The organism is Microbacterium xanthum (genome assembly GCF_034531355.1).
Classification (GTDB): domain Bacteria; phylum Actinomycetota; class Actinomycetes; order Actinomycetales; family Microbacteriaceae; genus Microbacterium; species Microbacterium xanthum.
Window position 1 is genome coordinate 57,672 of the sequence record NZ_JAWHUE010000003.1, and the last position, 55,320, is coordinate 112,991.

At 69.2% G+C, this 55,320-nt stretch carries 61 protein-coding genes, 2 tRNA genes and 1 pseudogene (2 of these 64 running past the window's edge); 19 read left to right on the forward strand and 45 right to left on the reverse strand.

Going from position 1 to position 55,320, the window contains the following annotated elements:
• On the reverse strand, positions 1-164 hold the 5' portion of the coding sequence (locus tag RZO50_RS10265; protein ID WP_322599640.1) for a hypothetical protein. It extends 505 nt beyond the left edge of the window; 164 of the gene's 669 nt are visible here — the first part of the coding sequence; the start codon lies at positions 162-164; the stop codon falls past the left edge of the window.
• Positions 165-223: 59 nt separating this feature from the next.
• On the opposite strand from RZO50_RS10265, the gene RZO50_RS10270 reads away from it, so the two are divergent.
• Complete coding sequence (locus tag RZO50_RS10270; protein WP_322599641.1) at positions 224-1,120, forward strand: acyl-CoA thioesterase; 897 nt, start codon at positions 224-226, stop codon at positions 1,118-1,120.
• Positions 1,121-1,134: 14 nt separating this feature from the next.
• Here RZO50_RS10270 and RZO50_RS10275 read toward each other — a convergent pair whose 3' ends face one another.
• The 4 genes from RZO50_RS10275 to ssb all read right to left on the reverse strand — a co-directional run bounded on the left by RZO50_RS10275 (position 1,135) and on the right by ssb (position 4,437).
• Entirely contained in the window at positions 1,135-1,623 is a 489-nt protein-coding gene (locus RZO50_RS10275; RefSeq protein WP_322599642.1) for an acyl-CoA thioesterase, read from the reverse strand.
• Positions 1,616-3,295: an energy-dependent translational throttle protein EttA gene (gene ettA, locus RZO50_RS10280; RefSeq protein WP_322599643.1), complete on the reverse strand. Its 1,680-nt coding sequence runs from the start codon at positions 3,293-3,295 to the stop codon at positions 1,616-1,618. The genes RZO50_RS10275 and ettA overlap by 8 nt, the downstream gene beginning before the upstream one ends.
• Positions 3,296-3,348: 53 nt before the next feature.
• A complete protein-coding gene (locus tag RZO50_RS10285; RefSeq protein WP_322599644.1) occupies positions 3,349-3,801 on the reverse strand; it encodes a DUF6993 domain-containing protein in 453 nt (150 codons plus the stop codon).
• Between the two features lie 123 nt (positions 3,802-3,924).
• Positions 3,925-4,437 carry a single-stranded DNA-binding protein gene (gene ssb, locus RZO50_RS10290; protein ID WP_322599645.1) on the reverse strand — a complete coding sequence of 171 codons (513 nt, stop codon included), beginning with the start codon at positions 4,435-4,437 and terminating at the stop codon, positions 3,925-3,927.
• Positions 4,438-4,638: 201 nt separating this feature from the next.
• Between ssb and RZO50_RS10295 the strand changes: the two genes are divergently transcribed.
• Positions 4,639-4,890, forward strand: a complete 252-nt coding sequence (locus tag RZO50_RS10295; protein WP_322599646.1) for a hypothetical protein — start codon at positions 4,639-4,641, stop codon at positions 4,888-4,890.
• A 24-nt stretch (positions 4,891-4,914) separates the two neighbouring features.
• Here the strand turns inward: RZO50_RS10295 and yczR are convergent, their stop codons facing one another.
• Positions 4,915-6,339: a MocR-like transcription factor YczR gene (yczR, locus tag RZO50_RS10300; protein WP_322599647.1), complete on the reverse strand. Its 1,425-nt coding sequence runs from the start codon at positions 6,337-6,339 to the stop codon at positions 4,915-4,917.
• A 62-nt stretch (positions 6,340-6,401) separates the two neighbouring features.
• On the opposite strand from yczR, the gene yczE reads away from it, so the two are divergent.
• Positions 6,402-7,028 carry a membrane protein YczE gene (gene yczE / locus RZO50_RS10305; protein WP_322599648.1) on the forward strand — a complete coding sequence of 209 codons (627 nt, stop codon included), beginning with the start codon at positions 6,402-6,404 and terminating at the stop codon, positions 7,026-7,028.
• On the opposite strand, the gene RZO50_RS10310 is transcribed toward yczE, so the two are convergent.
• On the reverse strand, positions 6,988-7,200 hold the full coding sequence (locus RZO50_RS10310; RefSeq protein WP_322599649.1) for a methyltransferase: 213 nt from the start codon (positions 7,198-7,200) through the stop codon (positions 6,988-6,990). The genes yczE and RZO50_RS10310 overlap by 41 nt on opposite strands.
• A 90-nt stretch (positions 7,201-7,290) precedes the next feature.
• Positions 7,291-7,363, reverse strand: a tRNA-Arg gene (locus RZO50_RS10315).
• 63 nt (positions 7,364-7,426) lie between these two features.
• Here RZO50_RS10315 and orn point away from each other — a divergent pair.
• The 5 genes from orn to RZO50_RS10340 all read left to right on the forward strand — a co-directional run bounded on the left by orn (position 7,427) and on the right by RZO50_RS10340 (position 9,274).
• Entirely contained in the window at positions 7,427-8,050 is a 624-nt protein-coding gene (orn, locus tag RZO50_RS10320) for an oligoribonuclease (protein ID WP_322599650.1), read from the forward strand.
• 37 nt (positions 8,051-8,087) lie between these two features.
• Positions 8,088-8,163, forward strand: a tRNA-His gene (locus RZO50_RS10325).
• Entirely contained in the window at positions 8,164-8,514 is a 351-nt protein-coding gene (locus RZO50_RS10330; protein ID WP_322599651.1) for a metallopeptidase family protein, read from the forward strand.
• Positions 8,511-8,804 (forward strand): ATP-dependent Clp protease adapter ClpS, encoded by a 294-nt coding sequence (clpS, locus tag RZO50_RS10335; RefSeq protein WP_322599652.1) that lies wholly within the window; start codon positions 8,511-8,513, stop codon positions 8,802-8,804. Before RZO50_RS10330 ends, clpS begins: the two co-directional genes overlap by 4 nt.
• On the forward strand, positions 8,801-9,274 hold the full coding sequence (locus tag RZO50_RS10340) for a DUF2017 family protein (RefSeq protein WP_322599653.1): 474 nt from the start codon (positions 8,801-8,803) through the stop codon (positions 9,272-9,274). The genes clpS and RZO50_RS10340 overlap by 4 nt, the downstream gene beginning before the upstream one ends.
• A gap of 8 nt (positions 9,275-9,282) precedes the next feature.
• On the opposite strand, the gene RZO50_RS10345 is transcribed toward RZO50_RS10340, so the two are convergent.
• The 6 genes from RZO50_RS10345 to gatC all read right to left on the reverse strand — a co-directional run bounded on the left by RZO50_RS10345 (position 9,283) and on the right by gatC (position 14,902).
• A complete protein-coding gene (locus tag RZO50_RS10345) occupies positions 9,283-9,876 on the reverse strand; it encodes a nucleoside/nucleotide kinase family protein (protein WP_322599654.1) in 594 nt (197 codons plus the stop codon).
• Positions 9,851-10,171 (reverse strand): hypothetical protein, encoded by a 321-nt coding sequence (locus RZO50_RS10350; protein ID WP_322599655.1) that lies wholly within the window; start codon positions 10,169-10,171, stop codon positions 9,851-9,853. The genes RZO50_RS10345 and RZO50_RS10350 overlap by 26 nt, the downstream gene beginning before the upstream one ends.
• 44 nt (positions 10,172-10,215) lie before the next feature.
• Positions 10,216-11,481, reverse strand: a complete 1,266-nt coding sequence (gene dinB, locus RZO50_RS10355; RefSeq protein ID WP_322599656.1) for a DNA polymerase IV — start codon at positions 11,479-11,481, stop codon at positions 10,216-10,218.
• A gap of 66 nt (positions 11,482-11,547) precedes the next feature.
• The gene (gene gatB / locus RZO50_RS10360) at positions 11,548-13,077 is read right to left on the reverse strand and encodes an Asp-tRNA(Asn)/Glu-tRNA(Gln) amidotransferase subunit GatB (RefSeq protein WP_322599657.1); all 1,530 of its coding nucleotides are present in this window, start codon (positions 13,075-13,077) and stop codon (positions 11,548-11,550) included.
• Positions 13,077-14,591, reverse strand: a complete 1,515-nt coding sequence (gene gatA / locus RZO50_RS10365; protein ID WP_322599658.1) for an Asp-tRNA(Asn)/Glu-tRNA(Gln) amidotransferase subunit GatA — start codon at positions 14,589-14,591, stop codon at positions 13,077-13,079. The genes gatB and gatA overlap by 1 nt, the downstream gene beginning before the upstream one ends.
• Positions 14,592-14,602: 11 nt before the next feature.
• On the reverse strand, positions 14,603-14,902 hold the full coding sequence (gene gatC, locus RZO50_RS10370; RefSeq protein ID WP_322599659.1) for an Asp-tRNA(Asn)/Glu-tRNA(Gln) amidotransferase subunit GatC: 300 nt from the start codon (positions 14,900-14,902) through the stop codon (positions 14,603-14,605).
• Between the two features lie 63 nt (positions 14,903-14,965).
• Between gatC and RZO50_RS10375 the strand changes: the two genes are divergently transcribed.
• Entirely contained in the window at positions 14,966-16,663 is a 1,698-nt protein-coding gene (locus tag RZO50_RS10375; protein ID WP_322599660.1) for a long-chain-fatty-acid--CoA ligase, read from the forward strand.
• A 10-nt stretch (positions 16,664-16,673) separates the two neighbouring features.
• On the opposite strand, the gene ligA is transcribed toward RZO50_RS10375, so the two are convergent.
• From ligA to RZO50_RS10390, 3 genes are all read right to left on the reverse strand, one after another.
• Positions 16,674-18,932, reverse strand: a complete 2,259-nt coding sequence (gene ligA, locus RZO50_RS10380) for an NAD-dependent DNA ligase LigA (protein ID WP_322599661.1) — start codon at positions 18,930-18,932, stop codon at positions 16,674-16,676.
• Positions 18,933-19,015: 83 nt separating this feature from the next.
• Entirely contained in the window at positions 19,016-20,113 is a 1,098-nt protein-coding gene (mnmA, locus tag RZO50_RS10385; protein ID WP_322599662.1) for a tRNA 2-thiouridine(34) synthase MnmA, read from the reverse strand.
• Between the two features lie 45 nt (positions 20,114-20,158).
• Positions 20,159-21,322 carry a cysteine desulfurase family protein gene (locus tag RZO50_RS10390; protein ID WP_322599663.1) on the reverse strand — a complete coding sequence of 388 codons (1,164 nt, stop codon included), beginning with the start codon at positions 21,320-21,322 and terminating at the stop codon, positions 20,159-20,161.
• A gap of 63 nt (positions 21,323-21,385) precedes the next feature.
• Between RZO50_RS10390 and glgX the strand changes: the two genes are divergently transcribed.
• From glgX to glgB, 3 genes are read left to right on the forward strand one after another with little or no spacing between them, the layout of a single operon-like run.
• Positions 21,386-23,485 carry a glycogen debranching protein GlgX gene (gene glgX, locus RZO50_RS10395; RefSeq protein ID WP_322599664.1) on the forward strand — a complete coding sequence of 700 codons (2,100 nt, stop codon included), beginning with the start codon at positions 21,386-21,388 and terminating at the stop codon, positions 23,483-23,485.
• Between the two features lie 39 nt (positions 23,486-23,524).
• A complete protein-coding gene (locus tag RZO50_RS10400) occupies positions 23,525-25,600 on the forward strand; it encodes an alpha-1,4-glucan--maltose-1-phosphate maltosyltransferase (protein WP_416211592.1) in 2,076 nt (691 codons plus the stop codon).
• Complete coding sequence (glgB, locus tag RZO50_RS10405) at positions 25,600-27,780, forward strand: 1,4-alpha-glucan branching protein GlgB (protein WP_322599665.1); 2,181 nt, start codon at positions 25,600-25,602, stop codon at positions 27,778-27,780. Before RZO50_RS10400 ends, glgB begins: the two co-directional genes overlap by 1 nt.
• A gap of 59 nt (positions 27,781-27,839) precedes the next feature.
• On the opposite strand, the gene RZO50_RS10410 is transcribed toward glgB, so the two are convergent.
• Complete coding sequence (locus tag RZO50_RS10410; protein ID WP_416211599.1) at positions 27,840-28,754, reverse strand: tetratricopeptide repeat protein; 915 nt, start codon at positions 28,752-28,754, stop codon at positions 27,840-27,842.
• Positions 28,755-28,765: 11 nt separating this feature from the next.
• Entirely contained in the window at positions 28,766-30,595 is a 1,830-nt protein-coding gene (locus tag RZO50_RS10415; protein ID WP_322600022.1) for a glycosyl transferase, read from the reverse strand.
• Between the two features lie 173 nt (positions 30,596-30,768).
• Here RZO50_RS10415 and RZO50_RS10420 point away from each other — a divergent pair, with 173 nt between their 5' ends.
• Positions 30,769-31,830 carry an AI-2E family transporter gene (locus RZO50_RS10420; RefSeq protein ID WP_322599667.1) on the forward strand — a complete coding sequence of 354 codons (1,062 nt, stop codon included), beginning with the start codon at positions 30,769-30,771 and terminating at the stop codon, positions 31,828-31,830.
• Between the two features lies 1 nt (position 31,831).
• Here the strand turns inward: RZO50_RS10420 and RZO50_RS10425 are convergent, their stop codons facing one another.
• The 9 genes from RZO50_RS10425 to rpsB form a co-directional block, all read right to left on the reverse strand.
• Complete coding sequence (locus RZO50_RS10425) at positions 31,832-32,560, reverse strand: alpha/beta hydrolase (RefSeq protein WP_322599668.1); 729 nt, start codon at positions 32,558-32,560, stop codon at positions 31,832-31,834.
• Positions 32,560-32,847 carry a hypothetical protein gene (locus RZO50_RS10430; RefSeq protein WP_322599669.1) on the reverse strand — a complete coding sequence of 96 codons (288 nt, stop codon included), beginning with the start codon at positions 32,845-32,847 and terminating at the stop codon, positions 32,560-32,562. The genes RZO50_RS10425 and RZO50_RS10430 overlap by 1 nt, the downstream gene beginning before the upstream one ends.
• A gap of 3 nt (positions 32,848-32,850) precedes the next feature.
• Positions 32,851-33,582: an aggregation-promoting factor C-terminal-like domain-containing protein gene (locus tag RZO50_RS10435; protein WP_322599670.1), complete on the reverse strand. Its 732-nt coding sequence runs from the start codon at positions 33,580-33,582 to the stop codon at positions 32,851-32,853.
• 52 nt (positions 33,583-33,634) lie between these two features.
• Positions 33,635-34,216 (reverse strand): DivIVA domain-containing protein, encoded by a 582-nt coding sequence (locus RZO50_RS10440; RefSeq protein ID WP_322599671.1) that lies wholly within the window; start codon positions 34,214-34,216, stop codon positions 33,635-33,637.
• Positions 34,213-35,259 (reverse strand): phosphatidate cytidylyltransferase, encoded by a 1,047-nt coding sequence (locus RZO50_RS10445; RefSeq protein WP_322599672.1) that lies wholly within the window; start codon positions 35,257-35,259, stop codon positions 34,213-34,215. Before RZO50_RS10445 ends, RZO50_RS10440 begins: the two co-directional genes overlap by 4 nt.
• 7 nt (positions 35,260-35,266) lie before the next feature.
• Complete coding sequence (frr, locus tag RZO50_RS10450; RefSeq protein ID WP_322599673.1) at positions 35,267-35,821, reverse strand: ribosome recycling factor; 555 nt, start codon at positions 35,819-35,821, stop codon at positions 35,267-35,269.
• A gap of 52 nt (positions 35,822-35,873) precedes the next feature.
• A complete protein-coding gene (gene pyrH / locus RZO50_RS10455) occupies positions 35,874-36,593 on the reverse strand; it encodes a UMP kinase (protein WP_322599674.1) in 720 nt (239 codons plus the stop codon).
• Positions 36,594-36,676: 83 nt separating this feature from the next.
• Positions 36,677-37,504, reverse strand: coding sequence for a translation elongation factor Ts (gene tsf / locus RZO50_RS10460; RefSeq protein WP_322599675.1), 828 nt, complete (start codon positions 37,502-37,504; stop codon positions 36,677-36,679).
• Positions 37,505-37,600: 96 nt separating this feature from the next.
• Complete coding sequence (rpsB, locus tag RZO50_RS10465) at positions 37,601-38,524, reverse strand: 30S ribosomal protein S2 (RefSeq protein WP_322599676.1); 924 nt, start codon at positions 38,522-38,524, stop codon at positions 37,601-37,603.
• A 420-nt stretch (positions 38,525-38,944) separates the two neighbouring features.
• On the opposite strand from rpsB, the pseudogene RZO50_RS10470 reads away from it, so the two are divergent.
• Positions 38,945-39,271: pseudogene (locus tag RZO50_RS10470) on the forward strand (peptidoglycan DD-metalloendopeptidase family protein); the annotation flags it as partial.
• Between the two features lie 77 nt (positions 39,272-39,348).
• Here RZO50_RS10470 and RZO50_RS10475 read toward each other — a convergent pair.
• The 6 genes from RZO50_RS10475 to RZO50_RS10500 form a co-directional block, all read right to left on the reverse strand.
• Positions 39,349-39,948, reverse strand: a complete 600-nt coding sequence (locus tag RZO50_RS10475; protein ID WP_322599677.1) for a DUF3060 domain-containing protein — start codon at positions 39,946-39,948, stop codon at positions 39,349-39,351.
• 10 nt (positions 39,949-39,958) lie between these two features.
• The gene (locus tag RZO50_RS10480) at positions 39,959-40,861 is read right to left on the reverse strand and encodes a tyrosine recombinase XerC (RefSeq protein ID WP_322599678.1); all 903 of its coding nucleotides are present in this window, start codon (positions 40,859-40,861) and stop codon (positions 39,959-39,961) included.
• Positions 40,862-40,909: 48 nt separating this feature from the next.
• Positions 40,910-42,115, reverse strand: coding sequence for a DNA-processing protein DprA (gene dprA / locus RZO50_RS10485; protein ID WP_322599679.1), 1,206 nt, complete (start codon positions 42,113-42,115; stop codon positions 40,910-40,912).
• Positions 42,112-43,641 (reverse strand): YifB family Mg chelatase-like AAA ATPase, encoded by a 1,530-nt coding sequence (locus tag RZO50_RS10490; protein ID WP_322599680.1) that lies wholly within the window; start codon positions 43,639-43,641, stop codon positions 42,112-42,114. Before RZO50_RS10490 ends, dprA begins: the two co-directional genes overlap by 4 nt.
• Positions 43,642-43,786: 145 nt before the next feature.
• Entirely contained in the window at positions 43,787-44,149 is a 363-nt protein-coding gene (locus RZO50_RS10495; RefSeq protein WP_322599681.1) for a YraN family protein, read from the reverse strand.
• Between the two features lie 76 nt (positions 44,150-44,225).
• Complete coding sequence (locus RZO50_RS10500; protein WP_322599682.1) at positions 44,226-44,549, reverse strand: DUF2469 family protein; 324 nt, start codon at positions 44,547-44,549, stop codon at positions 44,226-44,228.
• A 127-nt stretch (positions 44,550-44,676) separates the two neighbouring features.
• Here RZO50_RS10500 and RZO50_RS10505 point away from each other — a divergent pair, with 127 nt between their 5' ends.
• Positions 44,677-45,357: an alpha/beta fold hydrolase gene (locus RZO50_RS10505; protein ID WP_322599683.1), complete on the forward strand. Its 681-nt coding sequence runs from the start codon at positions 44,677-44,679 to the stop codon at positions 45,355-45,357.
• A gap of 36 nt (positions 45,358-45,393) precedes the next feature.
• Here RZO50_RS10505 and RZO50_RS10510 read toward each other — a convergent pair whose 3' ends face one another.
• From RZO50_RS10510 to RZO50_RS10525, 4 genes are all read right to left on the reverse strand, one after another.
• Positions 45,394-46,053 carry a ribonuclease HII gene (locus RZO50_RS10510; protein WP_322599684.1) on the reverse strand — a complete coding sequence of 220 codons (660 nt, stop codon included), beginning with the start codon at positions 46,051-46,053 and terminating at the stop codon, positions 45,394-45,396.
• Positions 46,050-46,847, reverse strand: a complete 798-nt coding sequence (lepB, locus tag RZO50_RS10515) for a signal peptidase I (RefSeq protein WP_322599685.1) — start codon at positions 46,845-46,847, stop codon at positions 46,050-46,052. Before lepB ends, RZO50_RS10510 begins: the two co-directional genes overlap by 4 nt.
• Before the next feature lie 152 nt (positions 46,848-46,999).
• Positions 47,000-47,347 carry a 50S ribosomal protein L19 gene (rplS, locus tag RZO50_RS10520; RefSeq protein ID WP_322599686.1) on the reverse strand — a complete coding sequence of 116 codons (348 nt, stop codon included), beginning with the start codon at positions 47,345-47,347 and terminating at the stop codon, positions 47,000-47,002.
• Positions 47,348-47,527: 180 nt separating this feature from the next.
• Positions 47,528-48,034 carry an MFS transporter permease gene (locus tag RZO50_RS10525; protein ID WP_322599687.1) on the reverse strand — a complete coding sequence of 169 codons (507 nt, stop codon included), beginning with the start codon at positions 48,032-48,034 and terminating at the stop codon, positions 47,528-47,530.
• Positions 48,035-48,153: 119 nt separating this feature from the next.
• On the opposite strand from RZO50_RS10525, the gene map reads away from it, so the two are divergent.
• Positions 48,154-48,936, forward strand: a complete 783-nt coding sequence (gene map / locus RZO50_RS10530) for a type I methionyl aminopeptidase (protein WP_322599688.1) — start codon at positions 48,154-48,156, stop codon at positions 48,934-48,936.
• 27 nt (positions 48,937-48,963) lie between these two features.
• On the opposite strand, the gene trmD is transcribed toward map, so the two are convergent.
• The 4 genes from trmD to rpsP are packed head-to-tail and all read right to left on the reverse strand — an operon-like array spanning position 48,964 to position 50,921.
• Positions 48,964-49,638, reverse strand: coding sequence for a tRNA (guanosine(37)-N1)-methyltransferase TrmD (gene trmD, locus RZO50_RS10535; protein WP_322599689.1), 675 nt, complete (start codon positions 49,636-49,638; stop codon positions 48,964-48,966).
• A 7-nt stretch (positions 49,639-49,645) separates the two neighbouring features.
• Positions 49,646-50,272, reverse strand: a complete 627-nt coding sequence (rimM, locus tag RZO50_RS10540) for a ribosome maturation factor RimM (RefSeq protein WP_322599690.1) — start codon at positions 50,270-50,272, stop codon at positions 49,646-49,648.
• Positions 50,265-50,495: an RNA-binding protein gene (locus tag RZO50_RS10545; RefSeq protein WP_322599691.1), complete on the reverse strand. Its 231-nt coding sequence runs from the start codon at positions 50,493-50,495 to the stop codon at positions 50,265-50,267. The genes rimM and RZO50_RS10545 overlap by 8 nt, the downstream gene beginning before the upstream one ends.
• A gap of 3 nt (positions 50,496-50,498) precedes the next feature.
• Complete coding sequence (gene rpsP, locus RZO50_RS10550) at positions 50,499-50,921, reverse strand: 30S ribosomal protein S16 (RefSeq protein ID WP_322599692.1); 423 nt, start codon at positions 50,919-50,921, stop codon at positions 50,499-50,501.
• A gap of 229 nt (positions 50,922-51,150) precedes the next feature.
• Between rpsP and RZO50_RS10555 the strand changes: the two genes are divergently transcribed.
• Genes RZO50_RS10555 through RZO50_RS10565 form a run of 3 tightly spaced genes read left to right on the forward strand, consistent with a single transcriptional unit; the run spans position 51,151 to position 53,082 of the window.
• The gene (locus RZO50_RS10555) at positions 51,151-51,549 is read left to right on the forward strand and encodes a DMT family transporter (protein WP_322599693.1); all 399 of its coding nucleotides are present in this window, start codon (positions 51,151-51,153) and stop codon (positions 51,547-51,549) included.
• Positions 51,546-51,869, forward strand: coding sequence for a DMT family transporter (locus RZO50_RS10560; RefSeq protein WP_322599694.1), 324 nt, complete (start codon positions 51,546-51,548; stop codon positions 51,867-51,869). The genes RZO50_RS10555 and RZO50_RS10560 overlap by 4 nt, the downstream gene beginning before the upstream one ends.
• A 49-nt stretch (positions 51,870-51,918) precedes the next feature.
• On the forward strand, positions 51,919-53,082 hold the full coding sequence (locus RZO50_RS10565) for a glutamate--cysteine ligase (RefSeq protein ID WP_322599695.1): 1,164 nt from the start codon (positions 51,919-51,921) through the stop codon (positions 53,080-53,082).
• A gap of 13 nt (positions 53,083-53,095) precedes the next feature.
• Here the strand turns inward: RZO50_RS10565 and ffh are convergent, their stop codons facing one another.
• The 3 genes in view from ffh to RZO50_RS10580 are tightly spaced (at most 25 nt apart) and all read right to left on the reverse strand, a layout consistent with a single transcriptional unit that may run on beyond the window.
• A complete protein-coding gene (gene ffh, locus RZO50_RS10570) occupies positions 53,096-54,658 on the reverse strand; it encodes a signal recognition particle protein (RefSeq protein WP_322599696.1) in 1,563 nt (520 codons plus the stop codon).
• A gap of 12 nt (positions 54,659-54,670) precedes the next feature.
• Positions 54,671-55,246: a TetR/AcrR family transcriptional regulator gene (locus RZO50_RS10575; RefSeq protein WP_322599697.1), complete on the reverse strand. Its 576-nt coding sequence runs from the start codon at positions 55,244-55,246 to the stop codon at positions 54,671-54,673.
• Between the two features lie 25 nt (positions 55,247-55,271).
• Positions 55,272-55,320, reverse strand: the 3' portion of a protein-coding gene (locus tag RZO50_RS10580; RefSeq protein WP_322599698.1) for a DUF2004 domain-containing protein. 452 nt of this gene lie beyond the right edge of the window; only the last 49 of its 501 coding nucleotides appear in the window; its start codon lies beyond the right edge, outside the window — the gene reads right to left on this strand; its stop codon occupies positions 55,272-55,274.

Genomic DNA, 55,320 nt, shown 5'->3' on the forward strand with positions numbered 1-55,320 from the left:
CGATCCAACAGTCCCCGCGGTGCGAGCGGCGCCGAGGTCATCACCAGCACTCCCCCGGATGACCGAAGCCGGACCGCCCCGTCGCCCAGGGAACGGGATCGCCCCGCGAAGGTGAGGGCATCGGCGGCGGCGTGCCGATCGGCGAGCAGGAGGCGCGAGGACATCCGACCTAGACTATCGACCAGCCGTGCGCCGCGCGGCCCGAGCGGCAACCGGAGGCCATATGACCGATGCGGAAACGACCGCTTCCGCCGACCGAGACCCCGTCGCGGCCATGCTCGATGTGCTCGACCTCTCGGCGACCGAAGCCCGGACGACGGAAGACATCTTCACCGGGGCCTCCCATGCGATGCCGCAGGGACGCGTGTTCGGCGGACAGGTACTCGCACAGTCGATCGTTGCGGCCGAGCGGACGATCCCCGCCGATCGTGCGGTCCATTCGATGCACGGTTACTTCCTGCGCCCGGGAGATTCCGCCAAGGGCATCACCTTCTCGGTCGACCGCATCCACGACGGCCGATCGTTCTCGACTCGTCGGACACAGGCCTTCCAAGACGGCGTCCCGATCTTCTCGATGATCGCCTCGTTCCAGGATGAGGATCCGGGTCTGGCACATCAGTCGTCCATGCCGGAAGGACTTCCCGCGCCGGAGGACCTTCCCGACATCGAAGCACTGCTGCCGGGGATGCATCCGATGTCGAGAAGTCTGTTCATCGACCGGCCGATCGATGTCCGGCACATCCCGTCGCCGATCTACCTCTCGGTGGACGGCGAGCACAGCCCGAGCCAGGCGGTCTGGCTGCGCGTGCGCCGTGCGATCGGCGACGACCCGCGGGTGCACCGCGCGGTCCTGGCATACATGAGCGACCTGACGATCCAGGAGTCCATCCTCCGCGCCCACGGCATCGCATGGGCGCACCGCGGACTCAAGGTCGCCAGTCTGGACCACGCGATGTGGTGGCACCGCGCCGCACGCGTCGACGAATGGCTGCTCTACGTCCAGGAATCACCGAGCGCGCGCGGAGGCCGCGGCCTGGGCACCGGCCGGATCTTTTCCCAGAGCGGCACCCTGGTCGCCAGCGTCGCCCAGGAGGTGATGGTGCGGGTCCCGACCTCGTGACCCGTCACCGATGGTCAGCGGCGGTGGCCGAAGACGATCGGCTCCCCCAGGAACGGCTCCCAGGCTGCCCTCTCCTCAGACGACAGCTTCATCGGCCGTCCGGTGGCGGCATCGACCTTGACGACCACTCCGGTCGCCCGCGCGTACACCTGCGGCTCGGGGTCGGTGAGCGGACCGCAGACCTCGTAGCAGACCTCGATGCTCGAACCTCCGAGCCGACCGAACCAGATCTGGACGTCCAACGGGTCACGTCGGTAGGGCACCGGCGCCAGGTACTCGATCTCCTGCCGCGCGATCAGCGTGAGCACGCCGCTGTGAAGACCGGAGTCGAGCACCGCCGTCGGGGGTGCGCTCTCCCCCGACTGCGGCGCCCAGAACGCCCGCACCCGTGCCTCCTCGAGGAGCTTGAGCATCGTGGCGTTGTTGACGTGGTTGAACGCGTCGAGGTCGCCCCACCGCAGATGGATGGGGATGTGCAGGCGCCCGCCGGCAGGCTCAGTCACGCGTGAGCTTGCGGTACGTCGAACTCGCGCGGTTCAGCGCATCGGGACCCAGGCGCTCCAGCTTGTTCTGCTCGTATGCTTCGAAGTTGCCCTCGAACCAGTACCAGCGGTCGGGGTTCTCGTCGGTTCCCTCGTACGCGAGGATATGCGTGGCGATGCGGTCGAGGAACCACCGGTCGTGTGTGATCACGACGGCGCAGCCGGGGAACTCCAGGAGCGCGTTCTCGAGCGACCCGAGCGTCTCGACGTCGAGGTCGTTGGTCGGCTCATCCAGGAGCAGGAGGTTCCCGCCCTCCTTGAGCGTGAGCGCGAGGTTCAGCCGGTTGCGCTCACCACCGGAGAGCACCCCGGCCTTCTTCTGCTGGTCCGGCCCCTTGAAGCCGAACTTCGACACGTACGCGCGTGAGGGGATCTCGGTCTTGCCGACGGTGATGATGTCCAGTCCGTCCGACACGACCTCCCACAGCGACTTGTCGGGATCGATGTTCGAGCGGGTCTGATCGACATAGCTGATCTTCACCGTCTCGCCGACCTTGAGGTCGCCGCCGTCGAGGGGCTCGAGTCCCACGATGGTCTTGAACAGGGTGGTCTTGCCGACGCCGTTCGGGCCGATGACTCCGACGATGCCGTTCGGCGGGAGGCTGAAGCTCAGCCCGTCCATGAGCGAGCGACCGTCGAACCCCTTCCGCAGCTTCTTCGCCTCGATGACGATGTTGCCCAGCCGGGGGCCCGGCGGAATCTGGATCTCTTCGAAGTCCAGCTTGCGCGTGCGCTCGGCTTCCGCGGCCATCTCCTCGTAACGCGCGAGGCGGGCTTTCGACTTCGCCTGACGGCCCTTGGTGTTCGAGCGGACCCAGTCGAGCTCTTCGGAGAGCCGCTTGGCGAGCTTGGCGTCCTTCTTGCCCTGGACCTCCAGACGCTCCCGCTTCTTCTCGAGATAGGTGGAGTAGTTGCCCTCGTACGGGTAGAGGCGGCCTCGGTCGACTTCGGCGATCCATTCGGCGACGTTGTCGAGGAAGTACCGGTCGTGCGTGATGGCGATGACGGCGCCGGCGTACTTCTGCAGATGCTGCTCGAGCCACAGCACGCTCTCGGCGTCGAGATGGTTCGTCGGCTCGTCCAGGAGCAACAGATCGGGCTTCTGAAGGAGCAGCTTGGTGAGCGCGACGCGTCGTTTCTCACCGCCGGACAGGTGCGAGATCTCCGCGTCACCGGGAGGGGTGCGCAGTGCACTCATCGCCTGCTCGAGCTGGGAGTCGAGGTCCCACGCATCAGCCGCGTCGATCTCCTCCTGCAGCTGGCCCATCTCGGCGAGCAGCGCATCGAAGTCCGCATCCGGGTCGCTCATGAGCGCCGAGATCTCGTTGAATCGGTCGAGCTTGGCCTTGATGGCGACGCCGTCCTGGATGTTCTCCAGGACCGTCTTGGACTCATCGAGCTCGGGCTCCTGCATGAGGATCCCGACGGTGAAGCCCGGGGTGAGTTTCGCCTCCCCGTTGGAGGGCTGGTCCAGTCCCGCCATGATCTTCAGGATCGTCGACTTCCCGGCGCCGTTCGGGCCGACCATGCCGATCTTCGCGCCGGGGAGGAACGACATCGTGACGTCGTCAAGGATCAACTTCTCGCCCACGGCCTTACGCGCGCGGACCATCTGATAGATGTACTCAGCCATAGCCCGACCAGTCTATGCGGGTCGTCGCCGTCGCCGTGTGCACCGCCGAGCACTCACCAATCGATCGGTCGGGTCTGCCCGAGCAGGCACCCGCCGCCCGGCAGTGCGTCGACGACGACGGTGAACGGATCTCCCGTCGCGGGTCCGACCTGTCCGACGAGGCACTCCTCCCCCCACTCGACGGAGAACTGGATACTCTCGGCGGGGTTCCCGACGGTCGACATGTCCTCGGTGACCTGCATGGCGGCCTTGTCGAAGCCGGCCGCCACGAGGGCGTCGACGTAGGAGCGACCGGCGTCGGCGTCGGCTCCGGCCCACACCTCGTCGACGACCGCGGTGAAGTACGCGAGGTTCTCGGCGGCCGTTCCCTCGGGCGCCAACCCCGGCTCGGTCGACTCCGAGGGCGTCGGCGTGACATCGATCGAGATGGTGGGGGTGGAGGTGGCCGCCGGCTCGTCGACGGCTCCGAAGGCGCTACAGCCGGCGAGTGCGATCACGCTGCTCACGCAGAACACGCCTCCCCACCGGCGCAGCGCGTGCGAGGCCGGCGCGGGCGAATGCGGACGACGGGAAGAACGCAGGCGCGGGGACACCCCGCCGAGTCTACGGGGAGCGATGCGCACGTCCGCTCAGAACGGCGTCGGCTCGGATCCGACAGGGGCTCCCCAGTCTCCTCCCGAACGGGTGGGACGTGCGCCCGCATCCTCCGTCGACTGCGCGGTGACGGGGTCGGGAGGAGCCGGCGCCCACTCGTCGTCGCTCGAGCCCCGGCCCTGACCGTCTTCTCTCTCGCGCGCCGTGTACGTCGTCGTCCCGTACCGGAGGTCGCAGCCGATCGCGTCGGCCTCGACTTCCGGCGAGGTGCGCCATCCGTTCTCGGTACGCCAGGAACGCAGACGCAGTTGCCCGGTCACCACCACCCGGCTGCCCTTGCTCAGCGAGCGGGCGACGTGCTCGCTGAACTCGCGATAGGTCGAGACGGTGTAGAAGTTCGTCTCGACGTCGACATAGCGCCCCGCCGCACTGTCGTAGCGTCTCCTGTTGGACGCGAGACGGAAGCTCGTGACGGGCGTCCCGTCGGGGAGTCGCCGAACCTCCGGGGGCGCGGCGAGGTTGCCCACGACGGTGATGGTGTCGTTCATGTCTGCTCCTTCCGGCGGGGCGTAGCCCGCGGTGCCTCTCACGACCCTGTGGCCGCCGACACCAGCGTCGCGCTCGGAGGAGTTTCGTTCGCGGCCCCGGCGGAAGTCGTGGACAGTCCGCTCCCGGTCCCGGGGTGTGGAGGGCGGGTGGACGCGATGTCCGAGGTCGAATGTACGTTCGACTTCCGGAAGGAGAATGCGATGATCTCGACCACCGACAGTTCGGCCCCACACCTGTCGAGGCCGACGCCGTTGCGCCTCCAACCTGCCGCGTTCGGCCTGTGGCGGGTGGTCGACCGACACGGCAGAATCCTCGGACACCTTCAGCGCGCCGCCGATGACGGGGCGGCACGGTGGCGAGCACGCCGCCTCAGCCCGATCCGGCACGGCTTCCTCGACCTCGGAGACTTCTGGTCCGCCGACGACGCCGTCGAGTGCATCCGGTACTCATGAGCACACGCGCCTCACGGGCGCGGATCAGACGACGGGGGCGAGCGCCGCCGCTCCGACATGCGGTGCCGACCGCCGCACGTCCGGCCACCGATCGGCGAGGATGCGGGCGGCCCGCCGCAAGGTGTCGGGGGAAGCGGTGAACGGGATGCGGAGATGGCGGTCGTGTCCACCATCGACGGAGAAGCGCGGGCCCGCCGAGAGCAGAAGGCCCCGCGCGCGGACGTCGAGAACGAGCGCGGAGCTCAACGGCGCGTCCAGCTCGACCCAGAGAGAAACCCCGCCATGCACCGAGGGAACCGCCCACTCGGGGAGCTCCTCGCGCAGCGTTTCGACCAATGCGTCCCGCCCGACACCGAGGACGTGGGCGCGTTGCGCGACGATCTCGTCCATGCGGGTCACCAGACGCCGGGCGATGTCCTGCTCCAGTTCCGGCGTCCCGAGGTCGCCGACCGGGCGGGCGGCGACCAGACGCCGGAGCAGAGCCACCTCGCCCCGGATCCAGCCCACCCGCAGTCCACCCCAGACGGTCTTTCCCACCGACCCGATCCGCACGACATGGGCAGGATCGGCCGCGCGGAAGGAGCGCTCACCGGTGAGGGTGTCGATGCCGAGGTCCGCTGTCGTCTCGTCGACGATCAGCGTCGTGCCGACACGCTCGGCCTCGCGCAGGAACGTCGCACGCTCGCCGTCCGACATCGACCGCCCCGTCGGGTTCTGGTAGTCCGGCATGAGGTAAGCGAGGTTCGGCATGGTTCGACCGAAAGCTTGAACCGCGCGATCGAGATCCCATCCCTCGCCCGTCGTCACGGGCACCCCGACCAGCCGCGCACCGGCACGGCGGAAGGCATCCGCCGCATGCGGGTACGTCGGGGTCTCGAGAAGAACGCGGTCCCCGCGGCTGACGAGGGTCCGCGCCAGAAGGTGGATGGCGCTCTGGGCCCCGTTGGTGATCAGGATCTGATCGGGGTGGGTCGGAAGCCCTCGCGCGGCGTATCGTTCGGCGATGCCGCGACGAAGGCGTGCGTCACCGACCATGTCGTAGCCGGAACGACGCACGATCGCGGCGGCGCCTGTCACGGCTTCGCCGATGACACCGGCAAGGCCCGGCCAAGCCGGTGGACTCGCCTGCTGAAGGTCGATCGCTCCCTCGGCAGCACTCGTCAGCCCCGGATCGTCGCGCATCAGGGGAAGTGTGACAGAGCCCGACCCCCGGACGCTGGCGATGTGGCCCGACTCCCGCAGGCTGCGATACGCCGCCGCGACCGTGCTGCGGCTGACCCCGAGCGCCTGGGCCAATTCGCGTTCCGCGGGGAGCACGGTTCGCGGTGCGATCCGGTTGTCCATGCACAGCAGGCGCACCGCGTCGGCCAGCGCTTCGTAGGCGGGGTCGCGCGAGCGCCATCCTCCGATTGCCGCCGTCAGGGCACGAGCCGAGATCTTCGCATCCATGAGGCCAGCTGTACCATATTGGCTCGTTTGCGTATAGCCAATCGTGCGATTGGATCGCAATCATGATCCGCCACCTCGTGCAATTGCTCCTCGGCCTGTCGCTCTACGGAGCCGGATGCGCCTTGACGGTCCGCGCGGGGATCGGCGTGGACCCGTGGACCGTCCTGGCCGAAGGGCTCTCGACCCGCACCGGCATCGGGGTGGGCTGGATGACCAACCTCATCGGCGTGGCCGTGATGCTGCTCTGGGTGCCGTTGCGGCAACGCCCCGGCGCGGGCACGATCGCGAACATCCTCCTCGTCGGCACCGCCATGCAGGCCGTGGTCGATCTCGTGCCGCCGGTGCAGGATCCTCTCGCCCAGCCGGCGATGTGCGTCGCGGGGATCGTCCTCGTCGCCGTCGCGTCCGGCGTGTACATCGGCGCGGATTTCGGACCGGGGCCGCGAGACGGCCTCATGACCGGGATCTGTGCGCGCTGGGGATGGCCGATCTACCTCGCCCGCGGCACGGTGGAGATCAGCGTGCTCGCCCTCGGATGGATCCTCGGGGGCACGGTCGGCGTCGGCACCGTGCTGTTCGCGCTGCTGATCGGCCCGCTCGTGCACGTCGCGCTGCCGCTCTTCGACACGCGAACGCCGCGTCGGCGAATCAGTGCTGTCGGAACTGCGGCCAGTCCGAACCGGGCTTGAGGTGCGCGTGGAGGGCGTTCTTCGCGACCTCCATCGTGGGGTAGGTGCCGGTCGCCTCGTCGGCGCCGGCCATGGTGACGGTGTATCCCGTCTCGTCGTGGCGGATGCTCCCCACGACTCCGGCGGGCCCGTAGGCGACCCACAGTCCGTGTGCGGTATCGGTCGATGCCATGGTGTGACTCCCTTCCATCGGTGCCGAACATACGCCGAACCGGGCGCAGGCAAAAGGGGGTGGTCGCGTCGAGCCCGACGGGCGCGGGAGCGCCCCCGACAGGACTCGAACCTGCAACCACCGGATTAGAAGGCCGATGCTCTATCCATTGAGCTACGAGGGCCCTTCCAGAGTAGCGTCCGCCGCGCACGGGGCCGGTGACGGCGTCGTCGATAGGATGACTCTCATGGCCGGGAGCGAGAACGACAGACTCGTATGGATCGACTGCGAGATGACGGGACTCGACCTCACGGTCGACGAGCTCGTCGAGATCGCCGTCGTGGTGACCGACTTCGAGCTTCGAATGCTCGATCCGGGGTTCCAGGTGGTGATCAAGCCCTCCGAGGCGGCGCTGTCGCACATGAACGATTTCGTCACGTCCATGCACGAGTCGTCGGGTCTCATCGACGAGATGCCGCACGGGGTGAGCCTCGCCGATGCCCAGGCGCAGACGTTGCAGTACATCCGTCGGTTCGCGCCTCTCGCAGGGAAGGCACCGCTGGCGGGCAACACGATCGGCACCGACCGGATGTTCCTGGCCAAGTACATGCCGGAGGTCGATGAGTACCTGCACTACCGGAACGTCGATGTGTCCAGCATCAAGGAGCTCTCCCGACGCTGGTACCCCCGCGCCTACATCCACGCGCCGACCAAGGACGGCGGCCACCGCGCGCTCGCGGACATCAAGGAGTCGATCCGGGAACTGGCGTACTACCGCCAGGCGGTGTTCGTCCCCGAGCCCGGGCCGACCAGCGATCACGCACGCACCGCGGCCGCCTCGGTCGTGTCGTCGTTCGCTCCGAATATGTGAGAGAATCGTCTGGTTGCCCGCTCGCCGGGAGGACATGGTGGCTATAGCTCAGTTGGTAGAGCACCGCGTTGTGGTCGCGGGGGTCGCGGGTTCAAGTCCCGTTAGCCACCCCAATGCGTGACATGGATGCCGAGACATTCGAAGCGCTCGTCGTCGACGAGCTCGATCGCTTGCCCGACGACATGGTCGACGGCCTCGACAATGTCGTCTTCGTCGTCGAAGATCGCCCGGATGACGGGAGCCTCGACCTTCTCGGACTCTACGACGGCTGGTCGCTGACCGAGCGCGACCGTTACGGAATGGGCGAGTTGCCGGATCGCATCATCGTCTACCGCGAACCCCATCTGGACCGCTGTGCCGACGAGGACGAGCTGCGCGACGAGGTGCACACCACCCTCGTGCACGAGATCGCCCACTTCTACGGAATCGACGACGACCGCCTGCATGAGCTGGGGTGGGCATGAACGTCGCCGCTCTGCCCGACCTCGATGACCACGTCATCGAGCAGGATCGCGTGTCGCGGGGCTGGCAGACGGTCGTCTGGAATGATCCGGTCAACCTGATGAGCTACGTCGTGCATGTCTTCCGGGTCTACTTCGGATACCCCCGGGAGCGGGCTGAATATCTCATGCTGGCCGTCCACCACGACGGACATGCGGTGGTGGCCGAGGGCGCCCGCGAACAGATGGAGCTGCACGCCCAGGCCATGCACGACTTCGGCCTCTGGGCGACCGTGAGAGAGGTACCGGAGTGACCGGACAGAAGACCCTGATCCTCGAGATGACACCCCTGGAAGCGGCGCACCTGTCCGACGTGGTCGGCCAGTTCGCGCAGCTCCTCACGGCATCGGCACCGACGACCGACCCCGCCGTGGCCCGCCTCGTGCCCGATGCGTACGCGGACGATCCGGAGGGGGCGGCCGAGTTCCGCAGGCTCACGCAGTCGTCCTTGTTGGAGCGACGCGGCGAGGACGCCGCGCGGGTGCTGTCATCGCTCGCGCCGCTGCGGAGCGCAGACCCGACCGCCATCGAGCCGGTCGAGCTTCCGCTCCCACCCGACACGGCGGCAGCCTGGATGCGTTGCCTTGCCGCTCTCCGGCTGGTGCTCGCCGAACGGCTCGGCATCCGCGGAGAAGATGACGGTGACCCCGACGACCCGCGCTTCGGCGTCTACGAATGGCTAGGTTACCGTCTCGACGGTCTGGTCCAGGCCCTCGACACGTGACGTCGCGGTCAGGGCACCGGAAGGACGTGGGTGGCGTGCGCAGCGGGTTCGTCCTCCGCGATGTGGCGCTCCTCCTGAGCCGCCCAGCGGTCCCAGTGCGGCCGGTACGTCTCGCCGTCGCGATCGAGCGCCCGCCGTCGACGTGAGGTCGTCGGCGACTCGAGCCACACGCGGACGTCTCCGAGCGTCGCCGTCGCCCGCGTGAGCAGCCCTGCCCCCTCGACGATCAACGGCAACGAGGGGTCCACGGCATGCGCGGCATCCCAGCCGTCACGATCCCAATCCCAACTGCGCCACACCCCGATGATCCCCCTCGCGTGCGGCACGAGGATCTCGGTGCGCGCCAGATCGACCCCTTCGCGCAGCCCATCCCACCCCGGATAGATCGCGTCCAGCGCGATGGACTGCACCCGCCCGCGCATCGGCCAATCCCGGACCAGACGCCGAGCCAACGAGCTCTTCCCGGCACCGCTTCGCCCGTCGATGAGCACCACCGGGTTCGACGCGGCGGTGGCGGCGACCGCGTCACGCACGACCGCGGTCGCGCGAGCAAGGGCGTGATCGACCGGGTCGCGATTACTTCTTGAGGATGCGGATGACACGGCTGAGCGAGCGGCCCGCGACCCAGATGAAGGGAATCGCGACGGCGAGCAGCGAGACCACGTTCGGCTCGAAGCGCAGATCGTCGCCGCGCCGGATGTATGCCCCGAGCGGGATCGCGTACCCGCCGCCTCCCCCGCCGCCGTTGCCCGCGTCGTCGTTTCCGCCCCCGAACCCCGACCAGGAGAGGGCGACGGGCACGATGCGGACGCCGTCGACGTCCTGCTGCTCGCCGTATGCGCTGTTCACGCCGAAGGACGCCGACTGCTTGCCGAGTTCGAGTGCGATGTTGGGCATGATGCCACGCTACTCGCTTCGAGCAGGCCGGTACACCGGTCGGGTCAGGAAGACCTCGGATCGTCCAGTCGCGGGTGCGAAGGCGCTCCCCCGCCCCCACGGCCGGGTCCGAGAAGGGTGGCGCGGGTGACCGCCCCTTTGCCGAACTTGGCGGCGGCGCCGTCGAGCGCGTCCTCGACACGCCGCCAGTCCTCGTCGTCGTCCCACAGCGCCAGCGCTCCCCCGCCGGACGGACGGAGCTTCTCGCCCCGCACCCCGATGAGGCGGACGGGCAGCTCGCGAGGGACGGACTCGAACAACCCGATCGCCGTCTCGCCGATCCGCTGACCGACGGAGGTCGGTTCGGGCAGCGTCTGCGACCGCGAGAGCGTGGTGAAATCGGCCAGGCGGATCTTGACGGCCACCACTCCCGCGTCCCACCCGTGGGAGCGCAGCCGCGCTGCCACCCGGTCCGCGAGGCGACGCAGCTCCGAGCGGAGCACGCGAGGATCATCGATGTCGTCCCCGAAGGTCTCCTCGTGCCCCACGCTCTTTTCGACACGGTCCGTCGTGACCTCGCGAGGATCGATACCGCGGGAGAGGTGCCAGACACGATCGGCCATCGCCGGCCCCAGGGCACGCTCCAGCACGGCCGTGGGCGCTTCCAGAACATCCGCGACGGTGCGCAGTCCGCGCGCCTCGAGTGCCTCCGCGGCCTTCGGGCCCACACCCCAGAGCGCGCGCACCGGGCGCGCCGCGAGGAACGAAGCGGTATCGGCCTCGGGGACGATCAGCAGGCCGTCGGGTTTGCTGATCGTCGACGCCATCTTCGCGACGTGCTTGGTCGCCGCGGCCCCGACACTGCACGTGAGACCGGTCTCGGCGCGCACCTTCTCGCGCAGCATCCGCGCGATGGCTCCAGGGCTTCCCCACAGCCTCCGAGCCCCGCGGACGTCGAGGAACGCTTCGTCGATGGACAGGGGCTCGACCAGCGGCGTCACGTCGCGGAAGATCTCCATCACCTGTCGCGACAACGCGACATAACGGTCGAAATGCGGCGGCACCACGACGGCCGACGGGCACAGGCGCAGCGCTTGGCCCACCGGCATCGCCGACCGGACGCCGAAGCGGCGTGCCTCATACGACGCACTGGAGACCACGCCGCGCCCCTCGGGAGCGCCGACGATGAGGGGTCTACCCGCGAGCGACGGGTCGTGGAGCACCTCGGCGGCGGCATAGAACGCATCCATGTCGACATGGAGGATGCCCGCTCCGGTGTCATCGGCACCCGGCGGCGAGACGATGCGCCCGGAGCCGTCCCCGCGTCCCATCCTTCTATTGTCGTCCAGGCCGCCGACATCGCGCGCGGCGTCGCGGACCGGCGACCCGGACGTGGGTCACTGCGCGGCGCGTTCCAGAATCAGCTCGCGCACACGAGCGGCGTCGGCCTGGCCGCGCATGGCCTTCATCACCGCGCCGATGATGGCTCCCGCAGCCTGGACCTTGCCGTCGCGGATCTTCTCGAGCACATCGGGCTGCGCCGCAAGGGCGTCGTCGATCGCGGCGACGAGCGCGCCGTCGTCGGAGACCACGGCAAGACCACGCGCATCGACGATCTCCTGGGGGGAACCTTCCCCGGCGATCATCGCCTCGAGCACCTGCCGCGCGAGCTTGTCGGTAAGCGTGCCGGCATCCACGAGCCCCTGGAGGGCGGCGACGTCCGCGGGGGTCACAAGCGAACCGGGCTCCGCGTTTCGTGCGTTCGCGATGCGGCTGATCTCACCGGTCCACCACTTCCGCGCGGACGCGGGCGACGCACCGGCGGCGATCGTGGCCTCGACCTCGGTGAGGAGCCCGCCGTTGCGAACGTCCTGGAACTCGAGGTCGGTGAAACCCCACGCGGCCTTCAGACGCCGCCGGTGCGCGGCGGGCGCTTCCGGAAGGGCGCCACGCAACTGCTCCACGAGTGCGTCGGCGGGCGCGACCGGAAGCAGGTCCGGCTCCGGGAAGTAGCGGTAGTCGTCCGCGTCGGACTTGGGGCGGCCGGGAGAGGTCGTACCGGTGTCCTCGTGCCAGTGCCGTGTCTCCTGGATGATCGTGCCCCCCGCAGCCAGGATCGCCGCCTGACGCTGAATCTCGTAGCGCACCGCCCGTTCGACCGACCGCATCGAGTTCACGTTCTTGGTCTCGGTTCGCGTGCCGAGCGGCGCGGGCTCGTCACCCTCCGGCGTGCGCGGGCGCAGCGACACGTTGGCGTCGCACCGCAGGTTGCCACGCTCCATGCGTGCCTCGGAGATGCCGAGCGACCGCACGATGTCGCGGATGGTCGCGACGTAGGCCTTGGCGATGTCCGGGGCGCGGTGCTCGGCGCCGAAGATCGGCTTGGTGACGATCTCCACCAGTGGGACTCCCGCACGGTTGTAGTCCACGAGGGAGTACTCGGCGCCCTGGATGCGCCCGGTCGCGCCGCCCATGTGCGTGAGCTTGCCGGCGTCCTCCTCCATGTGGGCGCGTTCGATCGGCACCTCGACGATGCTGCCGTCCTCCAGCTCGACCTCGACGCGACCCTCGAAGGCGATCGGCTCGTCGTACTGCGAGATCTGGTAATTCTTGCCGAGGTCGGGGTAGAAGTAGTTCTTCCGGGCGAAGCGGCTCGACGGCGCGATCGAGCATCCGAGCGCGAGACCCAGACTGATGGAGGACCGCACCGCCTCCTCGTTCACGACCGGGAGCGACCCCGGCAGACCCATGTCGACGGGTGCGACGAGCGTGTTCGGCGCCGCATCGTGGTTGTCCGGATGAGCGGGGTTGGGCGCGCCGGAGAACATCTTCGTGCGCGTGTTGAGTTCGACGTGCACCTCGAACCCGAGGACCGGCTCGAATCGCTCGAGCGCCTCGTCGAAGTCCATCAGCTTGACACCGGCCATCAGCGGGTTCCTCCCAGGACGGGTGCGCGGTCCAAGAGCGGACCACCCCACGAATCGATCAGTCGTGCCTCGAGGGCGGCACCGACCCGGTACAGTCGGACGTCTTCGCGTGCGGGCGCGAGGAATTGGATGCCGACGGGCAGACCGTCCTCCTCCGCGATGCCGGCGGGGATGGAGATGCCCGGCACACCGGCGAGGTTGGCCGGAATCGTCGTGACGTCGTTGAGATACATCTGCATCGGGTCGTCGAGCTTCTCCCCCAGCCGGAAGGCGGTCGTGGGGGCGGTGGGAGTCGCGATCACGTCGACCGATGCGAAGGCGGCATCGAAGTCGGACTGGATGAGCGTCCGCACCTTCTGCGCCGAGCCGTAATACGCGTCGTAGTACCCGGCCGACAGGGCATAGGTGCCGAGGATGATACGGCGCTTGACCTCGTCACCGAACCCCGCGTCGCGCGTGGCCGCCATGACCTCCTCGACGGTCGCCCCGGCGTGCGGAGTCACGCGCATGCCGAAGCGGACAGAGTCGAACTTCGCGAGGTTGCTCGAGGCCTCGGCGGGCAGGACGAGGTAGTACGCCGCCACACCGTATTCGAAGTGGGGCGCGCTGACCTCGACGATCTCCGCCCCCGCGGCTTCCATCTGCGCCAAGGAGGCCCGGAAGGCCGAGGTGACCCCAGCCTGGAAGCCGTCGTCTCCGAGCTCGCGGATCACGCCGACCCGCAGCCCCTTCAGGACATCACCGCGGGCACCCTCACGCGCGGCAGCGGCGAACGAAGGCCAGGCATCCGGAAGCGATGTGGCATCCGCCGCGTCGTGACCGCCGATGACGTCGTGCAGCAGTCCGGCGTCCAGCACCGTGCGGGTCACCGGTCCGACCTGGTCCAGGCTTGAGGCGAGCGCGATGGCGCCGTAGCGGCTGACGGCGCCATAGGTCGGCTTGACGCCGACCGTGCCCGTGACGTGCGCGGGCTGCCGGATGGAGCCGCCCGTGTCCGACCCGAGCGCGAGCGGTGCCTCGTATGCAGCCACAGCTGCGGCCGAGCCACCCCCGGATCCGCCCGGGATCCTGTCGAGATCCCACGGGTTCCGAGTGGGGCCGTACGCGGAATGCTCGGTCGAGGAACCCATCGCGAACTCGTCCATGTTCGTCTTGCCGAGCGGCACGAGACCGGCCGCGCGGGAGCGCGCGACGACCGTGGCGTCGTACGGCGACATGTACCCCTCGAGGATCTTCGATCCACTCGTGGAGGGCATGTCCGTGGTCACCAGGACGTCCTTGATGGCCAGCGGGACGCCTGCGAGGACCCCGAGGCGCTCCCCGGACGCACGACGCCGGTCGATGTCGGCCGCCACGTCGAGGGCGTGGTCACTCACGTGCAGGTACGCGTGGATGTCGCTGTCGACGTCGGCGATCCGGTCGAGGTGGGCCTGGGTCGCCTCGACACTGGAGAGCTCGCCCGCGGCGAGTCTGTCCGCCAGCGCGGCGGCGGAGAGCGTGGTGATCTCGTTCACGGCGCGGCTCCTCACTGCTCTTCGCCGAGGATCGCCGTCACGCGGAAGCGATCGTCTGTGGCGTCGGGGGCATTCTTCAGCGCCTCGTCGACGGTGAGGGTGTGCCCCACCTCGTCCGCGCGGAAGACGTTCTGCATCGGGATCGGATGGCTCGTCGCGGCGACCTCGGGGGTCGCCACCTCGGACACCTTGGCGATGTTGTCGACGATCACGTCGAGCTCGCCGGTGAGGCGCTCGACCTCCTCGTCGGCGAGCTGGATCCTGGCGAGCACACCGAGATGGCGCACGAGATCGGGGGTGATTTCAGACACCAGACCATTGTAGGCGGGTCTGCCGACGCGCCCCGGGGCATCCACCCGTCTAGGCTGAGGGCCGTGACTGCGACCTACGACCCGCCGCGTCCCTGGATCCACAGCTACGCCGAGGGCGTTCCGGCAGACCTCCCGGAGGTGTCGGGCTCCCTCGTGGACATCGTCGCCGAGTCCGCCCGCAGCCACCCGGACGCGCCGGCTCTGGAGTTCTTCGGCCGGACCACGACGTACCGCGAACTCGAGGAGCAGATCGCCCGTGCCGCCGCGGGGCTGGCCGCGCGCGGCGTCGCCGCCGGCGACCCCGTGGCGATCGTCCTCCCCAACTGCCCTCAGCACATCGTCGCCTTCTACGCGGTCCTGCGACTGGGTGCCGTCATCGTGGAGCACAACCCGCTGTACACCCCGTTCGAGCTGCAACGCCAGTTCGAAGACCACGGCGCACGGCATGCGATCGTGTGGTCGAAGGCGGTGTCGACCGTGCAGGGATTCCCCGCGGAGACGATACCGGACACCCTCATCTCGGTGGATCTCCCGGCTGCCATGCCCTGGCGGACGCGCCTGGCGCTCCGTCTGCCGATACGGAAGGCTCGCGAGGGCCGCCGTGCGCTCACCGAGACCACGACCGGCGCCACGCCGTGGGCCGACGTGGTGCGCGCCTCGCCGCTCCCTGCGTCGCATCCGATGCCGGGCACCGACGATCTCGCCCTCATCCAGTACACCAGCGGCACGACGGGGTCGCCGAAGGGCGCCTGCCTGACCCACCGGAATCTCCTGGCCAACGCGGCACAGTCCCGCGCGTGGGTGCCGACCATCACCCGCGGTGACGGCTGTGTGGTCTATGCGGTGCTGCCGATGTTCCACGCCTACGGGCTGACGCTGTGCCTGACGTTCGCGATGTCGATGGCCGCCCGGCTGGTGCTCTTCCCTCGTTTCGATCCGGACATGGTGCTGGCCGTGACGAAGAAGCGGCCCGCGACCTTTCTGCCGCTCGTTCCGCCGATCGCGCGGCGACTGCTGATCGCGGCGGATGACAAGAACGTCTCGCTGGCCGGTACCGGGATCGCCATCTCCGGCGCGATGGCCCTCCCCCATGAGCTCGTCGTGCCGTTCGAAGAGGCCACGGGGGGATACCTCGTCGAGGGCTATGGACTGTCCGAGTGCTCTCCGGTCCTCATGGCGAACCCCGTGGCCTCGCACCGTGTGCCCGGTACGGTGGGCCTGCCGCTCCCGGGGACCGAATGCCGGGTCGTGGACCCCGAGGACCCGTCGAAGGACGTGCCGGCCGGTGACGCCGGCGAACTCCTCGTTCGGGGCCCGCAGATCTTCGGGGGCTACTACCGCAGACCGGACGAGACGGCGGCGGTGTTCGAAGGCGACTGGTTCCGCACCGGGGACATCGTGCAGATCGATGAGGCGGGTTTCGTCCGCATCGTCGACCGCATCAAGGAGCTCGTCATCACCGGTGGGTTCAACGTCTCCCCGAGCGAGGTCGAGAACGCCCTGCGCAGACATCCGGACGTCGCGGACGCCGCCGTCGTGGGTCTTCCCGACGACCGATCCGGCGAGCAGGTGGTCGCGGCCGTCGTCGCCGCAGAGGGCCGTGACATCGATCCCGAGGCGGTCCGGGCATTCGCGCGCGAGGAACTCACGCCTTACAAGGTGCCCCGACGGGTCGTGGTCGTCGAGGAGCTGCCGACGTCCCTGATCGGCAAGGTCCTGCGCCGAGAGGTGCGCGAGCGTCTTCTCGCCGTCGACTCCTGAGTCGCGCCGCTCACGCGGATTCGTCGAGCGCCGCGGGCCCCTCGGTGACGAGCAGGTGGAACTGGGCCGCGTCGATCACCCGTACGCCGAGCTGTTCCGCCTTGGCGAGCTTGGAGCCGGCGCCCGGGCCTGCCGCGACGAAATCAGTCTTCTTCGACACGCTCGACGCCGCTTTTCCGCCGGCGGTGATGATCGCCTCCTGCGCACCTTCGCGGGTGTAGCCCTCCAGCGTGCCGGTCGCGACCACGGTGACCCCCTCGAGGACCCCGCCCGATGCGGCCGCCGATCCCGGTCCCGGGTGACCGGGTGTCGCCAGTTGCGCACCAGCCGCGGTCCACCGTTGGACGATCTCCCGATGCCAATCGATCTCGAACCACGCCCGGACCGAGTCCGCGATGATGCCACCGACCCCGTCCACGGCCGCGAGCTCGTCGCGGTCTGCGGCACGGATCGCGTCGACCGACCCGAACCACTGCGCGAGCGCCCGCGCGGCGACCGGTCCGACATGACGGATGTTGAGGGCGACCAGGAACCGCCACAGCTCTCTGGTCTTGGCCAGCTCCAGGTTGGCCAGCAGCGACGTGGCCGCGGAGGACAGGACGAAGGCGGCATCGCCGTCGAAATCGCCGGACCCGTCGAATGGCGGGTCGGTGCGTTTGCGCTGTCGGCGGAAGGGAGACCGGGTGTCCGGCGTGCCGTCGTCGAGCAGACGCGGCAGACCCGTCTCCGCGTCACGGACCACCACGTCGATGCCGAACAGGTCACGCGCGGTGAGCTCGAACAAGCCCGCTTCGGTCACCAGCGGCGGAGCCTCCGGACGCACCGGCTGGGTGAGTGCCGCGGCCGAGACCTCACCGAGACCCTCGATGTCGAGCGCGCCTCGCGAGCCGATGTGCTCCACGCGCCCGCGGACCTGGGCCGGGCACGAACGCGTGTTGGGGCAGCGCAGATCGATGTCGCCTTCCTTCGCCGGGGCCAGGGTCGACCCGCACTCCGGACAACGGTCGGGCATCACGAACTCGCGCTCGCCGCCGTCGCGGAGTTCCACGACCGGACCGAGCACCTCGGGGATGACGTCGCCCGCCTTCCGCAGCACGATCGTGTCACCGATCAGAACGCCTTTCGCCTTCACGACGTCCTTGTTGTGCAGCGTCGCCTGGCGCACGACGGAGCCGGCGACCTTCGCCGGTTCCATCACCGCGAACGGAGTGGCCCGGCCGGTGCGCCCGACCGAGACGACGATATCGAGGAGCCGGGTGTTCACCTGCTCGGGCGGGTACTTGTACGCGATCGCCCAGCGCGGGGCCCGGCTGGTCGCGCCCAGCTCGTCGTGGAGGGCGAGGTCGTCGACCTTGATGACGATCCCGTCGATCTCGTGTTCGACATCGTGGCGGTGCGCGCCGTAGTACCGGATGAAGTCGTCGGCCCCGGCTGCATCCGGCACAACCTGGAAGTATCGGCTGATGGGCAACCCCCAGGAGGCCAGCAGTCCGTAGACCTCGCTCTGCGAGGCGACAGGCGGGTTCGGCCAGGCGCCGATCCCGTGCACCGTCAACCGCAGCCGCGACAGCCGTTCGTGCATCGCCTGCAGTTGTCGCTCGTTCTTGCCCTCTCGCTTCTGGCGCAGCGATCCAGACGCCGCGTTGCGCGGATTGGCGAACAGTCGGTCACCCTGCTCCTGCTGGAACGCGTTGAGGGATTCGAAATCGGTGACGGTGAAGAAGACCTCGCCGCGGACCTCGACCAGGGGCGGATGCCCCTCCCCCTCGAGCACGCTCGGGATGCCGTCGATCCCCCGCACGTTCTCCGTGACATCCTCTCCGACCCGGCCGTCCCCGCGCGTGGCCGCACTGGTGAGCGTGCCGTGCTCGTACCGAAGCGAAAGTGCCAGTCCGTCGATCTTCAGCTCGCACAGGAACGGCACCGCGCGGCCGGCGTCCCGTTCGACGCGAGCCGCCCAGGCGAGGAACTCCTCGTCGCTGAACACATTGTCGAGGCTGAGCATCCGCTCGGCGTGGGTGACCGGGGAGAACAACGTGCCGGCGGCCGCCCCGACGGTCAACGTGGGCGAGTCCTGGCCCTGCAGTTCCGGATGGAGGCGCTCGAGCTCGTCCAGCCGCGCCATCCAGCCGTCATAGGTGGCGTCGTCGACGATCTCGGCGTCGTCGCCGTAGTAGGCGTCGCGTGCGGCACCGATGCGGTCCGTGAGATCGCGGACTTCGTCGCGCGCCTGTTCGAGGGTCAGCTCAGCCCGTTCACCATCAGCCACCCCGTCAGTCTAAGGAGGCCCTGCGACACTGCCGCCGTCGGCGCGTCTCACCGGCAGAGGTCGCGCGGAAACGACGCGCGAATTCACGCGGGGACGGGGGCGGCCGACTCGGTCCGGTCGATCGTGAACTGGCCGAGGACGCGGGTGCCGTCGTAGAGCACGGCCGTCTGGCCGGGCGCGACGCCGTCGAACGGGGTTACGGGCTCGACGGTCACGAGATCGTCTTCGACCCATGCGCGCGCCGCGACCGGATCGGCGTGGGCGCGGATCTGCACGTGGCAGTCGAAGGCCGCCGCGGTCGGAGCCGCTCCGGCCCACGAGTGCCGCGCACCGGCGATGCGGGCGCACGCAAGGGCCTCCTTCGGACCGACGACGACGGTGTTCGACACCGGGCGGACCTCGAGGACGAACCGCGGCTTGCCGTCGGCGGCCGGCACCCCGAGCTGCAGCCCTCGCCGCTGACCGACGGTGAACGCATGGGCACCCTCGTGCGAGCCGACCACCTGTCCGGAGCGGTCCAGGATCTCGCCCCTCTCCGCGCCCACCTTGTCGGCGAGCCACCCGCGGGTGTCTCCGTCGGGGATGAAGCAGATGTCGTGGCTGTCGGGCTTGCGGGCCACGGTCAGTCCGCGCTGTTCGGCTTCGGCTCGGACGAGCTCCTTGGACGGCGTGTCACCGAGCGGGAAATAGGTGTGCGCGAGCTGCTCGGCGGTGAGGACGCCCAGGACGTAGGACTGGTCCTTCGCCGCGTCCGATGCGCGATGGAGTTCGAGACCGCCCTCCCCCTCGACCAGGGTCGCGTAGTGGCCGGTGCACACCGCGTCGAAGCCGAGTTCGACAGCGCGCTCCAGGAGCGCGGCGAACTTGATCTTCTCGTTGCACCGCATGCAGGGGTTCGGCGTGCGGCCGGCGCGATACTCCGAGATGAAGTCGTCGATCACATCGTCGCGGAACCGCTCGGAGAAGTCCCACACGTAGAACGGGATCCCGAGGGAGTCTGCTGCGCGACGTGCGTCCATCGCGTCTTCGATGGTGCAGCATCCCCTGCTCCCGGCACGAAGGGTTCCACCGGCGCGCGACAGCGCGAGGTGGACCCCCACGACGTCGTGGCCGGCATCGACCGCCCGTGCCGTCGCCACCGCCGAGTCGACACCACCGCTCATCGCCGCAAGGATCTTCATGCTTCCAGTCTAGGTCGGTGCCTTCGGCCCGATCCGTGCGGGTTCTCAGCGGGACGCCCGCGCTCGCGTGACGACATCGGGCAGGGCGGCGGCGAGCGCCTCGACGTCGGCTCCGGTGGAAGTGCGGCCGAAGCTCACGCGCAGGACCTGGCGGGCGGCGCGATCGTCGTAGCCCAGGGCCTGGACCACGTGGGACGGTTCGGGGACGCCGGCCTGGCACGCCGATCCGGTCGAGACGGCGACGCCGCGCTGGTCCAGCAGGAAGAGCATCGCCTCGCCGCCGGCCCCCGGGAAGTGCAGATGGAGATTGCCGGGGATGCGGTCCACGGGATCACCCAACGGCACCACGTCCGGAATCTCCCGGCGGATCGCAGCCAACGCCTGCTCGCGCAGAGCGGCGAGGCGCGCGGCCTCGTCCGCGAGCTCCGCGACGGCGAGTTCTGCCGCGACGGCGAACGCCGACGCCCCCGCGATGTCCTGCGTACCGGCGCGCAACGCGCGTTGCTGGCCGCCGCCGTGGAGCTGCGCGGACGGTTCGGCGTGGCGGGAGACCACCAGCGCCCCTACCCCCACCGGGCCACCGACCTTGTGCGCCGAGACGCTGAGGGCGACGAGACCCGTGGCACCGCGTGCATCCGCCCGCCAGGAGGCGAAATCGACCGGGAGATGACCGAACGCGGACACCGCGTCCAGATGCAGCGGGACGCCCGCCGTGGCCGCGGCGCGGGCCAGTGCGCCGGCGTCGTTTCGAGTCCCGACCTCGTTGTTGGCCACCAGGGCGGTCGCGATCGCGGCCCCCGGCAGGACCTCGGCGAAGCGTCCCGGCCGGATACGCCCCTGGGGGTCGAGCGGCACGGGCCGCACGCCGGCACCGCGAGACCCCGCGAGCCAGGCGACGGCGTCCCGTGTCGCGTGGTGCTCGCCGTCGGGCAGCACGATGTCCTCGGTGCCGTCCGCACGGACCTCCCACAGGCCTTTCACCGCGAGATTGACCGCTTCGGTGCCGCCGGAGGTGAACACCACCTCGATCGCGCCGCACCCGAGGACGGCGGCCAGGCGTTCCCGCGCCTCCTCCAGGAGGCGACGCGCACGTTGTCCCGCGGTATGGATGGCGGAGGCGTTGCCCGTCTCTGCCTGTGCGGCCAGCCACGCGTCCCGAGCCTCCGGTCGCAGGGGGGTGCCCGCGGCGTGATCGAGATAGACGACCATGCGTGCTCCTCCTCTCGCCGGCCTGCGCATCGCGCGGGTCGGGGCGTCACTACTCTAGATCGCATGTCCCCCGACCGGCCCACGGCAGCCGTGCCCGGCCTGCTGTCCCCCGCCCTCGACGACCTCGGCGTGACTCTTCACGACGGAGGCGGCACCCTGCGGGTGTGGTCCGGTCGAGCCGAGTCGGTCGAGCTTGTGGTCTTCGACGACGCGGATCTGGACTGGAGCGTCGCCGACGTGCCGCTGACGTCGGTCGGCGGCGGAGTCTGGAGCGTGACGAGCGAGCTGCTGCGCCCCGGGGCACGATATGCGGTGCGGGCCGACGGTCCACGAGGATCCGGCGACACCTTCAACCGCGGCACGCTGCTCATCGAGCCCTACTCGCGCGGCCTCGCCACCGGGGACGGCTACGAGGACTGGCGCTCGGTCGTCGTCGATCGAGGGTTCGACTGGGGTGAGGTCCGCAAACCCGGCACGCCCATGGATCGCACGGTCATCTACGAGGGTCACGTGAAGGGCCTCACCAAGCGACACCCCGCCGTGCCGCCCGCGCTGCACGGAACCTACGCCGGCCTCGCCCATCCGGCGATGATCGAGCACCTGCTGGAGCTGGGCGTCACCGCCGTCCAGCTCCTGCCCATCCACGCCTTCGCCACCGAGCCCCGCCTGCTGCAGCACGGCCTCGCCAACTACTGGGGCTACAACTCGCTCAACTTCTTCAGTCCGCACGCTGCCTACGCCACCGAGGAGAACCGCCGCAGAGGAGCGGATGCGGTGCTCCGCGAGGTGAAGGGCATGGTCAAGCTCCTCCACCAGGCCGGCATCGAAGTGATCCTGGACGTGGTCTACAACCACACCAGCGAGGAGGGCATCGGCGGTCCGAGGACGAGCCTTCGCGGACTGGACAATCGGGGCTACTACCGCCAGCAGGACGACGGGACCTACATCGATGTCACCGGCTGCGGGAACGCGGTGGACACCTCGACCGACGCCGCCGCACGCCTGGTCGTGGACTCGCTGCGCTACTGGGCCGAAGACGTGCAGATCGACGGATTCCGCTTCGACCTGGCCGCGACTCTCGGGCGTGATGCGGGACACGTGTTCACGCCCGAGCATCCGTTGCTGCAGACGATCCTCTCCGACCCCGCGCTGTCCGGCGTGAAGAAGATCGCCGAACCGTGGGATGTCGGCATGGGCGGCTGGCAGACCGGCAACTTCGGACCCGGATGGCACGAGTGGAACGACCGCTACCGCGACCGTGTCAGGAACTTCTGGCTGAGCGACATCGACTACGCCCGTCGCGCGGGTGTGACGCCGGTCGGGGTCGGCGGTTTCGCCACGCGCCTGGCGGGCTCCGCGAACACCTTCACCGCCGAACGCGGTCCACTGGCGAGTGTGAACTTCGTGACGGCGCACGACGGATTCACCCTTCACGATCTGGTCTCATACGACGTCAAGCACAACATCGCCAACGGAGAGCAGAACCGCGACGGCGCCGACACCAACCGATCCTTCAACCACGGTGCAGAGGGGCACACCACCGACGAGGGCATCCTGGCGGCGCGCCGCAAAGCGATGCGCAACCTCCTCGGCACCCTCCTGCTGTCCGCGGGTGTGCCGATGCTGACCGCGGGAGACGAAGTCGGGCGCAGCCAGCGCGGCAACAACAACGCCTACTGCCACGACTCCCCCCTCACATGGTTGTCGTGGGACCACGCAGAGTGGCAGTCGGACCTCAAGGCGCACGTCGCGCGACTGATCCGGCTTCGCGACGAGAACCCGGCACTGCGTCCCGTGCGCTACGCCCGGCGCGGCGAGCACGTCCCGTCCGCGTCGATCATGGAGTGGTACGACGAGACCGGGCGCACGATGTCGGACGAGCGCTGGAACGACTCCACCAAACGAACCCTGCAGTACGTGGCCTCCTCGACGCCGGAGAACGAGGAACGCAATCGCATCCTGTTGATCGTCCACGGTTCGGAGCACGCCGTGTCGGTCACGCTGCCCGAGATCGAAGCTGCCGACCGGTTCGTGCGAGTGTGGTCGAGCCTCGACGAACGGCCTCTGACGGAGGTCACCGAGCATGCCCCGGGCGATCGCATAGACCTCCCGAGTACGGGCATGGAACTGTTCCGCGTCGAGAGTGTCAACCCCCCGGGCTGAGCCTGTCGACCGGGACCCGGTCACGATAGGTTCGGAACCGTGGTCCAGTCGCGCACAGCACAGTCCCTGCCCTGGCGGAGCGCCGCCTCGATTTCGGTCCGCCCTGCGGCGGACTCCCAGCCCGGACGGGACACCGCGACCGGGCGCATCCCCACCACGTCCCCGTCGCCGTCGGTACCGGGCGGCTTCCGGCCATCGGCGTTCGTCGGTGAGGTCGTCCCGTTCGCCATCACCGCTTTTCGGGAGGGGCACGACAAGATCGGCGTGCAGGTTCGGCTGACGTCGCCCTCCGGCGAGAAGTCGCTGCATCGGCTGCGCCTCCTCGACGGCGGGATGGACCGGTGGTCGGCGGAGGTCGCGCTTCTGGAGCAGGGGCAGTGGCGGTACCGATTCGAGGCGTTCTCCGACGAGTTCGCCACCTGGCGACATGCCGCGGATCTGAAGATCGTGGCCGGCGTCGACACAGCGCTCATGCGCGAGATGGGTGCGCGTCTGTTCGATCGGGCCGCGACGGAGAGGACGCGCCCGGACGCGGAACGCGAGACCCTCAGCGCCGCCGCGCGACGCCTGCGCGACGACACCGTGGACGACTCCCTCGCGCACGCCATCGTCATCGATGAAGACATCGCCGCGATGTTCTGGCGCCGTCCGCTGACCACCCTGATGACACGTGGCGAGTCCCACCGGCTGCTCGTCGAGCGCGAGCGAGCCGGAGTGGGCGCATGGTACGAGTTCTTCCCGCGTTCCGAAGGCGCCACCAGACTCCCGGACGGGTCGATCCGCAGCGGCACCTTCACCACCGCCGCCGAACGCCTCCCGGCCGTCGCGGCCATGGGTTTCGACGTGCTCTACCTCCCGCCCATCCATCCCATCGGGCGCACCAATCGCAAGGGGCCGAACAACACCCTCGACGCCGGAGCGGTCGACCCCGGGTCCCCGTGGGCCATCGGGTCCGCCGAGGGGGGACACGACGCGATTCATCCGGATCTCGGCACCCTCGCCGACTTCCGTTCGTTCGTCTCGGCCGCGCGGGATGAAGGCATCGAGATCGCCCTCGACCTCGCCTTGCAGGCGTCCCCCGACCACCCGTGGGTCGCCGAGCATCCGGAGTGGTTCACGACGCTCCCCGACGGGTCGATCGCCTACGCCGAGAACCCCCCGAAGAAGTACCAGGACATCTATCCGATCAACTTCGACAACGATCCCGTCGGGATCCGCGCCGAAGTGCTGCGCATCGTCCGGCACTGGATCGCCCAAGGCGTGCGCATCTTCCGCGTCGACAACCCCCACACCAAACCGCTCCAGTTCTGGGAGTGGCTCATCGCGACGGTGAATGCCGAGGACCCCGACGTGGTCTTCCTCGCCGAGGCGTTCACCCGGCCCGCTCCTCTGCAGGGCCTGGCCAAAGCCGGCTTCCAGCAGAGCTACACCTACTTCACCTGGCGCAACGAGAAGGCCGAGCTTGAGGAGTTCCTCGACGGGCTCGCTCACGAGACGGCCGACTTCCTGCGGCCGAACCTCTTCGTGAACACCCCGGACATCCTCACCGAGTACCTCCAGTTCGGGGGGCGTCCGGCCTACGCCATCCGGGCCGCGATCGCGGCGACGGCGGCACCGGTGTACGGCGTGTACGCCGGCTATGAGCACTACGAGAATGTCGCTCGACCCGGTTCCGAAGAGAACATCGACAACGAGAAGTACGAGTACAAGATCCGCGACTGGCAGGGTGCGATCGACAGCGGCGACTCCCTGGCGCCGTTCCTCACGCGCTTGAACGAGATCCGCCGCGCACACCCCGCGCTGCGTCAGCTGCGGAACTTCTCCACGCACTGGAGCGATGACGACGCCGTGCTCGTGTACTCCAAGCATCTCGATGCCGCCGTCAGTCCCAGCGGGGTGGCCGACACGATCATCGTCGTCGTCAACGTCGATCCGCACTCGGTGCGCGAGACGACCGTGCACCTCGACACCCGGATCTGGGGCGTCGACCCCGGCGCCGAGTTCGACGTCGAAGACCTCGTCAGCGGTGCACGGTGGACCTGGACCGACCACAACTACGTGCGGCTGGATGCGTTCACCGAACCGGTGCACATCCTGCACGTGAAGGAGGCGTGATGCCACTTCTGGACGACTCCCTGCTCGACGCCGTCGCGACCGGCAGTCACCACGACCCGCACTCCGTGCTGGGCTTGCACGCGTCTGCCGACGACGAGGGCGGCGCCACCTGGACGGTGCGGGCCAGACGACCCCTCGCGCGCAGCGTCACCGCGGTGTTCGACGACGGCACGCGCGTGCCGCTCGAACACGTCCGCTCGGGCATCTGGGAGGGCACCCGCGGCGGACGCGCCGGCGCGTACGAGATCGTGGCGACCTACGAGGACGCGCCGGATTGGCGCACCGACGACCCGTATCGCCACCCGCCGACGATCGGCGAGCTGGACCTCCACCTGATCGGAGAAGGCCGGCACGAACAGCTCTGGCTCGCCCTCGGTGCGCACCCGCGCGAGACCGGCGGCAGTGCGGGTGTCGCCTTCACGGTGTGGGCGCCCAATGCCCAGTCGGTGCGGGTCATCGGCGATTTCAACGGTTGGGACGGTTCCGCCCACGCGATGCGGTCGATGGGTTCCAGCGGCGTGTGGGAACTGTTCGTGCCGGGCATCGATGCCGGGGTGACGTACAAGTTCGCCCTGCGCACCAAGAGCGGCGCATGGGTCGAGAAGGCCGACCCGATGGCGCGCTGGGCGGAGGTCCCGCCCGCGACGGCGTCCGTTGTCGTGGACAGTACCTACGAGTGGCAGGACGACGCGTGGATGGCCGAACGAGCCGAGACCCCTGCGCTCTCCCGCCCCCTGTCGATCTACGAGCTGCACCTCGGCTCCTGGCGGCCCGGCCTGTCCTACCGCGACGCCGCAGACCCGCTGGTCGACTACGTCTCGGCGCACGGCTTCACCCATGTCGAGTTCCTGCCGCTGGCGGAACACCCGTTCGGCGGATCGTGGGGATACCAGGTCACCGGCTACTACTCCCCCACGAGCAGGTTCGGGCATCCCGACGATCTGCGCTACCTCATCGATCGACTGCACCAGGCCGGCATCGGCGTGATCATGGACTGGGTACCGGGTCATTTCCCGAAGGACGAGTGGGCACTGGCACGGTTCGACGGAGAAGCCCTCTACGAGCATGCGGATCCGCGTCGAGGTGAGCACAAGGACTGGGGCACCCTCATCTTCGACTACGGCCGCAACGAGGTGCGCAACTTCCTCGTGGCCAACGCGCTGTACTGGTTGCAGGAGTTCCATGTCGACGGTCTGCGGGTCGACGCCGTGGCATCGATGCTCTACCTCGACTACTCCCGCGAAGCGGGCGAGTGGGAGCCCAACGTCCACGGCGGCCGCGAGAACCTCGAGGCCATCCGCTTCCTCCAGGAGGTCAACGCTACCGCGTACCGGCGTTACCCCGGAATCTCGATCATCGCCGAGGAGTCGACGAGCTTCCCCGGCGTCACCGCGCCGACCGATCACGCCGGGCTCGGGTTCGGGTTCAAGTGGAACATGGGGTGGATGAACGACTCGCTGCAGTACATCGCCCGCGATCCGATGTATCGCAGCCACCACGAGGGAGAGCTGTCGTTCTCCTTCGTGTACGCGTTCAGCGAGAACTTCATCCTGCCGATCAGCCACGACGAGGTGGTCCACGGCAAGGGGAGCCTGTTCGGGCGGATGCCCGGCGATCACTGGCAGAAGCTCGCCAACATGCGCGCCTTCCTCGCCTTCATGTGGGGTCATCCCGGCAAGCAGCTGCTGTTCATGGGTCAGGAGTTCGGGCAGATGTCCGAGTGGTCCGAGGGCCGCAGCCTCGATTGGTGGATGCTCGATCAGCCCAGTCATGCGCAGCTCGCCGCTTTCGTCGCCACGCTCAACGGCGTCTACCGCGACCAGTCGGCGCTCTGGTCCCGCGACAGCGACGGTGCTGCGTTCTCACGCATCGGGGGGCCGGTCTGGAACCCGAACGTCATCGCGTTCGCGCGCCGCGACCACCACGGGAACACCGTCGCCGTGGTGTGCAACTTCTCCGGAGTGCCGGTCCGGCCGCACGAACTCGACCTTCCGGCGGCCGGGGTATGGCGCGAGATCCTCAACTCGGATGCGCAGGAGTACGGCGGATCAGGCGTCGGGAACATGGGGGTGGTTCACGCAGATGAAGCCGGTCGCGCCTCGATGGTGCTCCCGCCACTAGGCGTTCTGTGGCTGCGCCACGAACCCGACGCGCACATCCCCTCACCCACCCGGGACTGAGACGCGTCCGCCCCGGCCGCAACGGCCGGGGCGGCGCCTCGTCCTCGGAGGATTCGTCGTCAGAACATCAGCGAGGCCAACTTCGCCCGCGCTCGGACGACCCGCGGATCGGCGTCGCCGACGACCTGGAACAGCTCGAGCAGGCGGGCTCGCACGGGCGTTCGGTCATCGCCGTACAGTGCGCCGAACAGTTCCAGCAGCCGCGCGAACGCGTCCTCGATGTGGCCGCCCGCGACATCCAGATCCGCCACCAGCAGTTGCGCGTCGACGTCCGTCGGGGACTCGGCCGCGGCCGCGCGCGCGGCGTGCAGGTCAGCGCCCTGGACGCGGGTGAGCAGATTCACCTGAGCCAATCCGGCTTTCGCATCGGCGTCACCGGGGTTCTCGCTGATCGCGGACTCGTAGGCCCGAGCCGCCCGCGCGTAGTCGCCTGCTTCGATCGCGGCGTATGCCTCGGCGTGAGCGGGCGGCAGCGGTGGCTCTTCGGTGGAGTCGTCGTCGGTGGCCGCATCATCGGGCGTGACCGTTCCGGTCACGCCGTTCTGTGCCGCAGCCTGAAGAAGCTGGCCGAACACCTCCCGAACCTGTTGCTCGGGTACCGCACCCTGGAACAGCGGCACGGGCTGTCCGGCCAGGAGGGCCACCACCATCGGGATCGACTGCGCGCGGAACCCCTGCGCGAGCTGCGGGTTCGCGTCGACGTCGACCTTCGCCAGCACGACACGTCCGCCGAGCTCGACCGTCACCTTCTCCAGGATCGGGCTGAGCTGCTTGCACGGTTCGCACCACTCGGCCCACAGGTCGACGACCACCGGGACGGTGCGCGACAGCTCGAGCACCTCCGCGAAGGTCGCGTCTGTGACGTCGCGCACGAGTGCGGACGTGGCTCCGCCGCCGGAGGCGGGGGGCGCCGCCGGGTCGGGGCGGTTCCGGAGGGAAGACAGGTCGACGGCACCGCGCATCGCGGCCGCCATGGAGGCATCGCTCACTCAATCACCTTTGCGTCGAGGATGTTCGAAACGTATCCGAGGAGTCTGATCTTCTCGCTCGACCCCTGGCCGGGGACGTAGAAGAACAGCTGGTCGACATACACGGTACTGAATCCCTCGGAGGATTCGTCGACGCCGGTCAGCGTCTGCACCGTGGGGTTGTTGTCGAGTTTGATGACGGCGTCCTCGTCGGTCGCCCTGACGGTGTCGATCTCTTCGATCGTCACCGCGACGATCGCGCCGCTCTCGAGGGTGGCCAAAGCGGCGGGTTCTTCCGCGCCAGGCTCGGTCGAGAACGTCAGCTCACCGGTGGATTCCGCTGTCTCGTTGAATTCGTCGAGGCGTTTCTGCCGGTCGGCGGCGACCCCGATGCGGAACTGGTCCTCATCCAGTTCGAACAGCGACGCGTACTCGCTGTCCTCACCGTTGTTGATGATGTCGGCGTAAGCGGCGGACAGCTCCTGCGGTTCGAGGATGAGGAACGGCGAATCGGGCTGCACCTGGGTCGCCCCCACGTAGACCGGCGCGAGGTCGGGAAGAGTCGTGTCGGCTTCGAGGTACGAGTAGTACTCGAGCGTGTAATCCGACCATGGGTCCTGCTGACGGAGGAACATCGTCGTCGCCGCGGTGCCCTCCGGGTCGTTGACCACGGCGAGGAAGGTGCGGGGCCACCCGTCGGTGGCCTGCGGGAGGACGACCTCGAGCGGCGTCGTCGGAATCGCCGGCAGCCCCTCCCGGTCATCGATCGCGTCCTGGAGGGTGTACAGCGTCTCCCGTTCGGCCAGCGGTGCGCCGGAGAGCCGGGTGGCGGCGAGGTCCGGGTCGTGGGCCTCATCGGCCTCCGCCACGGTCGCGGCGACGCGTTCGAGGATGCGCTCGGCCTGCGGTCGGGTGACCGCCGGCGCCTGCTGACCTTCGGGAACGATCACCGAGGCGGTCGGCGAGGGCGTCGGGGTGGGGCCGAAGTCCGGCCATGCATCTGCGGAACAGCCGCCGAGGGCCAGTGCGGTCACGGCCACGACGGGAAGCGCGACCATGCTCTTCCTGCCCTTCCCCAGAGCGCGGCGGGCAGGGGTGGCGCTGATGACGCCCTTGTCGGGGTCGTCGACGCGGACATCGATCGGTTCGGTGGCCGGGAGCGGGAGTCCTTTTCGCCGGGGGCCGCGGGAGCGGCGGACGTGGCGGATGCCGAGCCCATACAGGAGCAGTCCGACGGCCATCAGGACGGCGCCGCCGACGATGAGCGGACCCGCCCACGGGGTGCCGTTCTCGATGGGCCACGACACGCTGAGATCGGTGGGGGCCGCATCGGTTCCGTCGGTGGCGACGAGCACGCTCATCTCGGCGGGCAGTTGCAACGGCGCGATGAGGAGGTCCTCCTGCTGGAACTCATCCAACCAGAGGTCGGAGCCCACCGGATCGCGGCCGGGCGCCGCCTCGCCGGACGTGTCCTCCTCGTCGGCGGTCTCTTCACCTTCCGCGGCCTCGGGGCTCGAGGTGGACTCGGGCACAGCGGGCTCGACGGATGCGGTGGCGATCTCCCCCGCGTCGTCGGCGGTCACGTGGGCGTACTCGGCGTCGGCCAGCCAGGCTTCGAGGTCGGCGGTCCGGCCGTAGGCCGCGAAGAGCTCGCCCTCTCCTTGGACCCGGAGGGTCTGCGGCCCCGGGAGTGCCGTCATCGCACCGCCGTCGATGAGGACGTACGGCACCCCCTCCTCGACGTCGAATTGCGCGGTCTGTGCATCCGGCCCCTGGAAGACGGTGCGTTGCGCGATCCCCGCGCCGATCATCACCGCGGCGAGGACGAACGCCACAACGGCCCACACGAATCGCAAGGGAACACCTCTCCACGTCCGCTCGGGTGCGTGCGCAGACGTCAATCGACGTTCCAGACTAGCGGAGGAGACCTGAAAGGCCACCGAACAGCGTCGATGCGCCGACTCGGCGGCGACGATGCGTATCCTGACTCCACAGGGCCACGGCCGAGGCAGGAGACCGCGTGAAGATCCATAACCCGTTCCGGGTCGCGTTCCTGGCGACGCTCGGTGTCGGCCTCGGCCTGGTGCTCATCGGCAGCATCCAGACCCTGTCGACGATTCTTCTGTACGTCGGAACGGCGCTGTTCCTCTCGCTCGGGCTCGACCCGGTGATCTCCTTCCTCGAACGGCGCCGCCTGCCGCGGTGGTCGGCCGTCCTGATGACGATCCTCGGCGTGCTGGCTCTGTTCGCCGGGATCGTGCTGGTGATCGTGCCGCTCATCGTGTCGCAGATCTCCCAACTGGTCGCGGCCGTCACGCGTCTGGTGGAACGCGGCACCTTCTTCGACGACCTTCGCTCGTGGCTTCAGACGACCTTCCCCACCCTCGACGTCGACGTGGTCTTCGGGTTCGCCGAGGAGTGGCTCAACACGAACGTCGCCGAGATCGGCGGGTCGATCGGCCAGAGCGTTCTCGCCTTCAGCGGGGCGGTGCTGGCCGGCCTCACCGGCGCCTTCATCGTGCTGATCCTCACGATCTACTTCACAGCCTCGACCCCGAGCCTCAAACGCGCCGTGTACCAGCTGGTGCCCGCATCGAAGCGCGCACGATTCATCGACCTCGCAGAGCAGATCACCGACTCGGTCGGCTACTACGTGATCGGCCAGCTCTCCCTCGGCGTGCTCAACGGCGTGCTCAGTGCCGTCTTCCTCTCGATCATCGGCGCCCCGTTCCCGGCGGTGCTGGCAGTGGTGGCCTTCCTGTTCTCCATCATCCCGCTCGTGGGTACTCTCACCGGCTCGACGATCATCGTCCTGCTGTGTCTCATCCCGGGGCTCGGCAGTCCCACCACCGCCGTCATCGCCGCGGTGTACTACCTGATCTACATGCAGCTCGAGGCGTACGTGATCGCGCCGCGCATCATGGGCCGTGCCGTGTCGGTCCCGGGCGCCGTCATCGTCATCGCCGCACTGGCGGGGGGATCGTTGCTCGGCCTGCTGGGCGCGCTCGTGGCGATCCCGGTCGCCGCGAGCATCCTCATCCTCTACCGGCAGGTCCTGATCCCGCGGCAGAACGAGCGCTGATTCAGCCGCGCTCCGACGCGGCGCCGCTCCACTCGATCGGAAGCGGAAGGGCATCGGGATTCACGGCGGCGACGATCTCGGTCAGCACGCGACGCGTCTGCGACTCCCCCACCCACAGGTGCTTCGCCCCGTCGACCGCGATGAGGTTCGCCTGCGGAACCGACGAGAAACGCTGCATGGCTTCCTCTGGCCGCAGGAAGTCATCGAACTCGGGCACCAGGATCACGAGCGGTCGCGCCTCTCCCGCCCACGCGGCGACCTCCTCTTCGGTCGCCCGATGCAGCGGGGGCGAGAGCAGGATGTATCCCTCGGCCGCGTGGTCACGCCCGTACTTCAGGGTCAGCTCTGTCCCGAACGACCACCCCACCATCCACGGTGCCGGCAGACCTCGTTCGCGGACGAAATCCATCGCCGCCGCGACATCGAACGCTTCGGCACGACCGCCGTCGAACTGTCCCTCGCTCGTGCCGCGCGGAGACGAGGTCCCCCTCGTGTTGAACCTCAAGACGGCGAGGTCGGCCAGGGCAGGCAAGCGCGCTGCCGCCTTCCGGAAGATGTGCGAATCCATGAATCCGCCGGCCGTCGGCAGCGGATGCAGGGTCACCAGCGTCGCCCGCGGCACACGGTCGACGGGAAGGGCGAGCTCCCCGACGAGCGTGAGCCCATCGAGCGTCTCCAACTCGATTTCCTCGCGACGGGCGGGAAGCATGAGCGGTCCGCGAATCTCCATCAGCTGATCCTCCAGCAGGCGTTGTGCCAGTGTCGTCGCGCCTCCAGATCGGCGCGGTCGCCGAGGACCCCGTCGGCGCGCCATGCGACCACATGCGCCGTCCCGGCTGCGATCGTCCGCCCGCATCCGGGACAGGTGTACTCCTTGACAGACTGCGCACCCGAGACGGGCTGCACCGTCCATGCGGACCCGCGGCGCACCTCCGTCCGCTTCCATCCGGCCAGAAGCCGCTCGAACGATGCGTCGCCCGCCGTGGAGTCCCGGCGCCGACGGTTGGACCGCGGCATCGGTCAGTACCAGCCGACGGCCTGGGAGTGCCCCCATGCACCGCACGGCGCGCCGTAGCGCCCGCCGATGTATCCGAGGCCCCAGGCGATCTGCGTCGCGGGGTTGGTCTCCCAGTCGGCGCCGGCACTGGCCATCTTGTTGCCGGGGAGGGACTGGGGGATGCCGTACGCGCCGCTCGAGGCGTTGTAGGCGTTCACCCGCCAGCCGGACTCCTTGTTCCACAGCGCCACCAGACACGAGAACTCGCCGTCGCCCCACCCGCGGGCGGCGACCATGTCGTACGCGATCGCCTGCGCCGAGCCAGGATCCGGGGTGACGAACGGCGGCGCCCAGCCTCCTGCGGACGAACCGGACGACTCGGTGTTGGCGGCCGCCACCGGTTCGGGCGTCGGGGTGGGCGTGGGTGTGACGTAGACCTCGTAGTTCCCGCGGTCGAAGGTCGGGACCTCATCGTCGTCGGCCGCCGTCACGAGCGTCTGCACGTCACCGAGGGTGCTCGCGTACAGCGTCACCGGCTGCGCGGCCTCAGCACCGGCTTCGCTCACCGCAAGACCGGTGGGCCCGGCATATGCCACGACGAACCCGAAGGCCGCGACGGTGGCGAAGACCGCCAGGACACCGCGACGGCGCGACCATCGCGGAGTCGGAACGGCTGAGGGTGCGCGGGACGCGGATGCGGGCACGACGTCACGTCGCGAACGTCGCGTCGGCGTCAGGTCGCTTCCCTCAGTCACAATGACCCGATTCTAGCGACGCGGCCCGGTGGTGTCATCCGACTCGCGGTGGTCAGCGCACGGCGAGCATCACATCGACGACGGCGTCGAGCACCGCGTCGACCTGCGCTTCGCGGTACCCGCCGCGTTGCATGCGGAACGCCACGGAACGGACCTGTTCGACCGAGACCGGCTCGCCATCGGCGAGGTAGCGCGCCAGCTTGTCGCCGACGAGGTCGACCTCGTCGATCCGATATCCGTAGCGGAGCGCGCTCACGCGGTCGAACCGGCGACCCTTGCGACGGGTGAGCCGGTCGAGCACTTCCTGTGCGGTTTCGCGGGTGGCCCCCACCCACTCCTCCACGCCGCCGTGCGCGAGCGCATCCTCGCGCTCGCGGGCGGCGAAGGCGTCCTCGATGCGCGCCAGGGCGGCATCCACGGCGGCGATCGCGTACCCGTGACGCGCCAGCGGGAAGGCGACGCGACGGATGTCCTGCGCCGTGAGCGTGTCCGGACCGTCACCCTCGAAGGCGCGACGCGCGCGGGCGAGGAATTCGTCCACGGCGTCGCGGTCGTAGCCGCGGGCGCGACCCTGTACGAGCGGGAAGGATGTGCGGTCGGAACGGTCGGCCGACGTCGTCGCCGTGGTCGTCATGTCACCGCCAACGGAGTGAGGAGGTAGAAGAGGGCCAGCGCGACGGTGACCGACGGGAGGATGGAATCGAGGCGGTCCAGCACGCCGCCGTGGCCCGGCAGCCACGAGCTCATGTCCTTGATGCCCATGTCGCGCTTGATCATCGACTCCCCCAGATCACCGGCGGTCGCGGTGGCCAGCACCGCTGCTCCGAAGATGAGTCCGGTCCACCACGGCAGTCCCAGCATGAAGATCGAGGCCAGGACACCGGCTGCGAGAGCGGCCAGGGCGGCACCGCCGAATCCCTCCCAGGTCTTCTTGGGGCTGATCTTCGGCGCCATCGGGTGGCGTCCGAGCGTGAGTCCGCTCACGTATGCGCCCGTGTCGGCGACGACGGCGATGAGGATGAAGGTGATGATCCACCACTCGCCCCCGTCCTGCCGGAGCAGGACGAGCGAGAGGCTGGCCATGAACGGCACGTACAACTGGACGAAACCGCCGGTCAGCACGTCTGCCAGCACATCGGCGGGAGACCGCTCGTCGACGGCGACCATCTGAGCGATCAGACGCCAGACGGCCACCACGACCACGGCGACGAAGGTCATCACCCAGTGCAGCCAGAGGTCCGCCAGCAGACCGGACAGCGCCAGCACGACACCCGCACCGACCTGCGGGGCGACATCGACGCGACGTCCCGCGACGTTCAGCGCACGGGTGATCTCGAGTACGCCGAAGACCGTCGCCACGAGCGCGAAGAGGATGAAGATCCACTTCAGCAGCACCAACGACAGCAGCAGGACTCCGCCGATGGCGAGGCCGATCAGGATCGCGACGATCAGATCGCGTCCGGTCCGTTCCTTGATGCGCTCGTTGGCCTGATCGAACTCGGCCCGCGCATGGGCCATCTGCGACTCGACTCCCGTGCGCATCGCCCGCATGTGCTCCTGGAACGCCTGCGACGGATCTTGCCCTTCGGAGAGATCGGGACGCGACGGCGGGGCGTCCCTCCGCGGCTGCGGCGGAACGCCCTCGTCGTCCGGCGACGCGCCGGGAGTGTCGGTCATCTGGCGGTCAGACCTCGAGCAGTTCCGCCTCTTTGCGCTTGAGCGCCTCGTCGATCTCATCGACGTGCGCGCGCGTCAGGGCGTCGAGCTCCTTCTCCGCGCGGACGAGCTCGTCCTCGCCGACATCGCCCTTGAGCGCATCGAGGTCGTCCTTCATCTTGCGCCGGATGCCTCGGACATGGACTTTGGCGTCCTCGCCCTTGGTCCGCACGATCTTCACGAACTCCTTGCGACGCTCTTCGGTGAGCTCGGGCATGGTCACCCGCACGATGTTCCCGTCGTTGGTGGGGTTCGCGCCGAGATTGGGAGTGTCTCGGATCGCCTGCTCGATGGCCTTCAGCGCGGACTTGTCGTAGGGCGTCACGATCAGCGAGCGTGCCTCGGGGTTCGCCAGCGAGGCGAGTTGGGCAAGCGGCGTCGGGCTGCCGTAGTAGTCCACGAGGATCTTCTGGAACAGCTGCGGGTTCGCCCGTCCTGTGCGCACCGTGGCGAAGTCTTCTTTCGCCGCCTCGACGGCACGGTCCATGCGCGCTCCGGCATCCGCCATCACGTCAGCGATCACAAGTGACTCCCATCGTTAGAACCGAACACCCAGTCTAGTCAGCCGGCACGGCTCACGCCGTGACGAGCGTGCCGATCGACTCGCCGAGCAACGCCCGCGTGACGTTGCCGGCCGGCTCCATCCCGAACACGCGCATGTCCATGCGGTTGTCCATGCAGAGACTGAACGCCGTCGAGTCGACGACCTTCAGTCCGCGCTGGAGCGCGTCGAGGTACGTGATCCGATCGATCCGCGTCGCCGAGGCATCGGTGCGCGGGTCGGCCGTGTAGACCCCGTCGACGCCGTTCTTGGCCACCAGCACCTCGGCCGCCCCGATCTCGAGCGCGCGTTGGGCGGCGACGGTGTCGGTGGAGAAATAGGGAAGCCCCGCGCCGGCGCCGAAGATCACGACACGACCCTTCTCCATGTGCCGTTCGGCGCGGCGGGGGATGTAGGGCTCGGCGACCTGCGTCATCGAGATGGCGGACTGCACACGTGTGGCGGCGCCGGCCTGCTCGAGGAAGTCTTGGAGTGCGAGGGCGTTCATCACCGTACCGAGCATGCCCATGTAGTCGGCGCGCCCGCGATCCATACCGCGCTGACTGAGTTCGGCGCCGCGGAAGAAGTTGCCGCCGCCGACGACGACGGCGATCTCGACGCGATCCACCGCCTCGGCGATCTCGCGGGCGATCTGAGAGACCACGTCCGGGTTCACCCCCAGCGCTCCCCCGCCGAACGCTTCTCCAGAAAGTTTCAGCAGGACGCGCCGGCGTCCGGTCGCTTCATCGATCACGTGATTCCTCTCGTCGCGTACAACTTATCGAAGGGCATGAGAAAAGGCCCGCACCACCGAGGCGGTGCGGGCCTTCAACGGTGTCAGGCCCCGACCTTGAACCGGGCGAAACCGGTCAGCGTCAGGCCTGCATCGGCGGCGACCTTGGCCACCGACTGCTTGTTGTCCTTCGCGTAATCCTGATCGAGCAGGGCGACCTGCTTGAAGAACGCGTTCACACGTCCCTCGACGATCTTCGGAAGAGCAGCTTCGGGCTTGCCCTCGTTGCGGGAGATCTCGGTGACGATCTCCCGCTCCTTCTCGACGTCGGCCTCGGGGACCTCGTCACGCGAGAGGTAGGACGGGTTCGCGAACGAAATGTGCTGCGCGAGGCTCCGAGCGGTCTCGGCGTCGTCGCCCGAGTAGGCGAGGACCACGCCGACCTGCGGGGGCAGATCCTTGCTGGTCTTGTGCAGGTAGACCTCGAAGTGGTCGCCCGACAGCGTGCGCACGCGGCGCAGTTCGACCTTCTCGCCGATGATCGCGGCCTCGTCCGAGATGAGCTGGTCGACGGTCTGACCCGACGCGTCTGCCGCGAGGGCGGCCTCGGCCGAGTCCGCCCCGGCAGCCGCCGCGGCGTCGAGGACCTTCTCGGCCAGCGCGCCGAAGCGCTCGTTCTTGGCGACGAAGTCGGTCTCGCAGGCCAGTTCGATGAGGGTGACGGCGCCGTTGAGCTCGCGCGCGGCGACGAGGCCCTCGCTGGTGGAGCGGTCGGCGCGCTTGGCGTTGCCCTTCGCACCCTTCAGACGCAGGATCTCGGTGGCCTTCTCGACGTCGCCGTCGGCCTCCTCGAGCGCCTTCTTGGTGTCGACCATGCCCGTGCCGAGCTGCTCGCGCAGCGCCTTGATGTCGGCGATCGTGAAGTTTGCCATGGGTGGCGGCTCCTTGTTCAGGTGATTCGTGTTCCGTTCGGCGGGGTCGCCCTCGGGCGACCCCGCCGAATCTGGTCCGTTTCGGTTACGCGTCGGTTACTTGGCCTCGGCGGCAGCGGCGCCTTCGGCGTCCGCCTCCGACTCGGTGGCCTTCTCGCCCTCGGCGGCCTGCTCCTCGGCGACGATCTCGCTCGCCTCGGCCTTGGCCTGCGCCTCATCGGCGACCTTCTCGGTCTCGGCGGAGGACTGGGCCGGCGCGCCGGACTCGAGCAGCTCGCGCTCCCACTCGGCGAGAGGCTCGGCGGCCTCCTCCACCTCGTCGGCGGGCTGGTGACGCTGGATGAGCCCCTCCGCGGCGGCGTCGGCGATGATGCGGGTCAGCAGGCTGACCGAACGGATCGCGTCGTCGTTGCCGGGGATCGGGTACTGGAACTCGTCGGGGTCGGCGTTGGTGTCGAGGATGCCGATGATCGGGATGCCGAGCTTGGTGGCCTCATCCACGGCGAGGTGCTCGCGCTTGGCGTCGACGACCCAGATCGCCGACGGCGTCTTCTGGAGGTTGCGGATACCCCCGAGGGACTTGTGCAGCTTGTCGAGCTCGCGCTTCTTCAGCAGGAGCTCCTTCTTGGTGAAGCCGCTGGCCGCGGGGTCTTCGAAGTCGAGCTCCTCGAGCTCCTTCATGCGGGCCAGTCGCTTGCTGACGGTCGAGAAGTTGGTCAGCAGCCCGCCGAGCCAGCGCTGGTTGACGTAGGGCTGGCCCACGCGGGTGGCCTGCTCGGCGATGATCTCCTGCGCCTGCTTCTTGGTGCCGACGAAGAGGACGGTGCCGCCGTGGGCGACCGTCTCCTTGACGAACTCGTATGCCTTGTCGATGTACGACAGCGACTGCTGCAGGTCGATGATGTGGATACCGCTGCGCTCGGTGAGGATGAAGCGCTTCACCTTCGGGTTCCACCGACGGGTCTGGTGTCCGAAGTGAACGCCGCTGTCGAGCAGCTGGCGGATGGTGACGACGGCCATGGCCGTTCTCCTGTTCTGGCGCGTGCGCGCCGATTTCGGTTGCTCGGTCGATCGGTCGATCGACGCGTCCTGGTGCCCGGCGCACTCCCGCCTCCGCAGATCCGAGGATCGCGGAGGACCGAAGGGAGTGGATGCCACGCGCCGGAACCGGCGCGCTGTGGGCACGCGTAGTCATCCCGATGACGGGATGCCCTCCCAGTGTATCAGCCGGACCCCCTCCCCAGGGGCGTGCCGGGTGGCGCGGATCCACAGCCGGGGCTCACCCCGCGACGGAGGTCGGGAGAGCATCGCAACGATGGTGTCGTGCGCGCTCCATCCGTCCTCTGCCGTATCGTGCTGCTCGTCGTTCTCAGCGCGTCGATACTCCCGCCCGCCGCGGCGACGGCGGCGGTCTCGCCCCGACCGGGATGGACGTGGCCGGTGCATCCGTTCCGCGTCGTCGAACCGTTCGTCGCACCCGCGCACGAGTACGGCCCCGGCCACCGCGGCATCGACCTCGAGCCGACCTCGGCAGATGCTCCCGTCGTGGCGCCTGCGGCCGGCGTGATCGCCTTCGCGGGTCCGGTCGCCGGCCGCGGTGTGGTCACCGTCGACCACGGAGACGGATACGTCACGACCCTCGAGCCGGTGCTGCCGCTCGTCACCCCCGGCACCCCGGTCGTCTCGGGCGAACGGATCGCGACGTTGTCGGTCGGCGGCCATACCCGCAACGGGGCACTCCACTTCGGAGTCCGATTGCATGGCGAGTACATCAACCCGCTCGTCCTTCTGGACCGTGTGCCGCGCGCCGTGCTGCTCCCCTGCTGCGACGCGCTGACGACGCCTCAGCGGATCGAGTTGCGCTCGCCGGTGTCCTCGACGCGGTCGATGCCCGACTCCGTGCGCACGGTGGTGTCGTCCCCGCGGACGGAGACGGTCTCGATCGATCCGCCCGCGCGGACGGTGTTCCGGTCTCCTGCCACCGTGACCGACGCGACCGACCCGACCTCGACGTCGTTGTCGTAGCCATCGATCACGAGAGTCCCCGTCGGGCCGGCGTCGACGGCGACACGGTCCGCCCGGATGGCGAGTTCGCCGACCGTCGCGAGGCTGGCGTCGACGATCAGATCGTTGCCGCGCACCGTCAGGACCGGGCAGTCCCCCGTGACGGTCACGCTCGGGTCCTCCCGCCCAGCCACCTCGAGGGGGTCCCCCTCGCACGCCACAGACGGCGCGGCGGTGTCGACGCGGCCATCCGAGCCCGCGGATGCGTCCTCGTCGATCGAGGACACGGTGGGCGCGGGTGCGGAGAAAGTCGGTTCCTCGGGGAGGCGCACCACCGGCTCGGCGGCGCACCCGCTGAGCGCGAGAAGGGTCGCGACGGCGCCACCGACGAGGCGAAGCCGCCGCGGCCGGCGGATGTCCGACATCGGCGAGGACTCCATGTCGATCAGCCTAGGCGCGCGGATGCGCCAGTCGGTAGGTGGCGGAGAGCCGTTCACCGGACACATGGGTGTAGATCTGCGTCGTGCCGAGGCTTGCGTGCCCCAACAGCTCCTGCACCGTTCGCAGATCGGCACCGCCGTCGAGCAGATGGGTCGCGGCCGAGTGCCGCAGTGCGTGCGCGCCGACGGCGGACCCCACCGCCGGGCCCAGCCGGCGTGCGACCACGTCGTAGACCGCGCGCGGACCGAGCCGGCCGCCGCGGGCACCGAGGAAAAGCGCCACGGATGCTCCATCCTCTGCCCTGGCGAGCAACGCGGGGCGCGCACGGACCACGTACGCCTCGAGGGCGTGAGCGGCCGGTGCCCCGTATGGGACCACCCGCTCCTTGTCTCCTTTGCCCACCACCCTCACGGTGCGCCGTGTGGCGTCGAGTGCGTCGAGGTCGAGAGAGCACAGTTCCGAGACGCGGATCCCCGTGGCGTAGAGCGTTTCGAGCAGCGCACTGTCGCGCAGGTCGATCGGGTCTCCCGCAGACGCGGCGGTCCGCACCGCATCGAGCACCTCGGCGACGCCGTCAGCGGTCGCGACCCGGGGCAGCGTTCGGCCGCGCTTGGGGGCGACGAGGCGGGCGCCGGGGTCCGAAGACGCCAACCCGCTCTCGACGGCCCACGCGAAGAAGCCGCGCACAGCCGCCGTGCGCCGCGCGAGCGTCGCTTTGCTGTGGCCACGTTGGACCGACTGCCACAACCACTCACGAAGGGCTTCGATGTCGACGTCGTCCACTGCGGGATCATCCGTCGCCGAGACCACGTCCTCGAGATCACCGCGGTACGCACGGACCGTCCGCGGCGACAGCCGGCGGACCTGCTCGAGATGGCGCAGGTACAACGCCGCGGCTTCGCTCAGTCTCATGACCCCAGCTTCTCGCGATCTCGGCCCCGCCGGCGCCCGGCACACCGCTCACGGACGACGCCAGCCGCCACCGCCGCGGATCGCACGCCCGTCGAGCTCCAACAGGCCGAGGAGGGCTCCGGCGTGCTCGAAGGACAGGCCGGCGCCGCGCGCCACCTCGGAGACGGTCCGCGCCGTGCGCGCACTCAACGCATCGACCACGCGTGTGGCGTCGTCGGTACGGGGGTGCTCGTGGCCGGCGGCGGCAGGACGCACCTGCCCCGCATGCGCACGTGCCTCGCGACCGAGGCCGCCGACCAGCTCCCAGACATCGTCTGCGCCGGTCACCGCCACGGCGTCGTACTCGCGGAGGAGCCGATGGCAGCCGGCCGACGCGGCGCTGGTGATCGGCCCAGGCACCGCACCCACCGGACGCCCGAGACTCACCGCGTGTCCGGCGGTGTTGAGCGATCCACTCCGCCATCCGGCCTCCACGACGACCGTGGCCTCCCCCAGCGCGGCGATCAGCCTGTTGCGTTGCAGGAAGCGCCATCGGGTCGGCGCGGACCCCGGCGGCAGCTCGCTGACGACGGCGCCCCTGACGGCGATCTCGGCGATCATCTTCGAGTTCCCGGACGGGTAGGCGCGGTCGGCGCCGCCGGCCAGGAACGCGACGGTCGGAGCATCGACGGCGAGCGCCGCGCGGTGGGCGGCGCCGTCGATCCCGTACGCGGCCCCGGAGACCACCGATCCGCCGTTCGCGCCGATGCCTGCCGCGATGTCGGCGGCGACGAGTTCGCCGTAGGACGTCGACGCACGGGCGCCGACCACGGCGATCGGCGTGGCGGCGCGGACAACACCGAGGGAGCCCTTCACCCACAGCACGGCAGGCGTGTGGAGCCCGAGGTCGTCGAGGGGGGCCGGCCACTCCGGATCACCCGGAGTGAGCAGAGTGAGTCCCACACGCTCGGCGGCGCGAAGCGACCGCACCGCGACCCCCTCCTCCAGACGAGGACGCCATCGCGCCCAGGCGTCGCGTGCCGCGGCCGCGTCGAGGCCCGCGAGGGGCGTGGGCGCGGAGTGCGCGACGACCTCGAGCGCAGCCGCGGCCCCGAGTGCGGTGATGAGCGCACCGGCGTGCGCATCGCCGGGTTCGGCGATGTGGCTCCATGTGGCGCGCGCGAAGGCGTCGACGGCGCCGTCATCACTCCGACCCTCCCCGTACCCGGCGAGGGCGTCCCGCGCAGTCGTGGCGGACAGGTCGAGCGTGATCATGCGGGTATCCCCTTCTTGAGGTAGAGCGCTCGACCGACGTCGTCGAGAGCGAGGCGGGGTCGGTCGGCGAGGTCGGCGAGCGTCCACGCGACGCGGAGCACGCGATCGTAAGCCCGCAGCGTGAGCACGCCACGGTGCAGGGCCTGATCGAGCGGGCGGCGCACAGGAGCGTCCGGCGCGAGGGGGCCGTCACGGAGCCATGGGCCGGTGACGTGGGCGTTGCATCGCCACGCGGTCTCCCGCAGCCGGTGTGCGGACCGTGCGCGCGCCTCGGCCACGCGCTCGCGCACCTGTGCGCTGCTCGGCCCGCTCGCCGTCGATCGCCGTTGGGCGACGGAGACGCGTTGCATCCTGAGTTCGATGTCGATGCGGTCCAAGAGCGGACCGGAGAGGCGCTGCAGGTAGCGACGGATCGCCATCGGCGGGCATTCGCAGGTCTGACCGATCACTCCATAGCCGCCGCACGGACACGGATTGGTGGCGAGGACCAGTTGGAAGCGTGCGGGGAACGCCGCGACCGCCCCCGCACGATGGATCTCGATCGAGCCGGTCTCCAGCGGCTGCCGCAGCGCATCGAGGGCGTGCCCGCTGAACTCCCCCGCCTCATCGAGGAAGAGCACGCCCTCGCTGGCTCGCGCGACCGCTCCGGGTCGGATCGTCCGACTGCCGCCGCCGACGAGGGCTGCCGCCGATGCACTGTGGTGCGGCGCTTCGAACGGGGGGATGCGCGGCAGCGCGGTGATTCCGCCGTCGCTGAGCGAGCGGACCGTCGCGACGGCCAGCGCGGCGCGGTCGTCCAGGGCGGGCAGGATCCCCGGCAGTCGCCGGGCCAGCATGGTCTTGCCGGCTCCCGGCGGGCCGCTCATCAGCAGGTGGTGCCCTCCGGCGGCGGCGACGGTGAGCGCGTGGACGGCGTCGTCCTGCCCGATGACATCCGACAGGTCCGGCGACTCCTCGTGCACCCGCGCCCGTGCCGGGGTCGCGCCGACCGGTTCGCACTCCGGAATCTCCACGTCGGCACCGTGGAGCGCCGCGACCTCGGCGAGCGTGGCGAGCGCGCGCACCTCGATGCCGTCCACGAGCTGCGCCTCGGCGCGGTTCGCATGCGGGACGACCACGCACCGGAAGCCGCCTGCCGCCGCCGCGACGACCGCGGGCAGCACACCCGGGACGGGGCGGAGCCGGCCATCGAGGCCGAGCTCGCCGATGTGCACGGTGCGCGAGACGGACGCCGCGTCGAGGTCGGTCTCGGTGGCAACGGCCGCGACGGCGATCGCCAGATCGAACGCGGAACCGTGCTTGGGCAGGTTCGCGGGCGACAGGTTGACCGTGAGACGCCGACGCGGCAGCGGCAGGCCGCTGTTCTGGCACGCGTTGTGGACCCGGCGGGCCGATTCGTTCAGCGCCTTGTCGGCAAGCCCGATGATCCGCAGATCAGGTGTCTGGTTCGACAGATCGGCCTCCACCTCGACGATCGAGCCGGTGACGCCGGTGAGGGCCACCGCCCACGTGCGGGCGACGGTCATGACAGGGGCCGATGAGGGATGCGATGTGGGCGGGTCATGCCACGACTCTCCCCAACCGGCGGCGCCTCGGGGATCAGCGGGTCCGGAGCGGTGGACGGGATACGGGGCGCGTCGGCCTGTGCAGGACAGGTGCGGAGCCCCGCCGTCAGCGCAGGTCGCGGAGGTGCTCGATCGTCGCCGCGCGCGGCGGTTCGCCGATCACGGCGATGACGTCGAGCCGGAGCGAGAGCCCACGCGCCACCCCGGGATGCAGCCGCATCCAGGCGTGCCCCAATCGCCACAGGCGAGCCCGCTTGCGTTCGTCGACGGCATCGAACGGGTGACCGTAGTCGAGGGCCCGGCGGGTCTTCACCTCGACCACCACGAGGTCCCGCCCGTCGCGGGCGACGATGTCGATCTCACCCTCACGGCACCGCCAGTTGCGGTCGAGCACCTGGAACCCGGCGGCGACGAGATGGTCGTACGCGTGGCTCTCACCCGCTCGTCCGAGCTCGTCTTTGGCCGCCATGAGGCGATGATGCACCCGGGGAACGCCGCGCGAGCTGCGCAGAGCAGATCTGTGGACGGCGGGCGGAAGAACCGGCTCAGCCGTCGAGCGACAGCTCGTCGGGCAGGCGGAAGTCCCGTCGGGTGAGCTCCTCGACGTTGACGTCCTTGAAGGTGAGCACCCGCACCGATTTGACGAAGCGGTCGGCGCGGTAGATGTCCCACACCCACACGTCGGTCATCGAGATCTCGAAGTAGAAGTCGTGCTCGCTGTCACGACGGACGACGTTGACGTCGTTGGCGAGGTAGAACCGCCGCTCCGTCTCGATGACGTACTGGAACTGCGAGACGACATCGCGATACTCCTTGTAGAGCGCCAGCTCGAGTTCGCGGTCGTAGTCTTCGAAGACTTCGTCATCCATGGTGCCTCCATCCTAGGGTCGTGCGAGGGCCGTCAGAACCGGCGTATGCGCCCGCGTACCCACCCGCCGTTCGCGTAGCGTTGAGGTCCGCGGAACTGTACCGCACCACCGAAAGGACTCGATACCCGTGGCAGAGACTGAGATCTTCGAACCCGACGGGCGCGCCATCCCCTACGCCGACGACCACGCCGCCGGTCCGACGCTGGTCTTGGTACCCGGTGCCGGGCTGCGGATCGGATACCTCGGCCTGCTGGCCGAAGCCCTCGGCGAAGAGGACTTCCGCGTCGTGCGGATCGGCACCCGCGATCCCGACGCCTCCCCCACGCCACCCACGCTCCACGACCTCGCCGGGGACGTGGTCGACGTCATGGACCACATCGGCCTGACGCGCCCCTGGGTGGGCGGACACGGCTTCGGGGGGACACTCGCCCGGGCGGTGGCCGCCGATCACCCCTCGCGCGCCGCCGGCATCCTTCTTCTCGGCGTCGAAGGTGACGCCCCGGTTGCCGTGTCGCCGCTGTCGGAGATCCCCGAGAACGCCTACGACATCGCTCGCCTGCGGATGCAGGCCACGGCGCGGGCGAGTTCGCCGGAGATCTCTCCGCACCTCCTCCCGGCGGGCGTCCCCGTCCTCGTGATCCAGGGTGCCGAGGATGCCGTCATGCCTCCCTCCCACGGTCACGCTCTCCGCGAGGCGGCGCCGGAGCGCGTCAGCGTGAAGACGATCGACGGCGCCGCCGACCTGTTCCCCCTCACTCACGTGGGCGAAACGGCGTGGCCCATCGAGGACTACCTCGACTGGGACTGAGTGGCGAAAGCGCGACGACCGACCGGCGCCGAAGCCTCAGAACAGCGTCGGCGCGGCCGCGATCGACCACGACGCCCGGTGGTGCGGGCTCATGCCGTGCTCCCGGATCGCGTCCCGGTGGTCGGGACTCGCGTAGCCCTTGTTCCGGGCCCACCGGTAGGCGGGCGACTCGTCGTGAAGGTCGAGCATCAGGGTATCGCGGGCCACTTTCGCGATGACGGATGCGGCCGCCGCGCTCGCGCAGTCCCGATCGGCCTTGACCACCGGTGTCACCGACAGACCGGCACCCCCGGCCGGCGTGATGTAGTCGTGATTCCCGTCGAGGATCACGATCGCGTCTTCGGGGACGACACCGTGCGCGCGCAGATCCGCGATCGCCCGCAGCGAGGCCAGACCGAGGGCGCGCATGATCCCGAACTCGTCGATCTCGGCGGCGCTGGCCCAGCCCACCGAGCTCGCCGACGCCCACGCCGCCGCTCGTCTGGCGAGGTCCGGACGCTTCGGCTCGGAAACGAGCTTGGAGTCCCGCAACCCGTCAGGGATCCGTTTGCGGGATCCGGGCGCGTCGACGACCGCAGCGCCGACCGCGACGGGCCCCGCCAGGGCGCCGCGCCCCACCTCGTCACAGGCGATGACAAGGGCATGCTCGCGCAGCAGCCGCCGCTCGAGCGTCAGTCGGGGTGTGGCGACGCTCACTCGCCTGTTTCCCCCTCACCACTGTCCGCAGCCGGCTCGTCCGGCACCCCGGCGAACACCTCGTGGTGGAAATCGAGGGTTCCGAACCGGTCGAAGGGCCACGTGATGAGGAACGCGCGACCCACGAGGTTCTCCATCGGCACGAAGCCCTCACCGGGCTGGTCCTGATTGAAGCGACTGTCCTTGGAGCGGTAGCGGTTGTCGCCGAGGACCCACAGGCTGTCGTCGGGCACGACGACGTCGAACTCCTCGCCGGATGCCGGGGAGACCGGCGTGGGGAGTTTCAGGTAGACGGCCTCGTCGATCGCCACGCCGTTGACCGTGATCTGCCCGACGTCGTTGCAGCACACCACCTCGTCGCCCGGCAGGCCGATGATGCGCTTGACCAGGTGGTCATCACTGTCGGGTGCCGCCAGACCGATGAGCGAGAGCAACCACTCTCCCATGTCCACCAGCATCCCGCGATCGGGTTGCTCGCTCGGCGGGAGCCAGCCGCCCGGGTCCTGGAAGACCACGATGTCGCCGCGCGCGTACTCGCCGAAGCGCGGCGTGATCTCGTCGACGAGGATGCGGTCGTCGACCTCGAGCGTGTCCTCCATCGAACCGGACGGGATGTAGAACGAGCGCACGAGGAAGGTCTTGACCAGGAACGACACCAGAAGCGCCACCAGCACGATGATGACCACGTCCCGCAGAAAGGTGAGCCATCCCCTTGCCCGACCGCCGCGGCGGTCGACGGCCTCCGCATCATCGGATGCACCGGACGGCGGCGTCCCGGTCTTCTCGGTCGTCATGTTCTGATATCCCTCCGCACCGCCCTCGCGGACGGGTTCATCCAGGGTCGCACATCTGGCTCCGCCCCGGGACCGCCCGCGCCGCGGACGCTGCCGAAGACGGACGAACCCCCGGCGCGTCGGCACCGGGGGTTCGTCTGCGGGAGGAGGCGTCAGTTGCCGCGCTTCTCCTTGATCTTGGCCTTCTTGCCGCGCAGGTTGCGCAGGTAGTAGAGCTTCGCCCGGCGGACGTCACCGCGGGTGACGACCTCGATGTGGTCGATCACGGGGCTGTGCACCGGGAACGTGCGCTCGACGCCCACCTGGAAGCTGATCTTGCGGACCGTGAAGGTCTCGCGCACGCCGTCGCCCTGGCGACCGAGGACGACGCCCTGGAACACCTGGATGCGCGAACGGTTGCCTTCGGTGATGTTCACGTGCACCTTGACGGTGTCACCGGGAGCGAAGTCGGGGATGTCGGAGCGGAGCGATGCCGCGTCGACGGAGTCGAGGATCTGCATGATCGTGTCTCTCTGCGGCCGCCACAGGTCGACCGCGGGATGTTCGGAAAAGGTTGGTGTGTACCCGAGCGCCTCGGATCTCTCCGGCGCCGGCTCCCCTGAGGCAGAGCGGGTCAGGGCACAAACGTCGATTCTGCCACGGATGTCACCGGTCTCCAAACCTGCACCGGGGAAGAGCCCTCAGTCTCGCCGCGGGAGGGGGTCCTGCGTCTCGGCGATCACGAAGACGTCCTGTTCGGCAAGGCCCGACGCCGACTCTGCCGGCACCCTCGGCCGACGGAGCGAGGAGGCGTCGGTGCGGAAGTAGACCGCGGCAGGGCGGGCTTCGCGCCACAACTGCCACACCTGCAGCCAGAACAGCCCCACCCCCACCAACAGGGTGGCCACCATCACCGGTGCCCACCATGCCTGATCGAAGAACCCGAGCGAGACGATCAGCGCGTGCCAGAGACCGAAGCCCGCGACGTCCCACCACGACACCGCACGGTGAGCGCGCACGGTGCCGCGCGCACGCGCGAGCAGGCCGAGGACGAGCTGGCCGATGAACACGGACGGCATCGCGAGGAACAGCACCCACACGAAGGCCCAGCCCCCGGCGTCGAACACGGCCCACCCGACCAGCAGCCAGACCGGCAGAACGACCGCGGCAGGGATCAGCCACGCGAAGAAACCACGACGCAGCCACATGCCCCCGATGCTACGCCGCCCCGGGGCGACAGGCAGGTTCGTCGCGGCGATGGTCGGCATCCTCTCAGCCCGGGGCGGTCCGATCGGGAAGAATGAACGGGCGACGCGAAAGGACCCCCATGATCGAATTGCGCACTCCGGCCGAGATCGAAGCGATGCGGCCGGCCGGCCGTTTCGTCGCCGAAACCCTCGCGACACTGCGCGAGGAGACGAAGGTCGGCACCAACCTGCTTGCGATCGACCGGCGTGCACACGACCTCATCCGTCGAGCGGGCGCGACCTCCTGCTACATCGACTATCACCCCTCGTTCGGCGCGAGCCCGTTCGGCAAGGTGATCTGCACCTCCATCAACGACGCCGTCCTTCACGGTCTGCCCTTCGACTACGACCTCCGCGACGGTGACCTCGTCACGCTCGATTTCGCCGTCTCGGTCGATGGCTGGGTCGCTGACTCGGCCGTCTCCTTCGTCGTGGGAACGGCACGCGACGAAGACCTCGCGCTCATCGACACCACCGAGCGCGCCCTGGACGCGGCCATCGCCGCGGCCACGGTGGGCAACCGCATCGGCGACATCTCGCATGCGGTCGCCGAGGTCGCCCATGCCGACGGCCTGTCGATCAACACGGACTTCGGTGGGCACGGCGTCGGTCGCGAGATGCACGGCGACCCCCACGTGCCCAACGACGGGAAACCGGGTCGCGGATATCCGCTTCGCGAAGGACTGGTCATCGCCCTCGAACCGTGGTTCCTTCAGTCGACCGACGAGCTCGTCACCGACAACGACGGCTGGACCCTCCGCAGCGCGGACGGCTCGCGGGGGGCCCACTCGGAGCACACCGTCGCCATCACCGCAGCGGGGCCGGTCGTCCTCACCGACCGGTCGCACCTCGGCGTCCGGTGACGCACAGACGCGCCGGGGCGCGCGTCGTCAGAGCAGATCGGGACGATGGGCGCGCGTTCGCGCGAGCGATTGGTCGCGGCGCCACTGCGCGATCGCGCCGTGATTTCCGCTGAGGAGGATCTCCGGCACACCGATACCCCGCCAGACCGGGGGTTTCGTGTATATCGGGTACTCCAAGAGCCCATCCTCGTGCGACTCTTCAAGAAGGGATCCGGGGTTTCCGATCACCCCGGGGATCAGGCGGGTCGTGGCTTCGATCATCGCCATCGCCGCCACTTCGCCACCGTTGAGCACGTAGTCACCGAGACTCATCAGGCGCACGCGGGTGCGCGCGGCGAAATGATCGATGACCCTCTGGTCGATGCCCTCGTATCGCCCGCAGGCGAACACCAGGTGCGACTCCTCGGCGAGTTCGCGCGCGACGGGCTGCGAGAAGGTCTCACCGGCCGGCGAGGGGACGATCAGCGTCGCCTCGTCCGAGAGCACCTCGTCGAGTGCCTCACCCCACGGCTCGGGCTTCATCACCATTCCGGCTCCGCCGCCGTACGGAGTGTCATCGACCGTGCGATGACGGTCATGGGTCCACGATCGCAGATCATGGACCCCGACATCCAGCACACCCCGCGCGCGGGCCTTTCCGATCAGCGAGACGTCGAGCACATCGAAGAACGCCGGGAAGATCGTGACGATGTCGATGCGCATGACCGGATCAGCTCTCGTCGCCGGAGGCGTCGCGACCGGACGGGGTCGCGTCCGACTCGTCCGCGGGCAGCTCCTCGAGCAGACCCGCCGGCGGAGTCACGGTCAGGCGCCCGGCCGAAAGGTCGACATCCGGCACGATCGCCCTGACGAAGGGGACGAGGACCTCGCGATCGTCTGCGAGACGGAGGGCGAGGAGGTCTTGGGCCGGAAGGTGGTCGACGCGGATGACCGTGCCGATCACGTCACCGTCGCGGACGACGTCGAGGCCGACCAGCTGGTGGTCGTACCAGGCGTCTTCCTCCTGGGAGGCGGCCGATTCGTCGATCCACAGGATCGCGCGCACGAGCTCCTCCGCGGCGGTGCGGTCCTCGACGCCCTCGAAGAACGCGACGGGGTGAGAGTTCATCCACTTGAACTCGCGGACCGTGAGCGGCTTGCCGTGCCACGGCGAAGACTCCGGGACCTGGAGGGTGAAGGTGGCACCGGGCACGAAACGACCATCGGGGTCGTCCGTGTACAGCTCGAGCTTCAGGGCACCCTTGAGCCCATGGGCTTTGACCAGACGACCGACCCGGAGCTGCGTCTTGGAGCCCTGCGGAGGCCGGGTCTCGCCGGTGGGGTTCGCGTCAGTCATCGGCGACGTCGACCCGCACACGGCGGCCGTCGGCGAGCGCGGTGATGAGCGTGCGCAGCGCCTTGGCGGTGCGTCCGCCGCGCCCGATCACGCGTCCGCGGTCGTCGGTGTGCACGTGCACCTCGAGGACATCCCCGCGTGCTGATGACGAGGAGACGATGCGGACGTCGTCGGGGTGATCGACGATCCCCTTGACGACGTGTTCGAGCGCGGCGGCGAGCACGGATTACGCTTCGGCGGACTCGTCGGACGCGGGAGCGTCCTCGGCAGCGTCTGCGGCGGGCTCTTCGGCCTTCTTCTCGGCCTTCGGCTTGATGACCGACTTCTTGTCGGCGTCGGCCTCGAATGCGCTCTTGGCCTCGGCGGTCTTGACCGTCGAGACGGCGTTCGCGTCGCCCTTGTGGCGACCCCAGTCACCGGTGAGCTTGAGGATCGCGCGGACCTGCTCGGTCGGCTGCGCGCCGACTCCGAGCCAGTACTGAGCCCGCTCCGAGTCGACCTCGATGAACGAGGGCTCCTCGGTGGGGTGGTACTTGCCGATCTCTTCGATGACGCGGCCGTCGCGCTTGGTGCGCGAGTCGGCGACGACGATGCGGTAGTAAGGCGCGCGGATCTTTCCGAGGCGCTTGAGGCGGATCTTGACAGCCACGATTCTCCTGAATGAGTGAAAGCGAACGAACCGATCGCCTGGAGCGTGGGGTGCACACCCGGCGGAAGCTCTGGAACGGCCCGCGGCGCTGGATAGAGGGTCGAGCGCCGGGTCCGACCCTCTATTCTGCCAGATCACGCGCAGGGTCGCGAACCGCGTCCTCGGCACCGCTGCGCCGTCCGCTAGGGTGAGCGGGACGACCCACCGCCCCCGCCCGAAAGTCTTCCCCATGGCCAAATGGTTGTACCTCGTCGGCGCCATCGTGCTGGAGGTGTCTGCGACCCTCGCGCTCCGGCAGCTCGTCGACCATGCCGGGTGGATCGTCCTCGTCGTCGTCGGCTACGGCGGCGCCTTCCTCTGTCTCGCGCTCCTGTTGCGCACCGGCGCGCCGATCGGTCTGTCCTACGGGGTGTGGGCCGCGTCCGGTGTCGCACTCACCGCGGTGCTCGCCGCCGTGCTCTACGGCGATCCGCTGACGTGGCTGATGAGTCTCGGCATCGCGATCGTGATCGGCGGGGTTCTGCTGGTGGAGATGGGGGCGAGCACCCACTCCCGCCAGGCACCGCCGACCGGGCCCATCGCGACGGTGGCGGCGACACCCGGCGACACGACGGAGGAACCACGATGACCTGGCTGCTGCTGGCGGGGGCCATCGTCTTCGAAGTCACCGGCACGATGTCGCTGCGCGCCTCGGAGGGCTTCAAGAAACGCGCGTGGATCGTCCCGGTGGTCCTCTCCTACCTGCTCGCGTTCACGCTGCTGTTCCTCTGCCTGGCCAACGGTATGCCGGTGGGTGTGGCGTATGGGATCTGGTCGGCGTGCGGGGTGGCCCTCACAGCGGTGCTCGCACACCTGCTGTTCAAGGAGCCGTTCACGTGGGTGATGGGGCTCGGCATCGTCGCGATCGCCGGCGGCGTGCTCCTGATCGAAATCGGCGCACCGCACTGATCGACCGGCGCTCTGCCCCGCCCCGCGCTGCGCGTGCGAGACTGACGGAATGACGGTCCCCTTCGCGACATCTGCGCGCTCCTCCGTCGGCATCGAGTGGGAGCTGATGCTGGCCGACCGCGAGACGGGCGACCTCGTCCCGCGTGCCCCGCAGGTGTTCGACGCCCTCGCGGAGGAGACCGCGCTGGAGCGATTCACGATCACCCAGGAACTGCTGACGAACACCCTGGAGGTGACCAGCGGCGTGGGGCACACCGTCGCCGCAGCCGTCGACGACATCGCCGATGCGATCGAGACGGTCCGGACGGTGACCGACCCGCTCGGGGTCGAGCTCATGTGCGCGGGCAGCCATCCGTTCGCGCAGTGGTACGACCAGCAGGTCACCGACAAGACCCGGTACCACGAGCTGATCGAACGCACCCAGTGGTGGGGGCGCAACATGATGATCTGGGGCATCCACGTCCATGTCGGCGTCGATGATGTCGACAAGGTGTTGCCCATCGTCAACGCGCTGTCGGTGTATCTCCCCCACCTTCAAGCCCTCTCGGCGTCGAGTCCGTTCTGGGCGGGAGACCGCACCGGATACGCGTCCAACCGCGCGCTGGTGTTCCAGCAGCTGCCCACCGCCGGACTCCCGTGGCCGTTGCAGGACTGGACCCAGTTCGAGGCGTATCTCGACGACATGATCCGCACCGGGGTGATGGCCGATGAGACGGAAGTCCGCTGGGACATCCGACCGGCGCCGAGATGGGGGACGATCGAGGTCCGCGCGTGCGACGGCATGTCGACCCTCCCGGAACTGGCGGCGGTGGCCTCGTTCGTGCAGGTGCTCGTCGAGCACTTCTCGCGCGAACTCGACGAGGGTCGGCCGCTGACCACCATCCAGCCGTGGTACGTGCGGGAGAACAAGTGGCGCGCTGCTCGATACGGATTGGACGCCGAGGTGATCGTCACTCCCGACGGGACACAGGTCCCGGTCCGCGAGCACCTGGCGGAGACCCTCGAGCGGCACGCCGAGATCGCGGTGGAACTGAAGTGCGCCAAGGAGTATGCCGGGGTGGCGCGGATCCTCGCGGACGGCGCGAGCTACACGCGCCAATTGCTGATCGCCGACACTTCCGGGGGTGACCTGCGTGAGGTGGTCCAGCACCTCATCCGCGAATTCCGCGGTGGCCCCACCCTCCGCGAGCATCTCGCGGCGATGAGGAGCTGATCGTCGGCTCGGTTCAGCCCTTGCCGAGCATCTTCTGCAGCTCGGCCAAGTCGGCTTCGCTCGGCATACCGGCGCCTCCGGCCCCGCCGAGCCCGAACCCCGAGCCGGTCGCTTCGGGGGCCTGCGCCGCGATTCCGGCGTTCTCCGCCGCCCGCTTGGCGGGGTTTCCCGAACGCGAACCGCCCTTTTTCTTCGCGTTCTTGTTGCCGCGCTTGGCCGACGCGCCGGGCTTGCCGCCCACAGGCCCCATACCCGGAACGCTGGGCACGCCGCCGCGGGCGACGGTCTTCATCATCTTCGCCGCCTGGTCGAAGCGCTGCACGAGCTGGTTGACATCGGTCACCGTCATGCCCGAGCCGCGCGCGATCCGCAGGCGCCGCGACCCGTTCAGGACCTTCGGGTTCCGGCGCTCGCCCGGTGTCATCGAACGGATGATGGCCTCGGTGCGGTCGATCTCGCGCTCGTCGAACTCGTCGATCTGCTGCTTCATCTGACCCATGCCCGGGAGCATCCCGAGCATCTTCTTCATCGAGCCCATCTTCTTGAACTGCTGCATCTGTTCGAGGAAGTCCTCGAGGGTGAACTGCTCGCTCGCGATCTTGTCGGCGACCTTGCGGGCCTCCTCCTCGTCGAACGCCTGCTGCGCCTGCTCGATGAGGGTGAGGATGTCGCCGAGGTCGAGGATCCGGCTGGCCATGCGGTCGGGGTGGAAGACCTCGAGGTCTTCGAGCCCCTCTCCCGTCGAGGCGAAGATGATGGGACGTCCCGTGACCGACGCCACGGACAGCGCGGCGCCTCCGCGCGCGTCCCCATCGAGCTTGGAGAGCACGACCCCTGTGAAGTCGACGCCGTCCTGGAAGGCCTTGGCGGTGTTGACCGCGTCCTGGCCGATCATCGCATCGATGACGAAGAGCACCTCGTCGGGCTCGGTCGCACGCCGGATGTCGGCGGCCTGGGTCATCAGCTCCTGGTCGACGCCGAGCCGGCCCGCGGTGTCGATGATGACGACGTCGTGCTGCTGACGTCGGGCGGTCTCCACACCGTCGCGTGCGACCTTCACCGGGTCACCGACGCCGTTGCCCGGCTCGGGGGCGTAGATCGCGGCGCCGGCGCGCTCGGCGACCACCTGGAGCTGGTTGACCGCGTTGGGGCGCTGCAGGTCGCAGGCCACAAGCAACGGAGTGTGACCGTCCTTCTCGAGCTGCATGGCGAGCTTGCCCGCGAAGGTGGTCTTGCCCGACCCCTGCAGCCCCGCGAGCATGATGACGGTGGGCGGGTTCTTGGCGAACTGGAGTCGGCGCTGCTGACCGCCGAGGATCGCGACGAGCTCCTCGTTGACGATCTGCACGACCTGCTGCGCGGGGTTCAGGGCCCGACTGACTTCGTCGCCGAGCGCGCGCTCGCGCACCTTGGCGGTGAATTCCTTGACGACGGGCAGCGCCACGTCGGCCTCGAGGAGCGCCCGACGGATCTCACGCACCGTGCCGTCGACGTCGGCGGGCGTGAGCTTCCCCTTGGTGCGGAGATTGCGGAAGGTCTCGGTGAGCCGGTCGGAGAGAGTGCCGAAAGTCGCCATGATCCGTCGATTCTACGCGGTCGGACGCGGAGGTCGCGGCAGCACGAGGTCCACAGCGGCCGACACGTCGTCGCGAAGGGGGGCGGCCCCCGGGCCGGACTCGGCCCACCGCCAGATCGCCGTGAAGATGGCCGCGGCTCGTGCGGCGCCATCGATGTCCGGGCCGGCCGTGGCGTCCCCTTCCTCGCGAAGCCGGTCCGCGATCAGCATCCCGAGGCGCAGCTGCCGGCGAGCGCGTTCGTTCTCGAGGTCGGCCTCGATTCCCATGACGGCGCCGTGGGCGATACCGAGGGCGAGGCTGTCGGGCGCGAAACCGTCGGCGAAGTCCCGCAGCGCGTCATCGATCTCCTGCCCGTCGCGCAATGCGCGCATGAGGAGGTCCAGCCGCTCATCGAATCCGCCCCAGAGGATGTCGGACTTCGAGGAGAAGTAGTTGAAGAAGCTCGATCGACTCACACCCGCGCGTCGGGTGATGTCCACGATGGAGGTCGCTGCGAAGCCCTGTTCCAGGAAGAGCTCGCACGCGGCCTCGGCGAGCGTCTCGCGAGACGAGGCCCTGGGGCGTCCGACGCGCGTCGTGGTCTCCACCCTCCCACGCTAGCGGTCCGGGTCGTCAGTCGGCGCTGGTCACCGACAGGACGTCACCGTCGGAGTCGAGGTTG

Bases quoted from the DNA above. Each gene is read 5' to 3' on its own strand.
- RZO50_RS10270 (WP_322599641.1), top strand. From the start codon at position 224: ATGACCGATGCGGAAACGACCGCTTCCGCCGACCGAGACCCCGTCGCG.
- ettA (WP_322599643.1), bottom strand. From the start codon at position 3,295: ATGGCTGAGTACATCTATCAGATGGTCCGCGCGCGTAAGGCCGTGGGC.
- ssb (WP_322599645.1), bottom strand. From the start codon at position 4,437: ATGAACGACACCATCACCGTCGTGGGCAACCTCGCCGCGCCCCCGGAG.
- RZO50_RS10295 (WP_322599646.1), top strand. From the start codon at position 4,639: ATGATCTCGACCACCGACAGTTCGGCCCCACACCTGTCGAGGCCGACG.
- yczR (WP_322599647.1), bottom strand. From the start codon at position 6,339: ATGGATGCGAAGATCTCGGCTCGTGCCCTGACGGCGGCAATCGGAGGA.
- yczE (WP_322599648.1), top strand. From the start codon at position 6,402: ATGATCCGCCACCTCGTGCAATTGCTCCTCGGCCTGTCGCTCTACGGA.
- RZO50_RS10310 (WP_322599649.1), bottom strand. From the start codon at position 7,200: ATGGCATCGACCGATACCGCACACGGACTGTGGGTCGCCTACGGGCCC.
- orn (WP_322599650.1), top strand. From the start codon at position 7,427: ATGGCCGGGAGCGAGAACGACAGACTCGTATGGATCGACTGCGAGATG.
- RZO50_RS10330 (WP_322599651.1), top strand. From the start codon at position 8,164: ATGCGTGACATGGATGCCGAGACATTCGAAGCGCTCGTCGTCGACGAG.
- clpS (WP_322599652.1), top strand. From the start codon at position 8,511: ATGAACGTCGCCGCTCTGCCCGACCTCGATGACCACGTCATCGAGCAG.
- RZO50_RS10350 (WP_322599655.1), bottom strand. From the start codon at position 10,171: ATGCCCAACATCGCACTCGAACTCGGCAAGCAGTCGGCGTCCTTCGGC.
- dinB (WP_322599656.1), bottom strand. From the start codon at position 11,481: ATGGGACGCGGGGACGGCTCCGGGCGCATCGTCTCGCCGCCGGGTGCC.
- gatB (WP_322599657.1), bottom strand. From the start codon at position 13,077: ATGGCCGGTGTCAAGCTGATGGACTTCGACGAGGCGCTCGAGCGATTC.
- mnmA (WP_322599662.1), bottom strand. From the start codon at position 20,113: ATGAAGATCCTTGCGGCGATGAGCGGTGGTGTCGACTCGGCGGTGGCG.
- RZO50_RS10390 (WP_322599663.1), bottom strand. From the start codon at position 21,322: ATGGTCGTCTATCTCGATCACGCCGCGGGCACCCCCCTGCGACCGGAG.
- glgX (WP_322599664.1), top strand. From the start codon at position 21,386: ATGTCCCCCGACCGGCCCACGGCAGCCGTGCCCGGCCTGCTGTCCCCC.
- glgB (WP_322599665.1), top strand. From the start codon at position 25,600: ATGCCACTTCTGGACGACTCCCTGCTCGACGCCGTCGCGACCGGCAGT.
- RZO50_RS10410 (WP_416211599.1), bottom strand. From the start codon at position 28,754: ATGGCGGCCGCGATGCGCGGTGCCGTCGACCTGTCTTCCCTCCGGAAC.
- RZO50_RS10425 (WP_322599668.1), bottom strand. From the start codon at position 32,560: ATGGAGATTCGCGGACCGCTCATGCTTCCCGCCCGTCGCGAGGAAATC.
- RZO50_RS10430 (WP_322599669.1), bottom strand. From the start codon at position 32,847: ATGCCGCGGTCCAACCGTCGGCGCCGGGACTCCACGGCGGGCGACGCA.
- RZO50_RS10440 (WP_322599671.1), bottom strand. From the start codon at position 34,216: ATGACGACCACGGCGACGACGTCGGCCGACCGTTCCGACCGCACATCC.
- RZO50_RS10445 (WP_322599672.1), bottom strand. From the start codon at position 35,259: ATGACCGACACTCCCGGCGCGTCGCCGGACGACGAGGGCGTTCCGCCG.
- tsf (WP_322599675.1), bottom strand. From the start codon at position 37,504: ATGGCAAACTTCACGATCGCCGACATCAAGGCGCTGCGCGAGCAGCTC.
- rpsB (WP_322599676.1), bottom strand. From the start codon at position 38,524: ATGGCCGTCGTCACCATCCGCCAGCTGCTCGACAGCGGCGTTCACTTC.
- RZO50_RS10475 (WP_322599677.1), bottom strand. From the start codon at position 39,948: ATGGAGTCCTCGCCGATGTCGGACATCCGCCGGCCGCGGCGGCTTCGC.
- RZO50_RS10480 (WP_322599678.1), bottom strand. From the start codon at position 40,861: ATGAGACTGAGCGAAGCCGCGGCGTTGTACCTGCGCCATCTCGAGCAG.
- dprA (WP_322599679.1), bottom strand. From the start codon at position 42,115: ATGATCACGCTCGACCTGTCCGCCACGACTGCGCGGGACGCCCTCGCC.
- RZO50_RS10490 (WP_322599680.1), bottom strand. From the start codon at position 43,641: ATGACCGTCGCCCGCACGTGGGCGGTGGCCCTCACCGGCGTCACCGGC.
- RZO50_RS10495 (WP_322599681.1), bottom strand. From the start codon at position 44,149: ATGGCGGCCAAAGACGAGCTCGGACGAGCGGGTGAGAGCCACGCGTAC.
- RZO50_RS10500 (WP_322599682.1), bottom strand. From the start codon at position 44,549: ATGGATGACGAAGTCTTCGAAGACTACGACCGCGAACTCGAGCTGGCG.
- lepB (WP_322599685.1), bottom strand. From the start codon at position 46,847: ATGACGACCGAGAAGACCGGGACGCCGCCGTCCGGTGCATCCGATGAT.
- rplS (WP_322599686.1), bottom strand. From the start codon at position 47,347: ATGCAGATCCTCGACTCCGTCGACGCGGCATCGCTCCGCTCCGACATC.
- RZO50_RS10525 (WP_322599687.1), bottom strand. From the start codon at position 48,034: ATGTGGCTGCGTCGTGGTTTCTTCGCGTGGCTGATCCCTGCCGCGGTC.
- map (WP_322599688.1), top strand. From the start codon at position 48,154: ATGATCGAATTGCGCACTCCGGCCGAGATCGAAGCGATGCGGCCGGCC.
- trmD (WP_322599689.1), bottom strand. From the start codon at position 49,638: ATGCGCATCGACATCGTCACGATCTTCCCGGCGTTCTTCGATGTGCTC.
- rimM (WP_322599690.1), bottom strand. From the start codon at position 50,272: ATGACTGACGCGAACCCCACCGGCGAGACCCGGCCTCCGCAGGGCTCC.
- RZO50_RS10555 (WP_322599693.1), top strand. From the start codon at position 51,151: ATGGCCAAATGGTTGTACCTCGTCGGCGCCATCGTGCTGGAGGTGTCT.
- RZO50_RS10560 (WP_322599694.1), top strand. From the start codon at position 51,546: ATGACCTGGCTGCTGCTGGCGGGGGCCATCGTCTTCGAAGTCACCGGC.
- RZO50_RS10565 (WP_322599695.1), top strand. From the start codon at position 51,919: ATGACGGTCCCCTTCGCGACATCTGCGCGCTCCTCCGTCGGCATCGAG.
- ffh (WP_322599696.1), bottom strand. From the start codon at position 54,658: ATGGCGACTTTCGGCACTCTCTCCGACCGGCTCACCGAGACCTTCCGC.